The 48,192-nt window shown below is 60.6% G+C and carries 43 protein-coding genes and 6 pseudogenes (1 of these 49 only partly in view); 35 read left to right on the forward strand and 14 right to left on the reverse strand.

The window, feature by feature from the left end:
• A protein-coding gene (locus tag NKH63_RS26900) for a sulfotransferase family protein (RefSeq protein WP_352919502.1) crosses the window boundary here: on the forward strand, window positions 1-352 show its 3' portion. Its footprint begins 251 nt before the window's first position; 352 of the gene's 603 nt are visible here — the last part of the coding sequence; its start codon lies beyond the left edge, outside the window; it ends in the stop codon at window positions 350-352.
• A 279-nt stretch (window positions 353-631) separates the two neighbouring features.
• Here NKH63_RS26900 and NKH63_RS26905 read toward each other — a convergent pair whose 3' ends face one another.
• From NKH63_RS26905 to NKH63_RS26925, 5 genes and pseudogenes are all read right to left on the reverse strand, one after another.
• Window positions 632-736 carry a hypothetical protein gene (locus NKH63_RS26905; RefSeq protein WP_352919505.1) on the reverse strand — a complete coding sequence of 35 codons (105 nt, stop codon included), beginning with the start codon at window positions 734-736 and terminating at the stop codon, window positions 632-634.
• Entirely contained in the window at window positions 726-1,166 is a 441-nt protein-coding gene (locus tag NKH63_RS26910; protein ID WP_352919508.1) for a recombinase family protein, read from the reverse strand. The genes NKH63_RS26905 and NKH63_RS26910 overlap by 11 nt, the downstream gene beginning before the upstream one ends.
• A 331-nt stretch (window positions 1,167-1,497) precedes the next feature.
• A complete protein-coding gene (locus NKH63_RS26915) occupies window positions 1,498-3,399 on the reverse strand; it encodes a heavy metal translocating P-type ATPase (RefSeq protein WP_352919510.1) in 1,902 nt (633 codons plus the stop codon).
• 48 nt (window positions 3,400-3,447) lie between these two features.
• Window positions 3,448-3,732, reverse strand: a pseudogene (locus NKH63_RS26920) (transposase); the annotation flags it as partial.
• 559 nt (window positions 3,733-4,291) lie between these two features.
• Window positions 4,292-5,656, reverse strand: coding sequence for a hemolysin family protein (locus NKH63_RS26925; protein WP_352720488.1), 1,365 nt, complete (start codon window positions 5,654-5,656; stop codon window positions 4,292-4,294).
• A 411-nt stretch (window positions 5,657-6,067) separates the two neighbouring features.
• Here NKH63_RS26925 and NKH63_RS26930 point away from each other — a divergent pair, with 411 nt between their 5' ends.
• The 11 genes from NKH63_RS26930 to NKH63_RS26980 all read left to right on the forward strand — a co-directional run bounded on the left by NKH63_RS26930 (window position 6,068) and on the right by NKH63_RS26980 (window position 17,906).
• Window positions 6,068-6,742: a response regulator transcription factor gene (locus tag NKH63_RS26930; RefSeq protein ID WP_352720486.1), complete on the forward strand. Its 675-nt coding sequence runs from the start codon at window positions 6,068-6,070 to the stop codon at window positions 6,740-6,742.
• Window positions 6,729-8,135 (forward strand): sensor histidine kinase, encoded by a 1,407-nt coding sequence (locus tag NKH63_RS26935; RefSeq protein ID WP_352720484.1) that lies wholly within the window; start codon window positions 6,729-6,731, stop codon window positions 8,133-8,135. The genes NKH63_RS26930 and NKH63_RS26935 overlap by 14 nt, the downstream gene beginning before the upstream one ends.
• A 29-nt stretch (window positions 8,136-8,164) precedes the next feature.
• The gene (locus NKH63_RS26940; RefSeq protein ID WP_352919514.1) at window positions 8,165-9,235 is read left to right on the forward strand and encodes an ABC transporter substrate-binding protein; all 1,071 of its coding nucleotides are present in this window, start codon (window positions 8,165-8,167) and stop codon (window positions 9,233-9,235) included.
• Window positions 9,236-9,443: 208 nt separating this feature from the next.
• Window positions 9,444-10,547 (forward strand): ABC transporter substrate-binding protein, encoded by a 1,104-nt coding sequence (locus NKH63_RS26945; RefSeq protein ID WP_352720480.1) that lies wholly within the window; start codon window positions 9,444-9,446, stop codon window positions 10,545-10,547.
• Between the two features lie 120 nt (window positions 10,548-10,667).
• Window positions 10,668-12,338 carry an ABC transporter permease gene (locus NKH63_RS26950; protein ID WP_352720478.1) on the forward strand — a complete coding sequence of 557 codons (1,671 nt, stop codon included), beginning with the start codon at window positions 10,668-10,670 and terminating at the stop codon, window positions 12,336-12,338.
• Window positions 12,331-13,395 carry an ABC transporter ATP-binding protein gene (locus NKH63_RS26955; RefSeq protein WP_352720476.1) on the forward strand — a complete coding sequence of 355 codons (1,065 nt, stop codon included), beginning with the start codon at window positions 12,331-12,333 and terminating at the stop codon, window positions 13,393-13,395. Before NKH63_RS26950 ends, NKH63_RS26955 begins: the two co-directional genes overlap by 8 nt.
• A gap of 332 nt (window positions 13,396-13,727) precedes the next feature.
• The gene (locus NKH63_RS26960) at window positions 13,728-14,735 is read left to right on the forward strand and encodes an AI-2E family transporter (RefSeq protein WP_352919519.1); all 1,008 of its coding nucleotides are present in this window, start codon (window positions 13,728-13,730) and stop codon (window positions 14,733-14,735) included.
• Window positions 14,736-14,988: 253 nt separating this feature from the next.
• Window positions 14,989-15,564, forward strand: a complete 576-nt coding sequence (locus NKH63_RS26965; protein WP_352919522.1) for a hypothetical protein — start codon at window positions 14,989-14,991, stop codon at window positions 15,562-15,564.
• 102 nt (window positions 15,565-15,666) lie between these two features.
• Complete coding sequence (locus NKH63_RS26970) at window positions 15,667-15,954, forward strand: hypothetical protein (RefSeq protein WP_352919525.1); 288 nt, start codon at window positions 15,667-15,669, stop codon at window positions 15,952-15,954.
• Between the two features lie 572 nt (window positions 15,955-16,526).
• Complete coding sequence (locus tag NKH63_RS26975; RefSeq protein WP_352919527.1) at window positions 16,527-17,171, forward strand: DUF1007 family protein; 645 nt, start codon at window positions 16,527-16,529, stop codon at window positions 17,169-17,171.
• A gap of 21 nt (window positions 17,172-17,192) precedes the next feature.
• On the forward strand, window positions 17,193-17,906 hold the full coding sequence (locus NKH63_RS26980) for a HoxN/HupN/NixA family nickel/cobalt transporter (protein ID WP_352919575.1): 714 nt from the start codon (window positions 17,193-17,195) through the stop codon (window positions 17,904-17,906).
• A gap of 163 nt (window positions 17,907-18,069) precedes the next feature.
• Here the strand turns inward: NKH63_RS26980 and NKH63_RS26985 are convergent, their stop codons facing one another.
• The 3 genes from NKH63_RS26985 to NKH63_RS26995 all read right to left on the reverse strand — a co-directional run bounded on the left by NKH63_RS26985 (window position 18,070) and on the right by NKH63_RS26995 (window position 20,039).
• Window positions 18,070-18,858: a hypothetical protein gene (locus tag NKH63_RS26985; protein WP_352845425.1), complete on the reverse strand. Its 789-nt coding sequence runs from the start codon at window positions 18,856-18,858 to the stop codon at window positions 18,070-18,072.
• A gap of 11 nt (window positions 18,859-18,869) precedes the next feature.
• Window positions 18,870-19,526, reverse strand: coding sequence for a HupE/UreJ family protein (locus NKH63_RS26990; protein WP_352720465.1), 657 nt, complete (start codon window positions 19,524-19,526; stop codon window positions 18,870-18,872).
• A 129-nt stretch (window positions 19,527-19,655) separates the two neighbouring features.
• Complete coding sequence (locus NKH63_RS26995) at window positions 19,656-20,039, reverse strand: hypothetical protein (RefSeq protein WP_352720463.1); 384 nt, start codon at window positions 20,037-20,039, stop codon at window positions 19,656-19,658.
• Between the two features lie 104 nt (window positions 20,040-20,143).
• Between NKH63_RS26995 and NKH63_RS27000 the strand changes: the two genes are divergently transcribed.
• From NKH63_RS27000 to NKH63_RS27045, 10 genes and pseudogenes are all read left to right on the forward strand, one after another.
• The gene (locus NKH63_RS27000) at window positions 20,144-20,425 is read left to right on the forward strand and encodes a metal-sensing transcriptional repressor (protein WP_352720462.1); all 282 of its coding nucleotides are present in this window, start codon (window positions 20,144-20,146) and stop codon (window positions 20,423-20,425) included.
• Between the two features lie 8 nt (window positions 20,426-20,433).
• The gene (locus NKH63_RS27005; RefSeq protein ID WP_352919532.1) at window positions 20,434-21,771 is read left to right on the forward strand and encodes a cation diffusion facilitator family transporter; all 1,338 of its coding nucleotides are present in this window, start codon (window positions 20,434-20,436) and stop codon (window positions 21,769-21,771) included.
• 60 nt (window positions 21,772-21,831) lie between these two features.
• Window positions 21,832-23,154: an MFS transporter gene (locus tag NKH63_RS27010; RefSeq protein ID WP_352919534.1), complete on the forward strand. Its 1,323-nt coding sequence runs from the start codon at window positions 21,832-21,834 to the stop codon at window positions 23,152-23,154.
• Between the two features lie 9 nt (window positions 23,155-23,163).
• Window positions 23,164-23,604 carry a YqaA family protein gene (locus NKH63_RS27015; protein ID WP_352720456.1) on the forward strand — a complete coding sequence of 147 codons (441 nt, stop codon included), beginning with the start codon at window positions 23,164-23,166 and terminating at the stop codon, window positions 23,602-23,604.
• A 162-nt stretch (window positions 23,605-23,766) separates the two neighbouring features.
• Window positions 23,767-25,329, forward strand: a complete 1,563-nt coding sequence (locus tag NKH63_RS27020) for an ABC transporter substrate-binding protein (protein ID WP_352919538.1) — start codon at window positions 23,767-23,769, stop codon at window positions 25,327-25,329.
• A gap of 28 nt (window positions 25,330-25,357) precedes the next feature.
• On the forward strand, window positions 25,358-26,299 hold the full coding sequence (locus NKH63_RS27025) for an ABC transporter permease (protein ID WP_352720452.1): 942 nt from the start codon (window positions 25,358-25,360) through the stop codon (window positions 26,297-26,299).
• Between the two features lie 4 nt (window positions 26,300-26,303).
• Entirely contained in the window at window positions 26,304-27,215 is a 912-nt protein-coding gene (locus tag NKH63_RS27030) for an ABC transporter permease (protein ID WP_352720450.1), read from the forward strand.
• On the forward strand, window positions 27,212-28,225 hold the full coding sequence (locus tag NKH63_RS27035; RefSeq protein ID WP_352720449.1) for an ABC transporter ATP-binding protein: 1,014 nt from the start codon (window positions 27,212-27,214) through the stop codon (window positions 28,223-28,225). The genes NKH63_RS27030 and NKH63_RS27035 overlap by 4 nt, the downstream gene beginning before the upstream one ends.
• A complete protein-coding gene (locus tag NKH63_RS27040) occupies window positions 28,218-29,201 on the forward strand; it encodes an oligopeptide/dipeptide ABC transporter ATP-binding protein (protein ID WP_352919542.1) in 984 nt (327 codons plus the stop codon). Before NKH63_RS27035 ends, NKH63_RS27040 begins: the two co-directional genes overlap by 8 nt.
• 37 nt (window positions 29,202-29,238) lie before the next feature.
• Window positions 29,239-29,343, forward strand: a pseudogene (locus tag NKH63_RS27045) (YqaA family protein); the annotation flags it as partial.
• A gap of 222 nt (window positions 29,344-29,565) precedes the next feature.
• Here NKH63_RS27045 and NKH63_RS27050 read toward each other — a convergent pair.
• The 3 genes from NKH63_RS27050 to NKH63_RS27060 form a co-directional block, all read right to left on the reverse strand.
• On the reverse strand, window positions 29,566-30,339 hold the full coding sequence (locus NKH63_RS27050) for a sulfite exporter TauE/SafE family protein (RefSeq protein WP_352720561.1): 774 nt from the start codon (window positions 30,337-30,339) through the stop codon (window positions 29,566-29,568).
• 224 nt (window positions 30,340-30,563) lie between these two features.
• Window positions 30,564-31,439 carry a DUF1259 domain-containing protein gene (locus tag NKH63_RS27055; RefSeq protein ID WP_352720445.1) on the reverse strand — a complete coding sequence of 292 codons (876 nt, stop codon included), beginning with the start codon at window positions 31,437-31,439 and terminating at the stop codon, window positions 30,564-30,566.
• A gap of 64 nt (window positions 31,440-31,503) precedes the next feature.
• Entirely contained in the window at window positions 31,504-31,974 is a 471-nt protein-coding gene (locus tag NKH63_RS27060; RefSeq protein ID WP_352919546.1) for a chromate resistance protein ChrB domain-containing protein, read from the reverse strand.
• A gap of 125 nt (window positions 31,975-32,099) precedes the next feature.
• On the opposite strand from NKH63_RS27060, the gene NKH63_RS27065 reads away from it, so the two are divergent.
• From NKH63_RS27065 to NKH63_RS27075, 3 genes and pseudogenes are all read left to right on the forward strand, one after another.
• Window positions 32,100-33,077, forward strand: a complete 978-nt coding sequence (locus NKH63_RS27065; protein WP_352919548.1) for a chromate resistance protein ChrB domain-containing protein — start codon at window positions 32,100-32,102, stop codon at window positions 33,075-33,077.
• A 9-nt stretch (window positions 33,078-33,086) separates the two neighbouring features.
• The gene (chrA, locus tag NKH63_RS27070; protein WP_352919551.1) at window positions 33,087-34,496 is read left to right on the forward strand and encodes a chromate efflux transporter; all 1,410 of its coding nucleotides are present in this window, start codon (window positions 33,087-33,089) and stop codon (window positions 34,494-34,496) included.
• Window positions 34,497-34,574: 78 nt separating this feature from the next.
• Window positions 34,575-35,800, forward strand: a pseudogene (locus NKH63_RS27075) (MFS transporter); the annotation flags it as partial.
• Window positions 35,801-35,821: 21 nt separating this feature from the next.
• Here the strand turns inward: NKH63_RS27075 and NKH63_RS27080 are convergent.
• Both NKH63_RS27080 and NKH63_RS27085 read right to left on the reverse strand, forming a co-directional pair.
• Entirely contained in the window at window positions 35,822-36,364 is a 543-nt protein-coding gene (locus NKH63_RS27080) for a hypothetical protein (RefSeq protein ID WP_352689185.1), read from the reverse strand.
• A 359-nt stretch (window positions 36,365-36,723) separates the two neighbouring features.
• The gene (locus tag NKH63_RS27085) at window positions 36,724-37,794 is read right to left on the reverse strand and encodes an NAD/NADP octopine/nopaline dehydrogenase family protein (protein WP_352919554.1); all 1,071 of its coding nucleotides are present in this window, start codon (window positions 37,792-37,794) and stop codon (window positions 36,724-36,726) included.
• A 213-nt stretch (window positions 37,795-38,007) separates the two neighbouring features.
• Between NKH63_RS27085 and NKH63_RS27090 the strand changes: the two genes are divergently transcribed.
• The 8 genes and pseudogenes from NKH63_RS27090 to NKH63_RS27125 all read left to right on the forward strand — a co-directional run bounded on the left by NKH63_RS27090 (window position 38,008) and on the right by NKH63_RS27125 (window position 44,617).
• Window positions 38,008-38,979 (forward strand): LysR family transcriptional regulator, encoded by a 972-nt coding sequence (locus NKH63_RS27090; RefSeq protein WP_352787593.1) that lies wholly within the window; start codon window positions 38,008-38,010, stop codon window positions 38,977-38,979.
• A complete protein-coding gene (locus tag NKH63_RS27095) occupies window positions 38,976-40,445 on the forward strand; it encodes an NAD(P)-binding domain-containing protein (RefSeq protein WP_352919558.1) in 1,470 nt (489 codons plus the stop codon). Before NKH63_RS27090 ends, NKH63_RS27095 begins: the two co-directional genes overlap by 4 nt.
• A complete protein-coding gene (locus NKH63_RS27100) occupies window positions 40,439-40,924 on the forward strand; it encodes a CMD domain-containing protein (protein WP_352919561.1) in 486 nt (161 codons plus the stop codon). Before NKH63_RS27095 ends, NKH63_RS27100 begins: the two co-directional genes overlap by 7 nt.
• A pseudogene (locus NKH63_RS27105) lies at window positions 40,921-41,483 on the forward strand (peroxidase-related enzyme). Before NKH63_RS27100 ends, NKH63_RS27105 begins: the two are co-directional and overlap by 4 nt.
• 54 nt (window positions 41,484-41,537) lie before the next feature.
• Entirely contained in the window at window positions 41,538-42,278 is a 741-nt protein-coding gene (locus NKH63_RS27110; RefSeq protein WP_352464100.1) for an amino acid ABC transporter ATP-binding protein, read from the forward strand.
• A gap of 24 nt (window positions 42,279-42,302) precedes the next feature.
• Window positions 42,303-43,130, forward strand: a complete 828-nt coding sequence (locus tag NKH63_RS27115) for a transporter substrate-binding domain-containing protein (RefSeq protein ID WP_352919564.1) — start codon at window positions 42,303-42,305, stop codon at window positions 43,128-43,130.
• A gap of 59 nt (window positions 43,131-43,189) precedes the next feature.
• On the forward strand, window positions 43,190-43,906 hold the full coding sequence (locus tag NKH63_RS27120) for an amino acid ABC transporter permease (protein WP_352570659.1): 717 nt from the start codon (window positions 43,190-43,192) through the stop codon (window positions 43,904-43,906).
• Between the two features lie 18 nt (window positions 43,907-43,924).
• Window positions 43,925-44,617, forward strand: coding sequence for an amino acid ABC transporter permease (locus NKH63_RS27125; protein WP_352570658.1), 693 nt, complete (start codon window positions 43,925-43,927; stop codon window positions 44,615-44,617).
• Window positions 44,618-44,807: 190 nt separating this feature from the next.
• On the opposite strand, the pseudogene NKH63_RS27130 reads toward NKH63_RS27125, so the two are convergent.
• A pseudogene (locus tag NKH63_RS27130) lies at window positions 44,808-45,286 on the reverse strand (Lrp/AsnC family transcriptional regulator).
• A gap of 78 nt (window positions 45,287-45,364) precedes the next feature.
• Here NKH63_RS27130 and NKH63_RS27135 point away from each other — a divergent pair.
• Window positions 45,365-46,885, forward strand: a pseudogene (locus NKH63_RS27135) (aminotransferase class V-fold PLP-dependent enzyme).
• The gene (locus tag NKH63_RS27140) at window positions 46,872-47,747 is read left to right on the forward strand and encodes an MBL fold metallo-hydrolase (RefSeq protein ID WP_023680896.1); all 876 of its coding nucleotides are present in this window, start codon (window positions 46,872-46,874) and stop codon (window positions 47,745-47,747) included. The pseudogene NKH63_RS27135 and the gene NKH63_RS27140 overlap by 14 nt, the downstream one beginning before the upstream one ends.
• Window positions 47,748-48,192 lie beyond the last annotated feature (445 nt).

Raw genomic sequence — 48,192 nt, forward strand, 5'->3', positions numbered from 1 at the left:
TCATGCAAAGGTTATCCTGACAGTTCGTGACCCGGAAGCCTGGTATGACAGCATGGCGCAAACAATAGGGCTCACGATGGATGCTGCTACCAATGATCCACAGTCGTTTGGTGTGGCGGTGGTTGGAAACACTGTCTTTGGCGGTCGATTTGATAACCGTGATCACGCAATCGCTGTCTATGAAGCACATAACGCTACCGTGAAATCAACGCTGCCGCCTGAACGCCTTCTCACGTATCAGGTCTCCGAAGGGTGGGAGCCGCTTTGTGCCTTTCTCGATGTACAGTTGCCTTCCGAACCGTTTCCACGCACCAATTCGACTGCCGAATTTCGTGCTCGCATAGGGCGCTGAACGGCGGTTTTCCACCCCGGCCGGACCTTCCCGAGCCTCATCAGGCAATCTGATGTCTGAACGCACCAACCGACCACGTGCGCCAGTAGCAGTCATCCGATCGGACGAATTGAATGACCGCTTTGGCTAGTTCGGTTCGAATTCTTTTGCTCCAGGATGTGTTCCGCCGAACCAACCACGTAGGCAGCTGGTACAATAGCAATAACTGCAGGCCGGGGGTACGCGTCCGAGGAGGGCCGGTGCGTACGTCGCTGCGAAAGCGGCCAATTGGACCCACAATCAGCGAACATTCATGTTCGTCTGAGCGCCGATACGTCTCACAGTGGCCCTATGAACTCGGAAGATGCGAGCAATCTCAGCCGCGGGTGGACCATCATTCAGCATGCCGATGATTTCGGAGCGCTGATCGGACGTGAGTTTTGGGCGATGACCACCTTTTCGCCCGCGCTCCTGGCCCCTTGAAGCCCGCCATGGTGCGTTCCCGTACGATGGCTCGCTCGAATTCGGCGAAGGAACCGAGCATCAGCATCATCATGCGGCCTGCCGTCGTGGTCGTGCCGATTGCCTCGGTCAGTGAGCAGAACCCGGCGCCGGCGGCCTCGATCTTCTCAAGGATAAGGAGCAGGTCTTTGAGTGACCGCATCAGTCGGTCTGGTTTCCGGACAACCACGATGTCGCCTTCATCGAGCTCGCCAAGAAGCCGATGGAGCTCGGGTCGATCCCAGCGTCCTCCAGGTGCTCGCTCCTCCGCGAGCCGCTTGCAGCCGGCGGCTTTGGCACCGCAGACAGGCCTACGCGCTTCTCTGGAAGCCATACTTGGCCTACTCTGTCAGGGGATCAGATGGGGTCGCTCGTCACGAAAACGACGACCAAGGATCGAAGAAATCGCTGGGCCGTCAGGCGCAGCGCGATATTTGGAGATAACGATGAATTTCACGGACAGGCGCCTCTGGTACGGTGTGGCAGCCGTGATCGTGGTGCTGTTTGTGATCGGGTATGCGGCTGGGTGGTTTGGGGGCACACCGCCACCAGCGCCACAGCAGTAAGCGTACTCTGGTTGCGGTTGCCCGGTTTCGTGGACGATGCGAATTGGAGGCGTTTGTCGTCCAAAGAACTGCAAGCGCCTTAGGCTCCAAAGAGATGCGCTAAACATCTTGGATTCGAACGCGCAGCAGTTTTGCCGAATTCAGGAACACCAGGACATCTGGCCCCAAGTGCAAAATCGCTGCCTGGATAGGACCGATCCAGCCCATGAGCGCTGCGGCAATGCCCAAAACGTGCACAACACCGACACCGACAAAGATATTTTCCTGAATTGTCCGGTAAGCGCGTCGCGCAATCGCGCGCGCGCTGACAATTCTTGCCAGGTCATCCTTCATCAATGCGATGTCGGCGGCTTCCAGCGCTGCCTGCGTGCCGCCGCCGCCCATCGCAATGCCGACATCGGCGCGTGCCAGCGCCGGCGCGTCGTTGATCCCGTCGCCGACCATCGCCACGCGATGGCCCTGCTTTTGCAGTTCGGCGATGGCGGCGACCTTGTCCTGCGGCATCAGATTGGCACGCACTTCATCCACGCCGAGCTCGTTGGCGATGGTCCGCGCTGTGGCCTCATTGTCACCCGTCACCATCACCATGCGCTTGACCCCGGTTGCACGGAGCTTTGCCAGCGCTTCGCGCGCACCTGGTCGCAATGTGTCGGCAATCAGAATCACACCCGCGAATTTCCCATCGACCGCGACGTGAACCGGCGTCTGTCCGCCCTTTTCGATCGCATCGGAAAGCGGCACGCCGGCCTCGCGCAGCAACGATGCATTCCCGACCAGCACGGTGCGTCCGGAGACCGTCGCCTTCACACCGCGCGCCTGCAACTGCTCGTACTGCTCCGGTTCCGGGACATCGATTTTCATCCGGGCGGCATAGTTGACGACCGCTTTCGCCAAGGGGTGAGCGGAGCGCCGATCGGCGGCGGCGGCAAGGCTGAGCAGATCAGCTTCCGAAAGCGTGCCGTCCTGCATCTCCACGCCGACAACCTCGGGCTTGTTCGCCGTCAGGGTGCCTGTCTTGTCGAACACCAGGACGTCGACCTTGGCCAAAGACTCCAGATAGACGCCCCCCTTGACCAGAATTCCACTGCGTGCGGCTCGCGCAATGGCTGCGATAATCACCAGAGGAGTCGCCAATCCGAGTTCGGCAGGCGATGTGAAAATCAGCAGAGTGACGATCATCCGAACGTCGCGGGTATAAAGATAAACCGCAACGAGGAAGATCAGCACGACCGGGATCAGCCATGACGCGACCTTATCCGCCAGTTTCTGGACGGGTGCCTGTTCCGCTTCGGCATTCTCGACCAGACTGATGATGCGGGCAAAGGTGGTGTCGGCACCAACCTTCTCGGTCTCGATGTCGAGGGCGCCGGATTCGACGAAGGTTCCGGCAAAGACATCGGCGCCGTCGGTTTTGTCGTTCGGAATGCTCTCTCCTGTAATCGATGCTTCGTTGACCGAAGCCGCTCCACCGACGACGATGCCGTCGACCGGAATCTTCTCGCCGGCCCGCACCAAGACAACATCGCCCGCGCGCAAATTTTCGATCGGGACCATGCGTTCGCCACCTGCGTCCCGCACAAGTGCCACCTGGGGCACCGAGCCGATCAGGTCTTTGATCGAGGCTCGCGCACGATCCATATTCACATCGGCAATGAACTCCGCGATCAGAATGATCACCATGAGGACCGCGCCGGCGACGGTCTCGCCTCCGATCAGCGCTACCACCGTAGCGATGGTGACGAATATCTCGGTACCGATCTTGCGCTCTTTTACCAGGTCAACGGCGCCGGTTTTGACAAGCGGATACAAGCCGATGGCAACCGCCCCCCACAAAGCTTGAATGGGAATCAGCTGTTGCCAGTACAGAAAGGCCATCAGGCCGGTAAATATAATGCGAGCGACTTCGGTCCAACGTTCGCGTGTCATCAACACTCGCCAACCCGATGGAACAGCCTTAGCCGCCGGCTCAACGCTTTCGGTGGCTGCTGTCTCGGATTTCATGATTGGCTCGCTATCTGGATTGCGGTCTTGGCTTGAAGCGTGAGCGCATCAGGATCGTGTCCCAGGGAGTGGTGTAGTTGACGGCTTGGTCGCCGCACCTTCCGGCATGGGCCGGGAATGATCAGCGCGCCACAGCAGGCTGATGAGCGGATCATCGCTCATTTGGCTGCTGGTTTCCAGCGTAATGTATCTCGCCCGCTGCACGGCCCATTCATCGTTCTGCTCGAGCAGGATCGCGCCAACCAGACGGACGATAGCATCATCATTTGGGAAGATGCCGATGACCTCGGTGCGCCGCTTGACCTCGCCGTTGAGGCGCTCGATCGGGTTGGTAACCGGTATGATCATGACGGTGCCATCTGATCCCCCGCTGGAGATGCGAGATTTTCAGCGCATGTGTGACCATCCGGGACAGCGGCACCGGGAGCACGCCAAGGTGCGGGCAGGCCGATGTATTCGATAAGCTGCGAGCTCGCGTTAGTAGCTGGCCGCCCCTGCGACCTGCCCGGTTGCGCCGAGAGCGCGGATCCGTAGGTGTCGCGTCGCCCGCCGGCTCCCGATTGTTCAAGGAGAGAGGGGGCAATGACGTGTAATTGGAATGGCTATCCACCGCACCTTTGCGGAAGTGGTTTTCTGCGAAGATGGCCGGCTGCGCCATCACGGAGGGGTCGACATGACCCGCTCCGGACTGGAGGGATTTGGCCGCAGCTTGAACAGGACGGACGAGGTCGTTGTCGAGGTGACCGGCAACGCCATGGGGGTGGTGCGAGTGCTTTCGCCTTTCGTCGACCGGGTGATGGTGCATCAGTGTCAGTCACGTTGGATCACGCAGGATACAGTTGGTTCGCGGGCACCGGCGACCTCGACGAGGCCATGGCGGCCTGTTCATGGCCTATGTTCTGAGCCCATCTACCTCCGATGTTTCTTGCCGCCCCGTGGGAGAGTTCCTTCGTGCGAGCAGTTTGTCGATCCGCCGGCCATCCATGTCCACGATCTTGAAATGCCAGCCGCCATAATCAAAATGTTCCCCGACCTCAGGCAGATGCCCTAGTCGAAACAGGGCAAATCCTGCGATCGTATGGAAGTCGCCTTCAGTTGGCCGTGCTCGAAAACCAAGGCGATCGAACGCGTCCTGGGCCGACATCATACCATCCACGAGAAGGGAGCCGTCTTCACGCTCGACGACATCCGGCTCTTCGCCTTCGATGTTGGGCAGGTCGCCGGCGATGGCTTCGAGCAAATCGGTCTGGGTAACAATTCCTTCCAGACTTCCGTACTCGTCGAGGACCATTGCTATGCGGACGGGCGCCTTCCTGAACTGCTCCAGCACTTTGAAAATCGGCGTTGATTCATGAACGACGAGCGGCTCACGGATGATCGCCATCGGATCGAGAACCTGCCCGTCAAGAACCTGGTCGAGCATGTCCTTCTTCAGAACCATGCCGAGCAGTTCATCGATACCGCCCTTGCCAACAAGGAGCTGCTCATGGCGGCAATCGCGGATCGTACGAAGAGTCTCGGTTCGGTCATCATTCACGTCGATCCAGTCGATATCCGGCCGAGGCGTCATGATGTCACTGATGCGGCGCTCGCCGATATTGAAGACCCGCTCGACCATCTCCCGCTGCGCCTGCTGCAACAGGCCGCCTTCCTGACTGGCCGAGATCAGAAGCTTCAGCTCGTCTGGCGAGTGCAATGAATCCTCACCGGTTCCCGGGCGCAGGCCGCAGAGTCGCAGAACGAGGTTGCCGAGACCATTCAGCATTAGAATCGCCGGCCTGAGCAGAAAGAGGAACAGACCGAGCGGACGCACGACCCAGAGCGCAGTGTCTTCGCTGCGCTGGAGCGCCAGACTCTTTGGTGCGAGCTCGCCAAGCACGATGTGAAGCGCGGTGATGATGATGAAAGCGATCGCGACGGCGACAGTGTGTGAGCCCGCAGTCGCCAACGACCCGAGCAGCCCGATCAAGAGAGGCTCGACGAGATGCGCGAGAGCAGGTTCGCCGATCCAGCCGAGTGCCAGCGATGAAATGGTGATGCCGAGCTGGGTCGCCGCCAGATTGGCATCGAGATTGTCGACGGCCCGCTGGAGCGCTGCCGCGTTCAGCCGCCCAGCCGCAGCGAGTTCGGCAACTCGGCTTCGGCGCACGGCGACCAGGGAAAACTCGGCGGCGACAAAGAAGCCGTTTGCGGCCACGAGTAGGAGGACCGACAAGATTCCAAGAATGTCGCTCAAACTGCCATCGCCTGTCGGCATCATATCCTCTTAATGACGCAATTGGATACTTCTCTGAAGCGCAAATGATGGCATTGCGCAATCGCTATCAGCATACGATCGCCAGAAGCATAATCCCCTGATGGCGATGGTGGTGCATCTACTAGCGACTGATCACGGTGCGGTCGAATACGTTGAATGCGGCAAAGTGCGCGGTCCAGCCTGGCTTGCAGCGCGGGTCATGTACCGACGCGCCCCGTTCTTGGCGTGTATGCGCAGATCACATGAAGGCAGACGCCATCACGCAGCCCGTCGATAAAGCTCAAATGATTGGGCTTGAACTGCTGACGGTAACAGGGCTGAAGCCAACGCGTGATCTGCAGATGATGTCAAGCGCCTCTCCGCAAAGAGGTGACGCTTGATAGGCGGCTGCTTCCGTGCAAATGCTCCGGCATGCGAATTCTCCTCGTCGAAGACACGCGCGACGTTGGCGAGGCTATCAGCCGCCGCTTCGAAACGATCGGCCACGCAGTCGATTGGGAGACGGACGGCCGTGCTGCCGCAGAGATCCTCGATTTCACCTCCTACGATCTCGTCATCCTCGACGTCATGCTGCCCAGCCTCGACGGGTTCGAAATCGTTCGACGGCTCCGGCAGGCAAGGAATACGACCCCGGTTCTGATGTTGACGGCCCGTTCCGAGATAGAGGACCGCGTTGGCGCGCTCGATCTCGGCGCCGACGACTATCTGGTCAAACCGTTCGATTTCCGGGAATTGGAAGCGCGCGCCCGTGTTCTGCTCCGGCGGAAAAGCGGCGAGGCGACCAACATCGTACAGTGTGGCGATGTCGTGCTCGACCGCGGCAGCCGCTCAGTGCGAGTAGGCAGGCGCGAGGTGCAATTGAAACGACGCGAGATGACGTTGCTTGAGATACTGGCCTCGCGGCCAGGCCGCGTCTTCAGCAAAGATGAACTTATCGATCAGCTTTTCGGGTTTGACGAGCCGGCCAATCAGAACGCGATCGAACTTTATGTCGGGCGGCTGCGCAAGAAGCTGGAAGGCGCCAAGGCGCAGATCGTTACCGTGCGGGGCGTGGGATATCAGCTGGCTTCCGATGATACCGGCTGAGCCTTCCCTTTTCACGCGCCTGGCGGTCCGCATATCGCTGGTGCTGGGCCTGGGTGCGGCTCTTCTGGTGAGTGCGGCGTCGTACTACGCACGTACCGCCGCCGATAACGCCTATGACCGGCTTCTGCTTGGTGCGGCCATCCAGATGGCAGACAGCCTTACGGTTGAATCCGGTTCGCTCATCATCAACCTGCCGGTATCAGCTTTTGAACTCCTGGGCCTCGCCAGCCGCGATCGCATCTTCTATCGCGTGATCGGCCCTTCCGGCGCGACGCTGACAGGTTATTCCGATCTGCAAACAGAAGTTGATCTGGCCGCAATACACGATGTCCCGGTATTGGAATCGGCGCATTATCGCGGCGAACCGGTTCGGATTGCGGTGGTGGCGCGCGCACTGTCCGATCCAGCCGTATCCGGTTGGGCGCATGTCATCGTTGGGCAGACCACGGAAGCCCGCCGCGCGCTCGCGAGTGAATTGACTCTCAGGGCGACCATCCTCCTGGCGATCATGAGCATATTGGCATTGGCTGGAGCGATGATTGCTATTCGCTATTCTCTGCAACCGGTCAAGCATCTCGGAGCGACGCTCCGCCGTCGCGATCCACAAGACCTGACGCCGGTAACGGTCGTCGTACCGAGAGAATTGCGGCCCTTCGTTACTTCCATCAATTATTTCATGAGTCGGCTCGACGAGCGCGTGAAACTCCTGCAGCGCTTCATCGCCGACGCGGCGCACCAGATCAGAACGCCGCTGACAGCGCTAACGGCGCAGCTCGATCTGTTGAGTCAAGCCAAGCTGGACAAGTCGAGCCGCCAGCATCTCGATCGCGTACAGCAGCGCGCCAGCGAACTTGCGCGCCTGACCAACCAGTTGCTCAGCCACGCCATGGTCATCCATCGTGCCGATTCCGTGCAGCTTCAGCCGCACGGTCTGGCAGATGTCGCACGGCGCGCTTTCCGTGCGGCGGTTCCGATAACTATCGATCCGGACATCATCGTCTCCTTCGAGGCGCCTGACGACGAGCCGGTCGTGCTTGCGGACGCCGTCAGCCTTCGCGAAGCGATCGTCAATATCATCGACAATGCCTTGCGCCATGGAGTGGTGTCGCGCCTTGAGGTCAGAGTACGCAGCGACGGTACGCGTGCCCATCTCGAGGTCGAAGATGACGGACCGGGCATTCCGCCGGGCGAGTGGGAGCGGGTCACGCAGCGCTTCGAAACGTCCAAATCTCATGACGGCAGCGCAGGTCTTGGTTTCGCCATCGCGTCGGAGGTTGCGGCGGCTCACGGTGGCGCGCTGACCTTTCGCGAGACAAGCAAGGATGGCGGGAAGGGCACGCAAGGGTTCACCGTCACCTTGACGTTGCCCATCGCCACGGAGAAGACCCGATGATAGCGGGAACATTGCCGACATTCGGTTTGATGGCTGCGGTCGTCTTATGCATCGGTCACGCGGCAAGAGCGGCTGAAGGAAGCAGCGCATTTTTCCCTTCGTCTCAGCCGGAGAAGGACCGACTGTCGATCCACGCCGCGACCGATCTGGCGGCTATGGAACCACTGATCCGGGATTTTCAGTCCGTTTTCCCCAACGTGGCAGTCGACTATGTTGAATATGTCACCAACGACTTGCAAAGGAGTGCCAGTGAAGCCTGTCGGACGGACGCGGTGCTGGGCGACATCTTGTTGTCTCCGTCGGTCGACCAACTCGTGAAGCTCGCCAATGACGGCTGCGCGGCGCCGCACGTGTCGGCCGAAACCGCGCATGTCGCCAATTGGGCAAACTGGCGCGACGAGGTATTCGGCTTTACCTACGAACCGGCCGTCTTCGTCTATAACGCCCGCCTCGTGCCGTCCGGCGACGTACCGCGCACCCACATCGAACTCGCCGATCTTCTCAGGCGGCGGATCGATTTTTATCGCGGACGGGTCGGAACGTTCGACATCCGACTTTCGGGCATCGGCTACCTATTGGCGTTCAGTGATGCGCGGCAGACGACGGCGGTCTACGGTCGGCTTCTGGAAAGCATGAGCCGAGCGGAAACTGTGGTGCGTTGTTGCACCGCGGAGACCCTTCAGGACGTTGCAAACGGGAGCCTATATATAGGCTACAATATGATCGGGTCATATGCCTACGCCGCGGCCAGGGGCAATTCCGATTTGAGGGTCGTTGTCCCGCGGGACTATGCGCTGATACTCAGTCGTGGCGCGCTCATTCCGAAGACGGCGCCGAATATGGGCGTTGCCAATCGATTTCTCGACTACCTTCTGTCAGCCCGGGGACAGAAGGTTGCCAGGGATAGCGCCTTCTTCTTTGCCGAGAACGGGCAATTGCCTGAGGGAGCGGACGGCCCCGAAAAACTTGGGGAGTCTGGTATCGCGCGCGCCATACGCATCGGCCCTGCGTTACTTGCCGTACAGGACGAGGCGTTGCGCCGCCGCTTCATCGAGGATTGGAGCAAGTCCATGATCGATGCGCAGGGCCAGCGACCGTGACGCGTAGGATGCCGCCCCAAGATTTCAAAAATTCGGCAATACGTCGATGTGGCCGATCCGGCTGTCGTCGACAATCTGATCACGACCCATCGGGCCTAGTCGGCTGAGCAAACCTCGACATCGCCGTGACAGGTTGGTGACAGGTCAGGATGATACTCGCCTTTGTGCCTGGAGGAGTACGATTTAGGCGAACTTGGAGGAGACCCTAATGAAAAATCGTCTTGCGACGATGATGGCCGCGTTTTCGCTGTCAGCCGCTTTCGCGACGCTTGCCGCCGCTGCCGAGATCCCCGCCGGGTATCCGGAGAACTACAAGGATCTGGTGGCCGCCGCCACCGCGGAAGGACACCTCAGCATCTATTCGACGACCGATGCGGCGCTGGTCCAACCCTTGCTCAAGGACTTCGAAGCAGCATTCCCCGGCATCGCCGTCGAATATTCCGACCTCAATTCCACCGAACTCTACAATCGCGTCATTGCCGAAACCGCTTCGGGCCAAGGCACGGCAGATGTCGCATGGTCTTCGGCTCCGGATCTGCAGATCAAACTTGCCTCAGACGGCTATGCGCAGGAATACAAATCCGTGGAGGCGGCCCACCTTCCGGCCTGGGCGTCCTACAAGGACATGGTCTATGGTACCACCGCCGACCCGGTGACTTTCGTCTACAACAAGCGTCTCGTGCCTGAAGGCGATGTTCCCGCAACCCACGCCGATCTTCTCAAGCTGATGACCGGGAAGACCGCAGAATATGATGGCAAGATCGCGTCCTACGATCCGGAAAAATCCGGTGTCGGCTTCTATTTCTACAACCAGGACGCCAAGAACTGGACCGATTCCTGGGCGCTTAACAAGGCTTTTGGCAAGGCCCATATCAAGCTCTACAGCTCCGCCGGCTCGATGATCGAGAAGGTCACGTCTGGCGAACATTCCATCGCCTATGGCATCTTCGGCTCATATGGCCTCGCCAAGCAGGCCAAGGACGAGAACCTCGGTGTGATAATCCCGAAGGACTATGTCCTGGTGACCACCCGCGCCACCGTCATTCCGGCGGAAGCCCAGGATCCCAATGCTGCGAAGCTATTCGTAGACTATCTGCTGTCGGCGCGCGCGCAGAAGCTGATCGCCGACGACATCAAGCTCTATGCCGTTCGTGATGACGTTGAAGGGGCAACCACGCTGGCGTCCATAAAGGCCGCCGCCGGTGAAAACGTTCACCCGATCGCGCTCGACGACAAGCTGCTCGAAGGTCTCGACGAGACGACACGGCTGGCGTTCCTCAACGAGTGGCAGAAAGCCATGAAGGGCGAGTAATCGCTTGATCGGGAGTGCCTCCACAGTCGGCTCTCTCACCCTTCTTGCTATTAAGAATCATCGGAACGGCGCGCTTGCGCTCTTGCTAGCGGACGGCCCCCGGCTTTGTTCGAGGCGATCATGCCCTTCCGTGTCTTTCGTGTCAGCACCAACCTCCTCGCCATCCTGGTGGTGCTGGCACCGGTCACCCTGATCATTTATCAGAGTTTTCTGTCCGCGCCTTTCTTCCAGAAAACCGCGCATCTGTCGCTGAACGCCTACAGCTTCATCCTCGCGGACGCGGATTTCTGGCTAGCGCTGACGACTTCGCTCAAGCTCGCGGTGGGCATGACGGTGATCGCAGTTCCGGTGGGAATCCTGCTGGCGTTCATCATCGTGCGCACCGACGTGCCGGGCAAGCGCTGGCTGGAGCCGATCATCCTGATCCCGGTTTTCATGTCGGCGGTGGTGCTGGCCTTCGGCTATGTGATGACACTGGGACCAGTCGGCTTCGTCTCGCTGGCGGTCAAGTCGATGATCGGCTACGTGCCCTGGAATGTCTATTCGGTGACGTCGATCGCGATCATTGCCGGGCTCACCCATGTCCCACATGTCTATCTCTATGCATCGGCGGCGCTCCGCAACGTTGGCGCCGACCTCGAAGAGGCGGCACGCACCGCCGGCGCTGGCCCTTGGCGCGTCGCCGCCAGTGTGTCGCTGCCCATGGTGATGCCGGTGGTGCTCTATGCGGCGGTTCTGGTGTTCTTCCTCGGTTTCGAACTTTTCGGCCTGCCGCTGGTGCTTGGCGATCCGGAAGGCGTGCTGGTTCTCGCCACCTATCTCTACAAGCTCACCAACAAGCTCGGTGTTCCTTCCTACCAGTTGATGGCCGTAGTGGTGGTGGCGATCATCATGATCGCGCTGCCGCTGGTGGTGCTGCAGCGCTACATGCTGCGCAACGCCAGCCGCTATGTGTCCGTCAAAGGCAAGGGCAGTCGGCACAGCCCCATCCGGCTGGGCGCTCTTCGCTGGCCGGCCTTCGCGCTTGTGGTGGCCTGGTTCGCGGCCACCGTGATCATACCGGTGGGCGGTGTCGCAATTCGTTCACTGGTGACAAGCTGGGGCGTCGGGGTGAATATCTTCGAGGTGCTGACGTTGGATCACTATCGCGATCTCGCTGACTATCCGAATGTCGTCAGCGCCATTGTCAACACGGTCGGCGTCGCGGTGGTCGGCGGCGCGGCTTCGATCGCGGCCTATACTGCCGTGGCACTCGCCGGTCATCGCTCGAGCGCACCCCTGACCAAAGTCGTCGACTACGTGGCCATGATACCGCGGGCGATGCCGGGCATTGTGGCTGGCCTCGCCATGCTGTGGATATTTCTGTTCTTCAAGCCGATCGCACCCCTGCGCGCCACGATGATCTCGGTATGGCTCGCCTATACCATTGTGTGGTTCGCCTATGGCATGCGGCTGATTTCCGGAACGCTCCTGCAGATCGGCAAGGAGCTCGAGGAAGCCGGCCGGTCAGTTGGTGCCAGCGAGGGCCAGGTTGCCAGGGACATCACGCTGCCGCTCATCCGCGGCGGCATGTTCTCAGCCTGGCTATTAATCTTCCTGATTTTCGCCCGTGAATATTCGACGGGCGTCTATCTGCTCGGACCGGGAACCGAAGTGATCGGCTCGCTCATGGTTTCCCTTTGGGGCACCGGCGCGATCGATCTGGTCTCGGCTCTCGCCGTCATCAACACCGTCATCATCGTGACCGGTCTTGCCCTCGCGATGCGCTTTGGAGTCCGCCTCAATGACTGACATCATCATAGACGGCCTGCGTCTCAGTTACGGCCACCTTGAAATCCTGAAAGGTGTGTCCTTTTCGGTCGAACCGGGTCAGATCGTCGCCTTGCTCGGCGCGTCCGGGTCCGGCAAGACGACGCTCTTGCGAGCGGTCGCCGGCCTGGAGACACCCAACAGCGGCAAGATACTGCTCGGTGACAAGCCGCTTTTCGATGCCGGGCAGAACATCAATCTGGCGCCGGAAACGCGCGGTCTCGGGCTGGTATTCCAGTCCTATGCGCTGTGGCCGCATCGGACGGTGTCCGAGAATGTGGGTTATCCCCTGAAGCTGCGCAAAGTGTCCCAGGCAGATGTTGCGAGCCGCGTCCAGAAGGCTTTGGACAGCATCGGCCTCGGCAAACTGGGCGAGCGCTATCCGCATCAGCTCTCCGGCGGACAGCAGCAGCGCGTGGCGCTGGCCCGTGCGCTGGTCTACGAGCCGAACGTGATTCTGCTCGATGAGCCGCTGTCCAATCTGGACGCCAAGCTACGCGAAGAAGCGCGGCTCTGGCTGCGCCGCCTCATCACCAATCTCGGGCTATCGGCGCTGTGCGTCACCCATGATCAGGTGGAAGCGATGGCGCTCGCCGACCGCATCCTGCTGCTCAACGGCGGCCAGATCGAACAGGACGGAACGCCCAAGCAAATCTATAACAAGCCGAAGAGCCTGTTTGCAGCAGAGTTCATGGGTGCCAGCAATCGCCTTGACGGCGTGGTCACCGCCATCAACGGCAACCGTGCGGAAATTGTCGTGAACGGCATCCATCTTGTGGGCAGTGCCCAGCAGGAGTTGACCGTCGGCGCCAAAGTCACCGCACTCGTCCGGCTTGAGCGGGTGACATGGTCCGGGGAGGACGGCCCTGGACGTATCGCCATGACCTGCGTCGAGAGCCTTTTCCTTGGCGATCGGCATGAAGTCATTTTCGAAAGCAATGACCTGACTATCCGGACCTATTCCCGGGACGCCCTTCCGTCCGGCCAATACCATGTCGAGTTCCGGTTCGAGGATCTGATGGTCTTCGCGGCGGAATGAACTTCGGCGTTCACCACGAAGAGGATCATTCTTGCCAACCGGCATAAACATTCTCGAGCGGCTGACCTGCCACGGGCAATTTCCTCCATCTGAGATTAAAGTCCGGCCTCGATTGAAGGGCGGACTGATGAAGAGAATGCGGTTTACGGAAGAGCTGATCATCGCGGTCTGCGTGAGCATGAGGCGGGGCAAGCGGGCGACCTGGCGCGCAAGCATGGGATCTGCGAGGCGGTTAGCCTTACACACGTGTTGAACGCGTGTTCGCTTGCGCATCACCCGGTATCAAAGCTAATGAAACCCGGAGAGGACTTGGCTGCTTCTGCAGGTGAAAAGTGCTGACTTTCTCATGGTTCTATCTCGCGTCGTGCCTGCTTGCGCTTATAGCGCTCGTCGCCGTTCTCGACCTCGGACTGCTTCCGGCACTGCTTTCGGGCCTTCTCGTGTTCAACATCGTTCATTTCGCCGCACCGATGCTCCATCGAATCGGCGTCTCCAACAGCCTGACGAAAAGCCTTGCGCTGACCTTGGTGGCATTGATTTTCACGCTCCTGATAGCCGCCGCTATCTTTAGCGGCATGTCGCAATTGACTGGCGGTTCGGAGAACGTCGTGACGCTCCTCAAGAAGATGGCCGAGATCATCGATACCGCGCGCGTCCATCTCCCGACCTGGGCGATGGCCTATTTTCCATCAAACATCGAGGAACTGGAAGTCTTCGCGGCCCGGTGGCTCCGCGAACATGCCGGCCAGCTTCAACTCGTCGGGCGGGATGTCGGCGTCCTTGTGATCCACATTATCGTCGGCATGGTGATCGGCGGCTTGATCGCGGTGAGCTCGGCGGCGCCATCGCGCGAGCCCGGGCCACTGGCGGTCGCGCTGGCAGATCGTGTCAGCATTCTGAGCAAGGCCTTTCGCAACATCGTGTTCTCGCAAATCCGGATTTCGGCGTTGAATACGTTTCTGACGGCCGTCTATCTCGTCGCTGTTCTGCCGTCCTTCGGCATCGATCTGCCATTCATCAGGACAATGATAGCGCTGACTTTCGTCGCCGGCCTTCTGCCGGTCATCGGCAATCTGATCTCCAACACGGTGATCGTGGTTGTCAGCCTTAGCATCTCCTTCCTTGCAGCACTCGGCTCGCTTGCCTTTCTCATCGTCATTCACAAGCTCGAATACTTTGTAAACGCCAAGATCATCGGTTCGCGGATCAATGCGCGTGCCTGGGAGCTACTTCTGGCGATGCTTTTTATGGAAGCCTGGTTTGGTATGCCAGGTCTTGTCGCCGCGCCGATCTATTATGCCTATCTGAAGGCTGAACTGACGATGCGCGGGCTAATCTAGGGTTGGGCAGGTGGCGATTTGACGACGCAAGCAAGGTTGCTGGGAAATCGCGCAAATTTGGCCACTCGCTGAACAGCACCATCTTGGTTAGTGAACCCTCAGGAGTTTCGTGACCGATTTGAAGGCCCCCGTTTAATAGCACGCCCCCTGCAAAGACATTAGACAGCGCTAAAACGTAAATTGTCCGGAGGCATATAATCTGCTACTGCTTAATCACCGACAAACGGCTCTGGAAAGCCGTGCGTCGGACATCATGCACAAGATCAACTCAAACCGGAGAACGGCCATGAAACGGCTTCTGACGGTCGCTGCCCTTTTGGCGGCAGGCAGTTTGGTTACGATGCAAGGCGCAGCCGCCGACGACGCTGCGATGATCAAGAGCGCTGAATCTGCTGCACCCCCTGCCGTGGCAAGCGGCGCTGCGGTCTACGCCGCGGATGAAAAGGGCGCCATGCGCACCTTGCGCGAGGGCAAGAACGGCTTCTGGTGCATGCCGGACAGCCCGTCCACGCCCGGCCCGGACCCAATGTGCGGCGATGCCAACGCGATGGAATGGGCGATGGCATGGATGGAAAAGAAGCAACCGCCCAAGGGCAAGGTCGGCTTCATGTACATGCTGTCCGGCGGTACCGATGGCAGCAACACCGATCCCTATGCGACGAAGCCCGAGGAAGGCAACAATTGGATAGAGACCGGCCCGCATGTGATGATCGTCAACGCAATGGACATGATGCAGGGCTATCCGACGGACCCCAAGCCTGACACATCCAAGCCCTATGTGATGTGGCCGCGCACTCCATACGCACATCTCATGATTCCGGTTAAGTAGCTGAAATGGAGTCAGGCGGGCGCAAACGCTTGCTTGACTAGTCTAACGTGCCAGAGGGTCCATTTTTTTACCCTGCGGATTGCTCTGGCCTGCGGTGTGCTGATGTCGAAGCCCGTCTTTATCCCGGCGCTCGCTTCTATATGCCTCAGATCGCCGCTGGTGCGTGCCGATAATGTCGATCTGGCGTTGGAAGCTTTTCACGGTATTTGTCTTGCCCATGGACCTGACTTCGAACGAACCGTCGCTGCGGCCAGGAGACGCGGATGGGCTCCGTTGTGCGACGACGCAGCACTTGACCCCGTCGATGACGTAGACGCCTTCCAGGGCTGGGAGGCGACCGGCGACGACCTCCCGGCCAAAACCATGATCGCGGTGACAAAAGCCACTTGAATGGCAAGTCCGTGCAAACTTGCTCCATAAAGCTATTCGACTCGACCGCGCGGCATTCGAGGAGCGTTTCTTCGCCCGGACGGATGCCGAAACAATCGGCGAGGACAGAAACGGAATGCAAGTTTCCAAACTCTACATATTGACAGCCGGCAATCGCAAGCAGCTTGTCCATTTGAGGTTCCCGAGGTCCCGGATCACATCGAACACGGTCGTTGCAAGCTCGATCGCCGACGACTAGGGCGGATCAGCTGGTGTTATCTGCACGGGACGCGGAGCTTTTTGCCTTTGCAAGGAACTCGCGGTAGGGATGCTCTGAATAGATCAGGAGCAGGAAATTTGAGCGATCGGCAAAAGATCATCTGGATGATAGTGCTGGCAATCCTTGCTGGTATCGCGGTGATCATGCTCAAACATTGGCTGAAGGGCGACCTTGGGTAGCTGCCTCCTTAAGTGAAGCAACACAGCCCTGATCGATCAAGGTGGTATGGGCTTTGGCCCGTCCTATTTCGGCCTGCTTGCAATGGCAGGTGTCCTGCCTGATGCGGAATCGACGAGCGAAATGTGAGCGAAAAATGCAGCTGACAGGCATAGTATCAGGCGCGGCGCTGTTGCTCGCTTCCGCCGCGGCGGCGAACGCCCATCCGCATGTGTTTGCCGAAGCGAAGCTGGACCTGACCGTCGGTCCAGACAGAACGGTCAAGTCGCTTCGGCATTCCTGGCGTTTCGACGACCTCTTTTCCAGCACTGTGCTGATGGAATTCGACAAGAATTCCGACCTTGTCCTTGATGCGAAGGAACTCGATGAAGTCGCTCTCACCGTCCATGCGTCACTGGCCGAGTACAACTACTTTCAGATGGTGACCTTGAACGGCAAGGACGTGACGATGGCGCCACCGCCGAAGTTCAGCGTCAGCTATGAAAGCGATCAACTCGTCGTCCAGTTCGAAACGCAGCCGAAGGACCCGTTGGCCCTTGCTGGAAAAGTCAGTATCGGCGTGTACGACCCGACTTTCTACACGGCAATCGATTTTACCGACGACGACAAGCTTGCGGTGGCCGGTCTGCCGCAAGGCTGCTCACGTTCCGTCGTCCGTCCAGATCCGGACACGGCCATCGCGCAGAACCAGAAGAGCCTGACAGACGCGTTCTTCAGTGATCCGACGGGGACCGATCTCGGCAAGATTTTCGCGACGCGCCTCGAATTGACGTGCGGCTGACCCGGAGCCGGTTCGATGGCCATGTTCCAGACGCTGGTCGAGTTCCAACGCACGATCTACCTGGCGCTGGCCGAGCAGATCAAACTGCTTGCGGCCGGCGGCGGTTGGCTGGCGTTCACGGCCTTTCTGCCCATGGGCATTCTGTTCGGTGCGGCGCATGCGCTGACGCCGGGCCATAGCAAGGCTGTCCTGGCCACCTATCTGGCCGGATCGGACGCCAGCGTCCGGCGTGGGCTTCTGGTGTCGCTGACACTCTCCTTCACGCATGTAACGATTGCCGTGCTGATCGCGGCGCTCTCGTTGCCGTTGGTATCGATTGCCCTGGGCAGTGTTGGCCGCGCCCCGCTGCTGGAAGACGTCAGTCGGGGCCTGCTTGGCCTGATCGGCATTTGGATGCTCTGGCGCGCATTGAGCCACGGCCATCACCACAAGCATGAGGGCGAGGCCGTCGGCGTCATGGCCGGCCTGATCCCATGCCCGCTGACGCTTTTCGTGATGACCTTTGCGATATCCAGAGGCGTTCCGGTCGCCGGCATTCTTTTCGCAATCACCATGATGGCCGGCGTGGCGCTGACGCTGTCTTGCGTTGCGGTGCTGTCGATCCTGTTTCGTGAACGTCTGGTGCATTTTTTCGATAGCCGGCCACGCCTGTTCGATGCCGTTTCCCGAGCCATTGAGGGCGCTGCCGGCTTGGCGCTTGCCGGCGTAGCCGTTTGGCAGGTCACGTTGGGCTGAAATGCCGTGAACCAGATCGAGCGATGGATCAAGACCCGTTTACCTGAAGGTCAGCCGTGTCTTCGTCGCGGCGCAAAGCTTCGACCGCATCTGCGCTCGTCGGTGGAACAGACGGATAGGTGACGCCCGACGCTCGAAGTGGCGCCGGGCGACCCTGGATGCGCTAGATCATACGCTTGATGTCGATGTAGTCGCCTTCAGTCTGGATCGTCAGGGTCACGTCGCTGTCACCGCGATTCCGCCAGAACCAGCCGTGATTTCCATCGAAGGCGGCTTCAATGGCACCTTCGTCAGCTGGAACGCTGCGACCCTTTTCATAGCTGACGGACTGACCGCCGCCATCGCCGTGCGTCTCGAAGTTCACCACGCCACCGTCAGCTGTCCAGGAAAAGTTTGCCTTGGCGCCCTGCCGCATCACGAGCTTGACTTCGGCACCCTGGCCTGGCGCCAACGTGAAGGATAGCTCGTCTTGCCTTCCATCTGGCTGGATCGGGGCTTCCGAGGTTGCTTCGGTGGCAGGCGTTGTAGCAATGGCCGGAGCCTCGGCAGGAGCGATCTCTCCAACTGTCACATTGTCTTGGGATACGGCCTCCCCAGTTGGCGACGGCTGCAAAGCAGGCCGTTCGGCGGTCAGGGCGACGAGGAGGTTTTCAATTCGGTCCATGCGCGCTATCAACTCGGCCGGAGGGACCATTTGCGTCATCCGCTCGGTTGGTGCCTTCGCGCTGGCCATTTCGTCGGCTGCCGCCTCGCCTGCCAGCTGTGTCTTGATTTCGCCCATTCTGGTGAGGCCGAGCAATCTGCCTGCTCCGGTCGGGTCGATCGCATACTCGGACGGCATGACGACCGCGATGAGCAATGCGAAAGCCGTCAGCGCGGCAATGAAGGTGGAGCGCTTGAGCTGCGCTGACGTCGGCAAATCGGCGCGGCTGGGAAGGTCGGTGTTGTACATGATTCGGTTCCTTATGCGGTGACGAACAGGCCGGTGAGCTGATATCCGATCAGCAGGAAACCAGCCGTCATCATGATGACGTTTGCGGTATAGGCGTGGCGCCAGAAGCTACGTGTCCCACGCCAGTAGCCCATCACGATCAGGATGGCGCCAAGAGCCATGAGCTGCCCGATCTCGACGCCGACATTGAAGGCCAGAAGATTGGGCACCAGGCCGTCCGGCGAGATGTTGTATTCGATGATCTTCGTCGACAGGCCGAAACCATGGAACAAGCCGAAGACCAGCGTCGCGACCTTGGTGTTCGGCTGGAAGCCGAGCCATCTCTGGAAAGCGCCCATATTGTCGAGCGCCTTGTAGACCACGGACAGGCCGATGATGGCGTCGATGATGTAGCTGTTGATGCCGACGTTGAAATAGACACCGAGCAACATGGTCGTCGAGTGGCCGAGCGCGAACAGGCTGACATAGATGCCGATATGCTTCATCCGGTAGAGGAAGAAGATCACGCCGAACAGGAACAGGATGTGGTCGTATCCCGTCACCATGTGCTTGGCGCCGAGATAGATGAAGGGCAGCACGTTGATGCCCGAGATTTCCTGGATGTAGCCCTTGTCGCCTGCGGCGACGGCATGGGCAAAGGCCGCTCCGGTCAGCAGCGGCAGGGTCATGAGAGCGATAAGCAGGGGCAGGGCGGGTCGCCAACACGTGCGACGCGAGCCTGTCCGGCCCCGGTCGAAGGGTCCTTGCATAAGATTTCCAATCTTCGTCGTTGAGGGTGGCCGCGTGAGCGGCCGCGATCATGCGGCGAGGAATGGTCTCGGCGGGCGCTCGAGCCGGAATGTCGTGCCCGGATCGATGAAAGTCGGCGGATAATTCAGCCAGCCCCGCTCGACCTGTGGAACGGTCGGTGCGAAGTCGGAGGGTGTACTCGCCGTCTCGTGCGAGTGGTCTGCCGCATTGTGCCCGTGAAAATGGTCAGAGCCCTGCTCACCCGAAACGCCATCATCGTGTGCATGGTCATGATCTTCGATCTGCGCGGCGGCTCCGCCGTGACGTTCAACCGCGGTGGCAATCGCGATCGGATCGTGTGAGGTCGAATAGCCGAAAGGACGGAGCACGCCGAGCATCATCGCTAAAGCGATGACCAGACAAAAAACTGTGCTGTGGATCCGATTCGGCATGAACGGCGATTATTCTCTAAAATCCTAACGAATGGTTTTTGCTACATTAAAATCGAGGCCTCTTTGAGGCTTGCATATCCACTCCGGGAGGATAGTATCGAAACATGGGCGAGCAACCTCACATCCACGAAACCCATCCCGATATCGTCAAACGCCTGAAACGGGCCGGCGGACATCTTAAGGGTGTGATCGACATGATCGAAGCAGGCCGGCCCTGCCTCGATCTCGCCCAGCAGCTTCATGCGGTCGAGAAGGCCATTTCGCAAGCCAAGAAGACCCTGATCCAGGATCATCTCAACCATTGCCTTGAAGACGTTGTCGGGCCCCTAGCGCGCGAGCAGCGCCGCTCGATCGACGAGTTCAAGGACATCACCAAGTACCTGTGAGAAGCGCCATGATGGACAAAGTTCGCGATTGGTTCGGGTTTGGCCCGATGACGCATGGCATGGGCGGCCACGGACATGATCACGGTGATGCCGGCCATGGCCACACCCACGGCGTCATCGATCCGACGATCGCCACGACAACGCGCGGCATCTGGGCGATCAAATGGTCATTCGTCGTTCTGGCCATTACGGCAGCGCTTCAGCTCGTGGTCGTGTTCCTCTCCGGCAGCGTGGCGCTGCTGGCCGACACGATCCACAATGTCGGCGACGCGGTTACTGCCATCCCGCTGTGGATCGCCTTCATGCTGGTCCGCCGCAGACCGAGCAAGACGTTCACCTACGGCCTGGGCCGCGTCGAGGATCTGGCCGGGATCGTCATCGTTCTCATCATCCTCTTCAGTGCCATCGTCGCTGGCTATGAGGCGATCGACAGGCTGATCAATCCGCGTCCCATCGCATTTCTTGGCTGGGTCGCCATCGCCGGCCTCATAGGCTTTATCGGCAATGAAGCGGTCGCCGTATTTCGTGTCCGCGTCGGGCGAGAGATCAACAGCGCTGCGCTGATCGCGGACGGCTACCATGCCCGCACCGACGGCTTTACCAGTCTGGCGGTCGTGCTGGGCGCTATCGGCGTGTGGCTGGGCTTTCCGCTTGCCGATCCGATCATCGGGCTGCTGATCACCGTGGCGATCTTCGCCATCGTCTGGCAGTCGTCGAAAGCCGTCCTCACGCGCATGCTCGACGGAGTCGAGCCTGCCATCATCGATGAAATCCATCATGCCGCCGAACACGTGTCCGGCATCGGGCGCGTTGAAAGCGTGCAGGCGCGCTGGATCGGACATCGTCTGCATGCCGACGTCGCCGTCAGTGTACCGGGGACGGCGACGGCCAAGGAGGTGCTGGGCGTAACCGAAGCCCTCAAGCAGGAGTTGTTCGCTCACTTGCCGGCGTTGGCGGAAGCCAATGTCCGCCTGGTGAGCCCGGCCGGGCCGGCCGTCACTGGCGCGGAAACCTCTCATGCTCACCATCATGCGCCGGAGCCCTTCAAGGTCGCCTGCGATCTGGCTGAAGGGACATTGGAAATCGTCGATACACCGGCTGGCGAGCGGATGCGGCTGACCATCGATCGCCACGCCGACGATCTGACGGCGACGGTGATCATCGATCGACCCGAAGGGCCAGAGACGCTTCGCCTCGAGCCCGCCGCTGACAACCATCATCGGCTTGAGAGCACCGTCGCCCCTGCCGAGCCGCATGAGTTCCAGGCGAGGTTGATCCTGGCCGCGAAGGGTCGCGAGCAGGTGCTGCCGTTCAAGATGGTCGAGCCGGAAGGTCACCATCACTGAGACAGGCAGGCCGTTCGCGCCAGTTCTCGACGAACCGACATCCGCTGCAAGAAGACAAATATGCTTCAGGTCCTGGCCAATCGCACTTACCGTCATCTCTTCCTGGCCCAGGTCATCGCCCTGATCGGCACCGGCCTTGCCACCGTGGCGCTCGGGCTGCTGGCCTATGATCTTGCCGGCGCCGATGCCGGCGCGGTGCTCGGCACGGCGCTCGCCATCAAGATGATCGCCTATGTCGGCGTGGCGCCTGTCGCCGCTGCGTTCGCCGAGCGCCTGCCGCGCCGCACCATGCTGGTTTCGCTCGACCTCATCCGGGCTGCGGTCGCGGTGTTCCTGCCCTTCGTTACCGAAGTCTGGCAGGTATATCTTCTCATCTTCGTCCTGCAGTCGGCGTCGGCAGGCTTCACTCCGGCCTTCCAGGCCTCGATCCCTGACGTGCTGCCCGAGGAGAAGGACTACACGCGGGCCCTGTCGCTGTCGCGACTGGCCTACGACTTGGAAAGCGTCGTCAGTCCCATGCTGGCGGCGGCGCTGCTTTCCGTCATCAGCTTCCACGGCCTGTTCGCCGGTACGGTTGTCGGCTTCCTGGCGTCCGCGGCGCTGGTGGTCTCCGTGGTGCTGCCCAGCCCGCAAGCCTCGGAGCCGCGCGGCATCTATGAGCGCACGACGCGCGGAATCCGCATCTATCTGGCGACGCCGCGATTGCGCGGGCTGCTGGCCCTTAACGTTGCCGTCGCGGCGGCAAGCGCGATGGTGATCGTCAACACGGTCGTCCTGGTGCAGGCGCAGTTCGGCCTCTCGCAAAGCGACACGGCGCTGGCGCTCGCAGCGTTCGGCGGCGGATCGATGATTGCAGCCCTTGCCCTGCCGCGGCTGCTGGAGAACGTCCCGGACCGGGTTGCGATGCTCTCGGGCGCCGCGATCCTGGTCGCGGGCGTGCTGGTGGGACCGCTCGCCGGCAGCTACTATCTGCTGCTGCCGCTCTGGTTCGTGCTGGGGCTCGGCTATTCGCTGGCGCAGACGCCTTCGGGCCGATTGATCAGGCGTTCCGCCGATGCCGTCGACCGGCCCGCTCTGTTTGCTGCCCAATTCGCGCTTTCGCATGCCTGCTGGTTGATCACCTATCCCATTGCCGGCCGCCTCGGTGCGGCGATGGGATTGCCCTTCACCTTCATTCTGCTCGGCATCATTGGCGCCGCAGCCCTGCTTGCCGCGATCTGGGTCTGGCCGAAACACGATCCCGACGTGCTTGTACATACGCATGTCGATCTGCCTGAGGACGACCGGCACATCGGCGACGCAGTATGGTCGGAAGCGGGCTATGAGCATTCGCATGGCTACGTCGTCGACGATCGGCACCCGAAATGGCCCACGGCAAGCTGAGAGCTCGAAATGCCTGGCGAGCTCGCCATCTATGGCGGTCTTTTCCTGACCGCGTTTGCCGCGGCGACCATTCTGCCGATGCAATCGGAAGCAGCGCTTGCGGGACTGCTTCTGACAGAAAGCTATGCTCCGGCTCTGCTCATCGCCTCCGCAAGCGCAGGCAATGTGCTCGGCTCGATCGTCAACTGGTGGCTCGGCCGGGCGATCGATCGCTTTCGCGACCGCAAATGGTTCCCGGTAAAGCCCTCCGCGTTGGCGCGCGCGACGCGATGGTATCAGCGCTATGGACGATGGTCGCTGCTGTTGAGCTGGTTGCCTCTTGTCGGCGATCCGCTGACGGTTGTGGCGGGAGCGCTGCGGGAGCCATTCTGGAGCTTCCTTGCGATCGTCACGATCGCGAAGGTCGGCCGTTACCTCGCGCTGGCGGCGATGACGCTGAGCTGGATTTAGCGCTTGTCGAGACCCGCGCCGGTACGGCGACATTACGCGAGACGGCGCTTTCCTTTGCCGGCCGCAACGCTGCGCGCCAACTTGGATTTGCGTCGCATATGTCTATACAAATGGGAATGCATGTGTACAATCGCTACCAACAATCAAAAAAGGGGAACTGAAATGATCACTCTCGACCGCCGCAATTTCCTTGTTTCCACCGCCGGCCTTGCCTTCGCCGCCGCGCTGCCACGCACCGCCTTTTCCGAAACCAACGACACGCTGAAGATTGCCATCGCCGCGGAGACCGGTGATCTCGAGCTGCTGCAGAATGTTTCGACGCTGAGCACCTACACCATCGTCTTCGATGCGCTGATCCACTACGGCCAGAACGGCGCGCTTGAGCCGGGACTTGCTACCAAATGGACCATTGCCGACGATCAGCTTTCGATCGCCTTCGATCTGCGTGAAGGCGTGACCTTCAGCGACGGCACGCCGTTCGATTCCACCGCAGCCGAATGGAACCTCAAGCGATGGATGGGGGTGAGCGACTTCTCCTGGATTGGCATTTCCGATGCGTTCGACAGCATTGTCACGGACGGACCAAACAAGCTGACGGTCAAGCTGAAGCGACCGGTGCCGGCCGCACTCCTCGAACTCACCATCGTCCGCCCAGTTCGTTTCCTGTCGCCCAAGGCAGTCGACAAGGATGGCAAGCAGACGGCGCCGATCGGAACCGGTCCATGGATCGTCGAAAAATACGATTCGAGCGGCACCAGCCTCGTTCGCAACGACAAATACTGGGGCGAGAAGCCGCTTTTCAGCCGCATGGAATTGAAGGTGGTTCCCGATGAACTCGCTCGTGCCAACGGCCTCCGCTCAGGCGACCTCGATGTCATCGGTGGCGACTGGGTGGCGACGCTATCGCCGCGCCGCGCCCGTGCGCTGGAAAGCGACGGCATGAAGGTTGTTGCCGAGCCGGGCACCGCGACGATGCTGCTCGGCTATTCGCCGAAGTCGAAGGTCATCGCCGACAAGGCCGTTCGCGATGCCGTCTATGCATCGGTTGACCGCGCGGCGATCGCCAAGGTCCTGTTCGAGGGCTTTGCCGACCCGGCCGCCGATCTGTTCCCGGCGAACGTGCCGTCGTCGGGCAAGCGGCATGACGTGCCGGTGCGTGACGTGGCGGCGGCCAAGAAGATCCTCGCCGATGGCGGCTGGGTCGACAGCGGGGGTGCCTGGACCAAGGCTGGCTCTCCTCTGACCATCGACTTTCTGGTTTCCGAAGAGTCCCTGCCGGGATCGCGGCGCATCGCCGAAATGATCCAGGGTCAATTGTCCGAGGTCGGTTTCCAAGTCCAAGTCTCCTCGGTGGACAATGCCACCATGCATGAACGGCGTCCGGCCTTCGACTATGATCTCGCTTTCTTCACCACCTATGGCGCTCCCTATGACCCTCACGGGACCCTTGGAAATGCCTTCGTCTCGACGGCGGACAGCGGGCCTGACGGCAAGATCTATGTCTCGGACGCGCTCGACGGCGTGGTCAAGGCTGCGCTCGAGGCGAGCGGCGCCGAACGCGACCTGAAGATGCAGGCTCTCTACGATTGGCTGCACGACAACACCGCCATCTGTCCGCTTGTCGTCAGCCAGCGGCTGTGGGCTCACAATCCGCGCGCAGAGAACTTCTCGCTTCCGGCGACTGACTACGACTTGCCGTTCAAGGCGATCACGCTGAAGGCCTGAAGACTTCGAGCCCGAGTGAGGCCTGACGATGAAACGCACGATCCTGCGACGGATGCTGCTTGCCTGCCTTTTGATCCTGGCGGCATCCGCGCTGACATTCGCCCTCGTTGCGGCGGCTCCGGGCAATGTTGCGGCGCTCATTGCCGAGCGTGCGGCAGGTCCCGGCGCTGACGCGCAAATGATCGCCAAGATCGGCAACGAGCTCGGCCTCTACGACCCGTTGCCGATCCGCTACGGACGCTGGCTTTCCGGCGCGCTGGCCGGGGATTTCGGCATCTCACTGCGAACGGGAAAGCCGATCTCGTCGGAGTTTGCCGCCCGCATCCCGATGACGGCGGCTCTGCTTGCCGGCGGCGGCATTCTCGCCTTCATTTTCTCGATCGCGCTCGGCATTGCCGGCGCCGTCAGCAATGGTGGCGTGATGGACAGGTTCCTCCATGCATTTTCGCTGATCGGCGCGTCGACCCCGAACTTCTTCGTGGCGGCGCTGCTGGTCATCGTTTTTTCGGTGATGCTGGGCTGGGTACCCACCTTCGGGACCAGCGGCTTCACCTCATGGCTTCTGCCGTGGGTGACGATCGCGCTGTTCCCGGCCTCCGTTCTCAGCCGCGTCGTTCGGGTCAACCTCCAGGAAGCGATGTCGCGGCCGTTTGCGACAACCGGCTTCGCCAAGGGCTATACCAGAACGCAGGTGCTGCTGCGCGAGGCGCTGCCCAACATCGCCATTCCGTTCCTGACGACATTCGGCGCGCAATTCACGCTGATGATCATCGGATCGATCGTCGTCGAGACGGTATTTGCATTGCGCGGCGTCGGTGCCTTTTTCATCGAGGCGATCCGCTTCCGCGACTTCATCGGCATGCAGTCGGTGCTGCTGCTGTTTGTCGTCTTCTTCGTCATGGTCAATTTCATCGTCGACATGATTTGCACCGTCGCGGATCCGCGAATGCGCCGGGCGCGGGGAGCATGAGGCGATGAACATTTCCGCTATCAGGGACATCAAGGACTGGCCGTGGCTGGTGCTGCTCCCCGTAATCGGCTTTGTGCTGATCGGCATCTTCGCTCCTGCTATCATGCCTTACGATCCAAGTGCGCAGGACTATTCGGCGACACTGGAGGGCATGAGCTGGAACCACTGGCTCGGCACCGACTATCTCGGCCGAGACGTCTTCAGCCGCATCGTCGGTGGCGCCCGCATTTCCCTGGTGGCGATGGTGATCGTGCTTGTCGCCGCGCTGGCGATCGGGGTCACGATCGGCTCCTTCGCCGGCTATGTCGGCGGCCGTGTCGAGCTCGTCCTTATCAGCATCATCGATATTGCGCTGGCACTTCCGAGCCTGGTGATCGCGCTGGCGTTGATCGGCATTCTGGGCACCGGCTACTGGTCGATGATAACGGCGCTCACCCTGGCGTGGTGGGCGAACTATGCCCGCATGAGCCGCGCCGTCGTCACCGCCGAGCTGCAGCAGCCCTATATCGAGGCGGCCCGCGTGATGGGCGCCGGCCATCTGTGGATTTTTGTTCGCCATATCCTGCCGCATGTGCTTGCCCTCGTCGTGGTCTATGCAAGCGCCGACGCCGGCGCTCTTGTGCTGGCCATCGCCACGCTCAGCTTTCTCGGACTTGGCGTCGCACCGCCGACACCGGAATGGGGCCAGATGCTGGTCGACGGCATGAGCTACGTCGAGGAGGTGCCGCGCCTCGTCGTGCTGCCCGGTCTGGCGCTGACGCTGGTCGTGGTCAGCTTTAACCTTCTGGGCGAAGCCTTCGCATTGCAAAAGGTGCCGCGGCCGGTTCGCGGCGCGACGTTGCGCAGACGCCGAAGGGCGCGCGCTCGCGAAGAAGCCGAGCGTAACGCCGTCGAAACGGGAACGACTTCAGCATGAGCGACGCTCAGCCAATCTATTCGATCGAAGATTTGGTTATCGACCTCTACGCCACCACCGTTTCTGTGCGGGCGGTGGACGGGGTGTCGTTCAACGTCCGTCCCGGAGAAACGGTCGCGGTCGTCGGCGAAAGCGGTTCGGGAAAGACCGTAATGACGCTCGGTCCGCTCGGCCTGCTGCCCGAGGGCGTGACCGTGGACATGAAAGGGTCGGCGCGAGCCGACGGAAGCGAACTGCTCAGCATCGGTTCCCGGCAATTGTCGGACCTGCGCGGGCGCTATTTCGGCGTGATTTTCCAGGACCCGATGAGCGCGTTGAACCCGATGCTGAAAATCGGCCCGCAGCTGGCACGCCAGGCGCGCCGTTTCGCTGGCCTGTCGCATGAGGCAGCGCGCAAGGAAGCGGTCTCGCTTCTGGCACGCTCCGGCATTCCGGACCCTGAGGATCGCTACAACCGCTATCCGCACGAAATGTCGGGCGGCATGCTGCAGCGGGCGATGATCGCGCTGGCGCTGGCGGCCCGGCCGCGCGTGCTGATCGCAGACGAGCCGACCACGGCGCTGGACGCCACCGTTCAGGCGCAAATCCTGGAGCTCATCCGTCAGATCCAGCGCGAGGATGGCATCGCGGTCGTGCTGATCACGCACGATATCGGCGTGGTCGCTTCCGTCGCCGACCGCGTCATGGTGCTTTACGCCGGCCAAGTGGCGGAGGAGGGGACGGCGATGGATGTGCTGACCCGGCCGGTCCATCCCTATACGCGCGGGCTGCTCGCATCGGTGCCGGATTTTCGCGCCGACGAACGCGCGGCGACCCGCGAGATACCTGGCCTGCCGCCAAACCAGATCAGGCTGGAACCGGGTTGCCGGTTTGCCGAGCGCTGCGAACTGGTCGAAGCCGGTTGCCGGCAGCACCGGCCGCCGCTGCAGACGATATCCGCGTCGACGAGCCCGCACCGCGTGGCTTGCCCGGTCGTGCTGAAACGAGAGGGGATCGCCGTCCATGTCTGATGCCGCGGCGATCGAGGTCAGGGGATTGAAGGTGCATTTCGCCAACCGTTCGGGTGCCGGCGCGGTGCGGGCGGTCGATGGCATAGACCTGACGGTCGCGCGTGGCGCGTTCCACGGCATCGTCGGCGAGTCCGGCTGCGGCAAGACCACGCTGGCCCGTACCATCGTCGGTTTGCAGAAGGAGAGCGAAGGCACCGTGCTGATTGCAGGAAGGAATCGCGCCGAATGGCTGAAATCGGACAGGAAGTCGTTCAGCCGCGAAGTCCAGTTCGTCTTCCAGGACCCGTTGGGGTCGATGAGCCGCCGCCAGTCCGTCAATCAGACATTGGAGGAACCGCTGCAGATCCATCGCTTCGGTTCATCAGTCGAGCGCCGGCACCGCATCGCAGAGCTTCTGGATCTGGTTGCGCTGCCTGAGACGGTGCTCGACCGTTTGCCAAGGTCGCTCTCCGGTGGCCAGCGGCAGCGCGTTTCGATTGCGCGCGCGCTTGCGCTGAAGCCGTCCATACTGGTCTGCGACGAACCGCTCAGCGCGCTCGACGTTTCGATCCGGGCGCAGATCGTCAACCTGTTCACGTCGCTCCAGAAGCAGCTTGGTCTGACCATTGTCATTGTCGCGCATGATCTGGCGATCGTGCGCGAGGTCTGCTCGGACGTGACGGTGATGTATCTCGGCCGCATCTCGGAAGCTGGCGTGACCCGGCCATTATTTCGCGAGCCGGCCCATCCCTACAGCCAAGCGCTGCTCTCGGCTGTTCCTTCTCCAGATCCTCGCATCGAAGCCGGGCGCCGCCGGATCATTCTCGCCGGCGATCCGCCAAGTCCCAGCGCGCCGCCTCCGGGGTGCCGGTTCAACACGCGCTGTCCGGTGGCGATCGATGTCTGCCGGGTCGAGGAACCGATGCTGCGATCGGTGCCGCATGGCGGCGTTGCAGCCTGTCATCTGGCCGATAGCGGCTGCCGCCCGGTTATCTGAAAAGATGGCGTTTCTGCCCCCAACGCGTTTCGCGAGGCTGACCGTCATTGCCGGTGTCCTGCGCGAGCTTTTTTTGCTGGTCACTGCCGCCAAGGTCGGCCGTTATCTTGTTCTTGCCGCCGTGACGCTGAGCGTCATCTGACCTCGCGAAGCTTCTCCAACCTGAGCGGGTTAGGCCCGACTGGTTCGAAGGAGCCAGCCCAAGAGCCACGTCTGATACAGGCAGTCGGGAAGCCTAGCCTTTCTTGACGGCGACCTTGTCAAGGGGCCGCGCGCAGTCCTTTCGCCAGCTGCTGCGCGTCGCGGGACCGGCCAACCAAGCTAAGGCACAGCGCGCGAAGGGCTTCAGCCAACGTCGACCTTGTTAAGACATTCCTGTGGCCGCGCGCCAAGCCTGCACAACGAAGCTGTGCTGGTTCCAGATCATCAGCGCTCCACTGACTGCCATGAGCGCGACCACAAGGCCGCGGAACTGTCGTCCACTCAGGCGCTCGAGCCAGCGCTTGGCCAGCAGATTGGCAAGCGCAGCGCCCAAACCCGCGGCTGCGCCGTACATGGCCGCCTGACCCCCGAGCGCGCCAAGTCCGGTGAATACGGCGATCTTGACGACATCGGTCACAAACGAGTTCACGGATTTCGTTGCGACCAACGTCTCCTTCTCCGAACCGTAGTTCAGATAGAGCGAATTCAGGACGGGTCCCACCGTGCCCATCAGCGCCGACAACAGCGCGACGATCAGGCCGGCCGGGAGGAACCACCAGCGGCGGGCTCGGTAGCTCCGCTCGCGCGCGCCGCCGCGAAATTCCCAGACTGCACTGATCAGATAGATTCCTATGAGTATCTGGAGCCATTCCGCCCGACTGTTGGCGAAGAGCCAGGAGCCCGCCGCGGCACCGGCGATGGCGCCGGGCAGGTACCAACGGACCAGGCTCCAATCGATGTCGCGCCGGAAGGCCAGGGCGCGGATGGGATTGCCGATGAGCTCGGTCAAGGTGATTACCGGCGCAACCGCGGCGCTCCCTGTGATGAAAGTCACGGCGGGGATCAGCAATAGGCCTCCGCCTCCGGCCGAGAGGGTGTTCAGTGTCCAGGTGAGGAACCCCGCCAACGCCAGGAGGCCTAGTCTAATCCAGTCCATCCGATCAGAACGAAGCGGACCTTTGATCGTTCCGAACGCGTCGGTTCGCAAAAGCCCGGTCCGCCTTTTGAGTCTCGTGTGCGATGGAAAGGCGATCTCAGGCGCAATGCTGGTGGCAGAGAGACGCCGTGCCAGAGAACAATTCCCGAGGCAGCGGGAAGAAGGCCGGCGATCGCTTCGAGTCGGCCGGACTCCGCTGTTGGACGCACGCGCGGAGGCCCAATCTAGCTCTTCTTGACGGCAACCTTGTCGAGGGCTGCGCGCAGTCCTTTCGCCAGCTTCTGCACATCGTCGTTCGCCCAGAAATGCATGAAGAAGAGCCGCGGTTGCTCATCGAGCATGTGGCTATGCAACGCGGTGATCTCGATGCCGTTGTCCTGCATGGCTTTGATAACCGGATTGACCTCCTTTGCCGTCAGCACAAAATCACCCGTGATGGCCGCCTTGCCGCCACCTGTCGATTGGAAATTGATCGCTATAGCCGAGCCCATGGCCGCCGGCACGTCCATCCCGTTCTCCTTGACCGGTTCGGCGCGCGGGATACTGAACTGGTAGACGCCGCCATTGGCCTTTCCTTTGTAACCAATAGCCCGGTCGACGGCCGCTGTGTCGAACTCGATCTGCTGCGTGGATGCTTGCGATTGTGATGCACCGGACGCGGCATTCTCCATCGGCGTCTTTGTCAGCGCCAAACCGGAATGAAGCGCTGTGGCGAGCGTGACGGGGTCACCCTGGCCGAAGACGTGCATGTAGAGTGTCATCGGTTCGGCGCGCAACAAGTGGTTGTGCACCGCGGTAATCTCGATCCCACCTTCTTCAAGCTTCTTCATGACCGGGTTCACCTCGTCCTGCGTCAGAACGATGTCGCCCATAACCATTGCCTGATCTCCCATGGGTTCGAACGCGACCCAGCCTCCGAGCGCAAAGCCGGGCTGAAGGGCCACGCCGTCGAGCGAAACCTTCAGGTCCGTTCGTGGCAACCCGACCCGGTAGACGCCGCCAGGCATTTCCGTTCCGGCTTTGCCCAGTGTTTGCGCGACTGTCTGCCAATTGGATGCCGCCGATGCCGGTTCCAGCAGCGCCGAGACCGCGATCAGCATCGCGCCGCTCACGAGTTTTGCCCGCATGGGAGTTCTCCCTGATCTGCCCCCATCGCCCAGCTTTTCAAGCCACGGCAGGTTTCATGGCAGGTGGCCAACTATGCCTTTCCGCCTTGCGGCGCGAAGCCCAGGCATAGAGCGCGTCGTAGATGACGAAGCCGTGCTTGAGCACTTCCTGGTCGTCGGGCGTCACGTCCCTGAGCCCCATGGAGATCGCAAGCAGCCCCGCCGACTGTGGAGTAAGATCGTGCCGATCCGTGTCGGCGCCGCGAACGATCGAAGCGATCGTCACGATGGCTGGATCGCGCTCCAGGCCGTATTTCGAGACGAAGGTGTCGAAACTGCAGCCTTCACCGACATGTGTGAACTCGACGCCGGGCACGTCATAGGGAATAGCGCCCGTCTCCTGTGCAAGCGGGATCACCTGATCGGGTGGCACGAACAGGAATTCGGGCTCCTTGTCGATGAAGCGGGCGATCAGCCAGGGACAAGCAATGCGGTCGATGACCGGGCGTTCGCGGGTGACCCATTTCATGACCTTATCTCCCTCGATTTGGCAACAAGCCCACTCGGCCCACTGCCATAAGGAGGTCAACGCTACGCCCGAATACGAAATGATACAAGTGTTGCATTTATTTGTGCACGTGATACGGTTCACTTATGAGTGAGGGGGAAACGACGGAACAGCGCTGGCTGCTCCTTATCCATCGGCTGCCGAGCAAGCCGGCCTATTTCCGGGTGAAGATCTGGCGGCGGCTGCAAGGCATCGGCGCGGTCGCGGTGAAAAGCACCGTCTATGCACTGCCGGCCAATGCCGAGACGCAGGAGGATTTCGAGTGGCTCCTGAAGGAGATCGTCGCGGGTGGTGGCGAGGCGATGGTGTGCGAGGCGCGTCTCGTCGACGGATTGTCGGATGCCGAGGTCCAAGCGCTGTTCGATGCGGCGCGTGATGCCGATTATGCGGAGATCGCCAAGGAAGCGCGTGGTCTCGCCGCCGAGATCGGCGCGAACGCCACGCCGGAAAAGCGTGCGGAGACACGGTCGCAGCTCGGCCGAATACGCAAGCGGCTCGCCGAGGTGGACACGATCGACTTCTTCGGCGCCACGGGTCGCCTCGCGGTCGAGGCTTTGCTCGCCGAGCTCGAGACGCATCTCGTGGAGGACCGGCCCATGACCGAGGAGTCAAAGGCGACTGAGCCGATTACTGACCTCAAGGGCCGGATCTGGGTGACACGCCGCGACGTGCACGTCGACCGGATGGCCTGCAGCTGGCTAATCCGCCGCTTCATTGATCCAGACGCCGTCATCCGCTTCGTCCCGGGCAAGAGCTATGCGGCAAAGCCGGGAGAGCTGCGCTTTGATATGTTTGACGGTGAGATCACCCATGAGGGCGACCGCTGCAGCTTGGAGGTGCTGCTCACCCGGGCCGGGCTTGACGACCCGGCGCTGCAGGCCATCGCCGAGATCGTCCATGATATCGACCTCAAGGACGGCAAGTTCGGGCGCGACGAGACGACGGGCATTGCCAGCCTAATCGCGGGCATCGCCATGACGAATAAGGGCGACGAGCAGCGGATCGCGCAGGGCGGCCCGGTTTTCGACAATCTCTACCAGTATTTCCGCCAGAAGCGCGGGTGAGGGGAACCAATGACCAGCGTCCATGCCGTCCATCCGAATGCGCTGGGGGATGAACCTTCGCATGGCATCCCCTTCCGCGAAGCAGTGCGGGTCTGGGCGCGAGTCGCTGCGTTGAGTTTTGGTGGCCCGGCCGGCCAGATCGCGGTAATGCATCGCATCCTCGTTGAGGAGAAGCGCTGGATCGGCGAGACGCGGTTCCTGCATGCGCTGAACTACTGCATGCTGCTGCCAGGACCGGAGGCCCAGCAGCTCGCCGTCTACATCGGGTGGCTCCTGCATAAAACCCGAGGCGGGCTCGTGGCCGGCACGCTGTTCGTACTGCCCGGCGTCCTCGCCATCATGGCGCTGAGCTGGATCTATGCAATCTTTGGCAATGTCGGCGCGGTGCAGGCGCTTTTCTTCGGTCTGAAGGCCGCCGTCCTCGCCATCGTGCTCGAGGCGGTTATCCGGGTCGGCAAGCGAGCGCTCAAGAACAAGGTCATGATAGGCCTCGCCGCCGCCGCCTTTATCGGGCTCTTCCTGTTCCATCTCCCGTTCCCGCTCATTGTCCTGACGGCCGGAGTGATCGGGTACGTCGGCGGGCGGGCCGGGCTGGCAGCGTTCATGGCGGGCAACGGCCATGGCAAGGTCGGCGGCAAGCAGGTCGCCGACGCGGAATCGGCGCTCGGCGAAGGCATTCCTGCCCATGCTCGCCCGCCGGTCAGCTGGTCGTTGAAGATCGGAGGTGTGTTTCTGGTGCTATGGCTGGCACCTGTCCTCGGCCTTTTCGTGCTGTTCGGGTCCGGCAATGTCTTCGCCGATATCGCGGTCTTTTTCTCGAAGATGGCGGTCGTGACCTTCGGAGGCGCCTACGCCGTCCTCGCTTACGTGGCGCAGCAGGCTGTCGATACCTATGGCTGGCTGAAGCCAGGCGAGATGCTGGACGGCCTCGGCATGGCGGAGACGACGCCTGGCCCCTTGATCATGGTGACCCAGTTCGTCGGGTTCATGGGCGCGTATCGAGCGCCGGGATCACTTAATCCGCTGCTCGCTGGAACGTTGGGCGGCCTGCTCACCACCTGGGTCACCTTCACACCTTGCTTCCTCTGGATATTTGTCGGTGCGCCGTTCGTGGAAACGCTGCGCAGCAACAAGGCCTTGTCCGCCGCGCTGGCGACCATAACGGCAGCCGTGGTGGGCGTGATCCTGAACCTGGCGGTGTGGTTCGCGCTTCACGTTCTGTTTGGTGCACTGCGCGAGGTCAAAGGGTTCGGCATGACGGTCGATGTGCCCGCATTCAGCTCCGTCAACGTCGCGTCCCTCGTCCTGACATTGGGTGCGCTGCTAGCGGTGTTTCGCTTCAAGATCGGCATGCTCCCGGTGCTCGTCGGCTGTTCGATCCTCGGGCTGCTCTACGGGATGGCAACGGGAGCGATCTAACCCGTGCAGCCAGCGCCGCTTACCAGTGGTGAGGCATCGTTGACGTTACAGTGGCTCGCGCACGGTTTGCGCAAAGCTATTTCGAAGCGGCGCTTCAGGCTCCTTCCTGCCGGTGCTGAGCCGACTGCTGCGAACCTGCTGATATCAAGGGGACTGCGGGCGTTCGGTGACGGTCTGGTCAGCATCCTGCTTCCCGCCTATCTGGCCACGCTCGGCTTCGACGCCTTCGAGATCGGAACCCTGTCGACGGCGACGCTCGCGGGCTCAGCCGTCCTCAGCCTGGCTGTTGGGATCGTCGCGCATCGCTTCTCCCGTCGAGCGCTGCTGACCGCAGCGGCTGTCCTGATGATAGCAACGGGGGTCGTCTTCGCTGTCGTTCACGACTTCTGGCCGCTGCTTCTCATCGCGTTCGTCGGCACGCTGAACCCATCTTCAGGGGACGTCAGCGTGTTTCTACCGCTCGAACATGCGCAGCTTGCTCAGAACGTCACCGACCGCGACCGCACGGCGCTCTTTGCGCGCTACAGCCTCATCGGCTCCCTCGCCGGCGCCTCGGGGCGCTGGCCGCCGGAGCGCCCGACTTTCTCCGCGACGCCATCGGCCTGGAAATGAAACAGGTCCTCCAGGCAGCTTTTCTATTTTATGCCTCACTTGGGTTGGCGGCGGTGCTCCTCTATCGGCGGCTGCCGAGTGACGCGCCTGATGCAGGCAAAGTGTCGGCACAGCCATTGCGCAGGTCTCGCTCCATCGTTCTAACGCTCGCCGCACTCTTCAGCCTCGATGCTTTCGCAGGCGGCTTCGTCGTCCAGTCGTTGTTGGCCCTCTGGCTCTTTCAACGGTTCGGCCTGTCGCTCGCCGCGACCGGCGCAATCTTTTTCTGGACGGGTGTCCTTTCGGCTGCGTCCTATTTGGTCGCTGTGCGAATTTCCCAGCAGATCGGACTCATAAACACCATGGTGTTTACGCACCTTCCGTCGAGCCTCTGTCTGGTGCTCATCCCGTTCATGCCGAGCGTCGCTCCGGCTATCGTTCTTTTGCTGATTAGAAGCGCGCTGTCGCAGATGGACGTGCCGACCCGCACATCGTACGTCATGGCCGTGGTGACGCCCGAAGAGCGGGCTGCCGCGGCGAGCATCACCGCCGTCCCCCGCAGCCTCGCGGCGGCCGCCAGTCCAGTCCTCGCAGGGGCTCTCCTTGGCGTCTCCAGCTTCGGCTGGCCCCTGATCATCGCCGGTGGGCTGAAAATTATCTACGACCTTCTGCTGCTCGCGACATTTCGCAGTGTTCGCCCTCCAGAGGAGCACGGGGGCGGGAGGAATGACATGTCAGTCGGCCATGATCGAACTGGCAACGACGCGCGGGTTTCCTGGTGGCGTTGAAGGCACGACCACCAGCCGGACAAATTGCTTACGTCCGCCGGCAACGAGGATGTAGAGACGCGAGAACTCCTCCGTATCGCGATCTTCGGCAATCTTCTCGGCATCCGTACGGGTGAAGAAACTCTTCCGAAATGCTTCTTGATCGACATCGGGAAATGCCAGCGTACACGTCTGCACCGGTTTGCCGCTCATCGTTGCCTTGGTGGTGCCGATGATGGTTCCTGCTGGCAATCCTTCCTCCGCTTCGGCCACCAGCCATGCCTCCACTGAGGTTGGATTAGCGATTGGCGCGAGTTCGGCGAAGCCTGCTTCGGCAATAAGTGTCCACCTGCGTTCGTGCGCGGTCTCTATCATGCGCTCGAAATTGGGACCCTCGGCCAGACAGGTACGGTGAAATTGTTCGACAGCCTGATCCGCATCACTGGCGGCCTGCGCCGGCGACATCGTCAGACCCAAGATGGTCCCTGCCAACGTTAGAAATCGGAACATGTCTATCTCGCGTAGCTGATTGTGGACGAACCACTTATCCTGAACGGGCTACGACACTCGTTGTTCCGGACTGTCGGCGCCTGCATGGCCGGTATCTTGATGGAGGCGCGAAGCGCCTGCGCAGTTGATGCAATGTTCAGGCATCTGGCAACTGATGGAGCCATGCCGCACTGGGTTTCGATGACGGACCCTGCTACAGACCCACTCACACCGCCGGGCGGGACCATTTGATCTCGTGCTGAGTTCCTGGAGACATCTCCCGGCGCTCGCCGAGGAACCTGCATGTCGTGCTCGCCAGCAACCAGCCCCGGTGGTTTTTTGGGCACTTGGCCTATGTCCCAGTCCACTGTGGAAACTTGTTAAAATCCCTTACGGCAAAGGTTTTCGAGGTCCGCTTTTGCCATTCCCTCGAAGCCCAGCGCGGGAAGAATATCATTATCTCCCTTAAGATCGCGACCGTAAGCCGCCGAGAATATGGCAATTCCAGATTCATGGAGAATCGCTGAATTTCCGCTGATCTTCCCCAACAAAACGGTCGGCAGCAGCCCGAACGGAACGTCCTCGAGAATATAGCGGCTTTCGATGGTTGACGGGCCGAAGCCGCCGCGGCCTTGGCGATCCATCTCCTGGTTCATTTCCGAAACGGTGGCCATGGGGACGTGAAACGACAATGAAAAATGCTCTTCAACTGTGCGCACGGCAATTCCAAAACGGGCGGCGATCGCCAATCGTTCCGCGTCCAGAGCCTCGATAAAGCGGCCGACAGCCGGGGTGACGTTTCCGGCCTGGCTCCACTGTTCTCCCTTCTCCATGCGTGTGAGATTAAGAAGAGCGATCCCGAGATGGTTCTGCGGATTGAGGTTGCTGAGCGCGATAGCAAGCATGCCGTCGCGCTTGACGAAACGATCGCCGAACAAGCTCGTGCAAAGCTCGAACCCTTGCTCCTGAGCACTGAAAGGCAGCGTCGCGACATCCAGTTTCTGGCGAACGGTTGCAACATCGATTTCGGCTGGCCCGCGCTGTTGCCCGGTCACGAGCGTGGTACCCCAGACGACGATCGGCAGGCTAACCTTCCGGTCCGCAAGCTGCTTGGAGAGATACAGTGCCCCAAAGGAACTATGCGAGCTGATGATAACCGGCGTTCCGTCGCTTAGATAAGGAGTGGCAGCGTCCATCACCATCTTGTGGCCGTAAGCCGGCAACGCGATTATGACGACGTCGGCATCGGCAATGGCGTCTTTACAATCCTTGGCGATGCGCACCTTAGTCGTTGCCTTGATAGCTCCGGTAGCCTTCAGCAATCCACCGGCGGCCAGCGCCTTGGTGCGTTCTCCGGAAGGCGACCAAAGCATAGGGTCATGTCCCGCTTCGGCCAGATAGGCGGCAAGGCCGTAAGCAATCGCTCCGGCGCCAAGAATGCTTACGCGCATAAATTCCCTCCTGTTGCGGGCATTGCAGCCTCCATTTCTCACTAGGAGGTTCCACAAATCGGAGCCGCATCTGCCATCGTCGGCTTCTGGCGATGGGATTCCGGCCTGAGCCCGCGACTGCAACATGCCTCAGCGAATATTCGTTTCCGCTTGACATATATCAAAAATGAATGAGACGATGTCAATCATACGAATTGCGCATGTAGAGAGAACATGGAAACCCGCGACCTTCAGAGCTTCCTTGCCGTTGCCGCCAACGGCAGCATCACCAAGGCTGCTGAGATGCTCGGGTGTTCCCAGCCTTCGGTGACACGCACCATTCAGGACCTCGAGGCAGAACTCGGCTTCGAATTGCTGCACCGGGTCGGTCGCCGGGTGCAGCTGTCTGAAGAAGGCGCCGCCTTCGAGGAGGAGGCGCGACGATTGCTGATGTCCTTCACCGAGCTTGCCGCGCGAGCCAAGATGATCGCCGCCGGCCGGGGACGAATCCTGCAGATTGTTACCACCTCCGCCATCGGTACTGGCTTGATCCCGACGGCCATGGCCGAACTCAAAGGTGTCGAACTTCCGCACGAGACGCATCTCGGGCAGTTTCTCCCCTCGATCGTCGCCCAGGAGGTGCGTAGCGGACGTGCCGAGATCGGGTTTTCAAGCTTGCCGCTCGATACGCCTGGTTTGGATGTCCTGCGGCTTTATTCAGCGCCTGATGTTGCTGCCGTGCGGGAGGACGATCCGCTGGCTGAACTTGACGTCATACCGCTTTCCGCTTTTGCCGGTCGCCGCGTCGCCACACTGCTCAACCCCCTACGTTTCCAGTTGCATGTCTCAAAAGCCTTGGCGGCCAGGGGCATCGACACAGGACCAGTGATCCGGACGAATACTGCATATGGCGCGTTACAGATCGTGCGTCAGACTGGTGCGGCGGCCGTCATCGATCCCCTCACCGCTTATGGCGTCGCCCTGCCCGATGTCGTCATCCGCCCGATCGACGCAACCGTTCTCTTTTATTGGGGCGTTATGGCTGCCGAAAAACGTCCGCTTCGTCCAGTCGCTCAGGCGTTGATGGATGCGGTCGAGGCGGTGGCTGAACGGTCGATCGTCGGCTTCAAGAAACTCGATCCGGCCCTCGCAGGCCAATTGGTGACCGATCCTGCGTCCGGTACAAATCACGGAACGGGAATATGAAGCATATCCCCGCCGCGCCGACGCCGACAGGTCTTGCTGCGCTCGAAGTACAGCTCGCGCAAGATCTCGACTTTCTCGAACTGCCCGCCAAGCCATGGGTTCCCGCGCGTTCGCACGATGGCGTGCCGGTCCGTGATGTCGTGGTGATCGGCGCCGGCATGTGCGGACTTGCTGCCACGGCAAAGCTGGTGCTGACCGGGATAACCAATGTCGTGGCCTATGATGCGGCTCCGGCCGGGCGCGAGGGACCATGGGTAACCTTTGCTCGCATGCAAACGCTCCGGTCGCCGAAAACCCTGCACGGTCCGTCGCTCGGCCTGCCGCAATTGACGTTCCGCGCCTGGTTCACGGCGCAATGGGGCGTTGAGGCCTGGCGCTCGCTGGACAAAATCCCCAAGGGCCAGTGGATGGACTACCTGGTCTGGTATCGCAAGGTTCTCGGTCTGCCGGTGCGCAACAGCGTGCGCATGACCGGACTGGCACCTGTTGGAGATCTGATTGCGATCGATATCGAGGGCGCGCAAACCGGCCGGGTTCTCACCCGTCATCTCGTTCTGGCCACTGGTCGGTCCGGTTTGGGCGGTTTTGCCGTGCCCGATTTCCTCAACGGTATCGACCGCGCCTATTGGGCACATTCTGCGGATGACATCGATTTCGACGGGTTGAAAGGCAAGCGCGTGGCCGTTATCGGCGCCGGTGCCTCTTCCATGGACAATGCCGCAACGGCACTCGAGGCGGGAGCCGGCTCCGTCGACATGTTGATCCGGCGCAAGGAGATGCCACGCATCAACAAGCTGACCGGCATAGGCAGCCCGGGTGTCGTGCTTGGTATGCATCACCTCCCCGATGCCTGGAAGTGGAAATTCTTCGACTACACCGCCTCGACCCAGACGCCGCCACCGCGTTCTTCAACGCTCCGCGTGTCTCGCCACTCGAATGCTCGGTTCCTTCTCGACTGCGGCATAGTTGCGGTGAAGGAAGAGGCCGGGACCCTGCTGGTGGAAACCACGCAGGGACCGTTGCGCTATGACTTCCTGATTGCGGCGACCGGCTTTTCAAATGACTTCAGCGGCCGCCCGGAATTTGCGGCGATCGCCCCACATATCCGCACCTGGTCGGATGGCCGATATAGGCCGGATATGGGGCCGGCTCGTGCAGGCATGTCGGACGCGCCGGATCTCGGTCCGGCCTTCGAGTTTCGCGAACGCGTCCCCGGCTCCTGCCCGATGCTGGCGCATATTCACTGCTTCAACGACGCCGCCATGCTGACCCATGGCAAGGTCTCTGGCGATATCCCGGCCGTCAGCGCCGGGGCCGGCCGTCTCGTCCGCGGCATTGCCGCATCGCTGTTTGCCGAGGACGTCGAAACCCACTTCGCCAATCTGATCGCCTACGACACGCCCGAACTTCTGGGCGACGAATGGGTCGATTCAACACCTTTGCTGCAGAAGGAGGCCGCGTGGTGATCGACGCAATTGACAAAGCCGCCGGTCTTTCGCCGGATGAGGCCCTTTTCGCCGCACGGCGGTTTCGGCCGGAATTCGTGCGAGGGGCGGAAGAATGTCGCCTCTCCGTCCTGCAGCCGGCAAACGATCAGGGGCTGGCGCCGAATTTAAGGGTTGCTCTGGCCCGCCGCATGGCGGCTCTGAATGATGATCCCGTCCTGATGGCCGACTATGATGTGCAGCTGGCCCAGCTTGGTCCGACGGAGCCGCTTCTGGCCTTGGCTCGGGGGGAAACGGATTTGAATGAACCCCTGGCGACCATCGTCCGTCATGTTGACCTGATCACCCTTACGCCGAAAAAGGCGGAGGCGAACCACATCGCCCTCCTCGCCGCGGCCGGACTGAACAATCCTCAGATCGTCGCGCTCTCCGAACTGATTGCTTTCGTAAACTTCCAGACGCGGGTTGCGACCGGCCTGCGATTGATGAGATCGGCATGATTTCCTCGGTTCGCCTGAAGCCGCTGAATTGGCGTCCCTACATCGCACCGGTCGAGCTATCCGAGGCCACGCCGGAACAACTCGAAGCGATGAAGGTAACGCCGTCGGCCAAGAAAGTTTCGGAATATGTGCGCACCCTTGTGCATGATCCCGAGAGTTATCTTGCCCGCACCGTCTTGTTCAACGCGATCATGTATGTCGAAGGCGGGCTTGCCCGTCCCGACCGCGAACTTGGCGCATTGGGTGCCTCGATCGTCAATGGCTGCAAATTCTGCGCCGTGGTTCACGCCCGCCGCCATGCAGAGCTGACCAAGAGCGACGAAGTGGTCACCGCGCTCTACCTCGACAAACCCGAAAAGCTTGGGCTGCGCGATGCAGCAATCTACAGCTTTGCCCGCCGTCTGTCGGCGGCGCCGTCGGAAGCAACGGTGACGACATCGCCTCGCTGTGTGCCGTCGGCATGAATGATGCTGAGATCATCGACCTCATCCACGCCATAGCGATCTTCGGCTGGGCAAACCGGCTGATGCACGTTCTCGGCCACGCGGAGAGCGGATGATGATGACCCACATGTCAAGGCAGTCCGTCCCACACTCTGAAGGGCTAACCAGAAATGCTTGAACTCAAAGATATAAGGCTGTCCTACGGAAGCACGCAGGTCCTGAACGGCGTCAATCTCTCGGTAAAGCGGGGTGACGTGGTGTCGATCATCGGCCCCAGCGGCACCGGCAAGACCACGCTGCTGAAATGCATCAACTACCTGGCCAAGCCGTCGTCCGGAACCATCGCGTTCGACCAGATTCGGATGGACTACCAGCGCGCCGACAAGACCGCTGTCCAGGCGATCCGGCTTCGAACAGCGATGGTCTTTCAGCAATTCAATGTCTTCAAGAACATGACAGTCCTCCAGAACGTGATGGATCCGCTTGTCGTCGTGCAGCGCAAGTCCGCGGACGAGGCGCGTGAAATCGCGCTGCGAGAGCTTGACCGGGTCGGCCTCTCAGCGAAGCGGGACAGCTATCCGTCCCAGCTGTCGGGCGGCCAGCTCCAACGCACCGGCATCGCGCGTGCGCTGGCGGTTCGTCCCGACGTGATGCTCTTCGATGAGCCCACGTCATCGCTGGATCCTGAACTCGTCGGTGAAGTTCTGAAGGTGATCAAGGATGTCACGTCGTCAGGGATCACTTCGCTGCTTGTGACCCACGAGATGCAATTCGCAAAGAACATCTCGAACCGGATCGTCTTCATGGATCGTGGCGTGATTGCCGCCGATGGCAGTCCAACTGAGATCTTCGATGCGCCATCCAGCCCACGACTTGCTCAATTCCTGCAGTCAGAACTCGCTTTTCAATAGCTCAACAAGAAGGGAACCAAAGAAATGTCTGCAATCAAATCCAGTCTTTCCCGCCGTTATGCCCTGGCCGTCGCCGGCGGCATCGCAATTGCCCTTGCGACAGCAGGGATCAGTTACGGTCAGACCGTTCGGACAATCAAGATCGCGACCTCTGCCGAATCCAAGCCGCTGGCCTGGGGCGCGCTCGGCGTCGAGCCGCAAGGCTATGAACCCGACCTCCTGAGGGCGATTAACGCAAAGTTGCCGCAGTACAAGTTCGAAATGGAAGGTGTCTCTGATATCGCGCAGGAAACCGGCCTGGCCACAGGCAAGTACGACATCGCGGTCGGTGGCTACTACAAGTCGTCCGAGCGCGCCAAGCAGTTCTTCATTCCGGAAAACCCCATGGGTGCCAGCCTGATGAAGATCTACAGCAAGAAAGGCAGCGGCATCAATGAAATGAAAGACCTGGTCGGCAAGAGGATCGTTCCGACCACGGCCGGCGGCGGAACCTACAAGTTTATTATGAACTGGCAAAAAGAAAATCCGCAATACAAGCTCGATGTCACGGCATCGAGCGCCGGCATCCCGTATCCGAACCGACTTGATGAAGTGCAGAACGGCAAGTTCGACGCGCTGGTCCTGCCTTCAAATCTGGGTGAGCAGACCGTCATCGATGAAAAGAAGCTCGACATCGTGGCGTCGGAGCCAGTCTTCACCAACAACACCTATATGCTTGTTCACAGGTCAGATGAAAACAAGGTTTTGGTCGATGACGTGAACAAAGTTCTCAAGGAGTTGAAAGACGACGGCACGATCGAAAAGCTATCGCAGAAGTGGTTTGGCGAAGGCATCGTCAAGTATATGAAATGATGTGATCTGAGTAGATATCGTCAGCGGCAAGGCTGAATTGCAAGAAGGAGTGTTTCAAAGTGGATGTTTCTGCTATGATTCCCGAGTTGCTCTCGGCATTGCCGCTGACGCTCGCTATCACGTTTACGGCCATGTTGGTCGGCTTTTGCTTGGCGCTCGTTGCGACAACATTGCGGATTCGCAGGATACCAGTGGTCAGCCACCTCACCGACCTCTACGTGTCCTATGCCCGCAGCGTTCCCGTCGTCCTCCAGTTGTTCGTCGCGTTCTACGGGCTCCCCCTATTGGTGGCCCTGTTCGGCTCCGCAGATTTCTTCTCGCCGACGATCGCTGCGATAGTCGGACTGAGCTTTTACCATGGCGGCTATCTGTCGGAAGTCCTTCGGCCCGCATACCTGGCCGTCGATCGCGGCCAGCATGATGCGGCCGACAGTCTAGGATATACCTTTCGCCAGAAGATCACCCGCATCGTGGGCCCGCAAGCGGTGCACTTCGCATTGCCTGGCTATGGAAATTCCATCATCTACCTGATCCATAACGTTGCGCTGGTCATGTACATTGGGGCTGCCGACGTGATGGCGACCGCGCACTTGATCATGGAGCGCGACTATAACCAGTACCAGTTCGAAACATACCTCGTCCTGGCCGTCATCTATGCGCTGATGTGCCTGATTGCCTGGTTCATCGTGCACTTGTTCGAGCTTCGCTCGCCGATGCAGGCGCCTGAGGCGACGACAACAGCTCAGATCAAGAACGCGGCCATCGCCAGCGTCTGACCTAAAGGGTATTAAACCATGTTCGATACCGAAATTTTGCTCCAGGACACCCAGGAAATTCTGGGCGCCGTACCTGTAACGCTTGGAATGGCGCTGACGATTTTCGTCTTGTCGACGATAGTCGGCAGCATTTTCGCACTCGTCGAATATAGACGAGTCCCGGTGCTGCGAGAGCTCATCATGGCTTACAAGATCGTCTTCAAGGGCGTTCCGATGGTCATCGTGATTTTCCTCGCCTATTTCGGTCTGCCCCCGGCATTCCAGTTCCTGCTCTCGTTGCTCGGGGTCAACTTCAACGCCCATGAAACACCCAACTCGGTCATCCTTGTTATTGCGGTGACAGGCTGTATCGCTGCGTTCCAATCCGAGATTATCAAGGGAGCCCTGAACGCCTTCGACACCGGTCAGTCAGACGCCGCCCATTCGCTGGGCTATACAAACGGCCAACTGTTTCGACGGATTCTGTTTCCCCAGGTGGTTCTCACGGCAATTCCTGATCTTACAACCTCGATGATGGTCATCATGAAGGCGCTTTCTCTCGGATTCGCCATCGAGGTTGTCGATATCTTCGCCCAGTCCCAGCTGACCGCCGCGCTGAACTACTACTACCTCGAAGCTTTCGTGATTGCCGTCGTGATCTACATGGTGATTGCCTATATCGTCACCCAGATTGCCGACAGGCTGGAGCAAGCCCTTAGGGTACGGACGTGAGCGAAGCGTCGTCAGGACCCGCGCAGCAAGGGCGGAGGAACTCAAGGCTCAGTTGAGGCCTGCAAACAGCTGATGGGGCGAACTCGCAGCCAGACCTGCGGGCTCATGTAATCGACACCTCACCCTGGTGGGTGCCACGGTCGACGGCTTGGCGACGACGAAGGCGAAGTTTCCAACAGCGGGCGCCGCATTATCGCAGATTGGTCAGATCCACTGGACGATTGTTGATGATCGCTTCCATGGAAAAGAAGCCTGTCACCGTAGCCAGGTCGAAGTTCGTGATCAGTTTCTGGTAGAATGCATCGTAGCCGGACATGCCTTGTGTCACGACCTTGATCAGGTAGTCCCAATCTCCTCCGATCCGATAGAAATCGATCACCTCCGGCAACCGTTCGACATGGGCACGGAACGCCTCACTCCACTCCTTGGAATGGTGGCGGGTGCGAACCATTACGAAAACCGTCAGATCGAGCCCCATGGCGCGGAGATCGATACTGCTGTGCGACCCGCGGATAACACCTAGCGACTGGAGGCGCTGGATCCGCCGCCAGCACGCATTCTGGGACAGGCCGACCCTCTCCGCCAACGCTGCGAAAGGCTTGCATCGATTTGCATGGCCGTCAGAATCTTCATATCAAATGCATCGATTTTCGCCCGATCTTCGATCATCTGACACGCTCTTTGCAAGAAATTGCAGAAAATAGGTGAATTTTTTCGACCGTGGAGCAGGGTACAATCCGAGTCAATATCCGAGCCGGGGAGAATGACCGTGCAAGCAGCTCGCCCAACGACAGGGCAGACCGAGACCCCTCTGTCAAAGTTCCGCCAGGGGCTGAAGAAAACGGCTGACGTGACCGCCGACCTCCGGGATGGGCTTGTGGGATCGACGGCGAAAATCGTGGGTCCCTACGGGCAAAAGGACTTGGTGTACGCCGACTATGTCGCGTCAGGCCGCGCACTCCGTCAGATCGAGCGCTTTGTGCTTGAGGAGGTCCTGCCGTACTACGCCAACAGCCACACGGAAGCCTCGTATTGCGGAGGCTTCATGACCCGCATGCGTCGGGAAGCGCGCGCCCAGATCGGTCAATTCTGCGGGGCCACCGAACGGCATGCCGTGATCTTCACCGGCTCCGGCGCTACGTCGGGGATCAACCGCCTCGTCAAGCTATTCGGGGTCGCTGAAGCCGTGGCAGCGGGCAAGCGCGCTCGGATCATTATCGGTCCCTATGAGCATCCTCCAACATTCTGCCCTGGCGCGAGAGCGGAGCAGAAATCGTGGAAATCGCTGAGGATACGTCTGGCGGGCCGGACTTGTCTCAGCTCAAGGACGCGGTTGGCGGGGGGTCGTCAGATCTGACGATATGCTCGATGTCCGCGGCCTCGAACGTCACGGGCATCACCAGCGATGTGGCGGCCATCACCGTGATCGTGAAGGCCGCCAGCGCAAAGATGATCTGGGACTATGCGAGCGCAGGTCCTTACCTGCCGATTTCCATGTCGCCCGCCCCAGATGCCGAGATCGACGCAATAGTTGTTTCGCCTCACAAGTTCTTCGGAGGCCCCGGCGCTTCCGGCATCTTGATCGTTCGACGCGACGGATCTTCGACGAAGACGCCGTCGTGGCCAGGTGGCGGGACGGTGAAGTTTGTCTCCCCGAAGACACACGATTACAGCGACAGCCTGGAATCCCGCGAGGAAGCCGGCACGCCGAACGTGATCGGCGACATACGAGCCGCGCTGGCCTTCATCGTCAAAGATGCGATCGGACTCGACGCGATAACAGCGCGCAATCGCGAGCTGGCGCGTCGTGCTTTTCGCGCATGGAAAGCCCTGCCGCGGCTGGAGCTCCTCGGTCTATCGGATCCTCAGCGGCTTCCGATCTTTTCCTTCCGGATCAAAAACGGAAAGGACGGCTACGTCCACCAGCAGTTGATCACGCGCATGCTAAGCGACCGGTTCGGGATCCAGGCGCGCGGTGGCTGCGCCTGCGCCGGCCCGTATGTTCACAGACTGCTGTCGATCGATGACGAACAGTCCGAGGAAATCAGGCAAGCCATTCTCTCCGGCGACGAAATGAAAAAGCCGGGATTCACCCGGCTGAATTTCAGCGTTCTGCTGCCGGACGAGAAGGTGCAGTTCATACTCGATGCCGTGGCGCAGATTGCGTCCGACGCAACGGACTTTGAGCATGACTACGACCTCGATCCTGGCCGGGCGATCTTCTTCCCGCGAGCCGCAGTCGAGGGCATCGCCCATGCAGCAGCCTGAAGTCGCCGGCTTCTATGATGCACGGACGGGCAGCATCCAACATGTCGTTGCATGCCCGAGTTCACGAAGATGCGCCATCATCGACCCCGTACTCGATTTCGACGAAAAGTCTGGCTCGACAGCAACGACAAATGCGGACGCGATCCTCGACTACATCAACAGCCGCAATTTGAAGCTCGAGTGGATCCTGGACACCCATCCGCATGCCGATCACTTTTCGGCCGCGGGTTATCTCAAGGCGAAAACCGGCGTGCCGACAGCGATCGGCGAGCGCGTGAAGCAAGTGCAGCGGATCTGGCAACGGATCTATAACTTCTCGGATCTCCCGTGTGACGGCTCACAATGGGATCGGCTGTTTTGCGACGGCGAGACCTTCAACATCGGCGAGCTGGAAGCGCGCGTCATGCACTCGCCAGGACACACCTTGGCGTCGATAAGCTATGTCATCGGCGATGCAGCGTTCATTCACGACACACTTTTCATGCCCGATAGCGGCTCCGCCCGGGCCGATTTTCCAGGCGGCAGCGCAGCTGATCTGTGGCAGTCCATCCAGGACGTTTTGAGCCTACCCGACCGGACGCGCCTCTTCACCGGGCATGACTACAGGCCGGGAGGGCGCCAGGCTCTGTGGGAGAGTTCGGTAGCGGAGCAGAAAGAGAAAAACCCGCATGTCGCCGGTCATTGTCGGAGTACGTTCATCAGGCTTCGAGAGGCCCGAGACAGGACATTGCCAATGCCAAAACTCATATTGCATGCCCTGCAGGTCAATATCCGCGGAGGGGAACTGCCTCAGGTCGAGGAAAATGGCCGGCGTTATCTGAGGATACCGCTCGACGCGCTGCCAGCATCGGTCTGGGATTAGTTGACGAATTGGATGGCTCTCTCCAGCAGTTCCTGCCCGCGATCGGTTTCAGGATCACTGATCGGGTGTACGCTCGGTCCGATTGGCGGAGGCGAGTCGATCCTCGCTACGCCCTATTGATGTACGTCGTCGGAATGAGCAATCCTCGGAGCGCTCTCGGAGGTGATCGCGGCAAGCAATTGGGGTGGCGCGTCTGCAACACTATTATCGATCGGAGGGGATATCTCGGATGTGGGATAGGATCATAAACCTTCGGATATCGAGCCACACCTGGGAGGTAATTCTTTTGGGGACGAAAAGCTTGAGGCGAACCTCAAGTAGCCGATGTATGTACTGGTGATTTGGCGCGATTCCAGTCGACTAGACCACGTCCTGTGATCGATGAATCGATTGTGATGTGACGGCTGCGTTTTGTGCTGATTCAACATCCACCTCGATGGAGGTG

Origin of the sequence: Mesorhizobium sp. M0960, assembly GCF_040319055.1 — a bacterium.
GTDB lineage: Bacteria > Pseudomonadota > Alphaproteobacteria > Rhizobiales > Rhizobiaceae > Mesorhizobium.

Excerpts from the sequence above, each read along its gene's own strand:
- NKH63_RS27035 (WP_352720449.1), top strand. The coding sequence starts at position 27,212 with ATGAGCGACGCTCAGCCAATCTATTCGATCGAAGATTTGGTTATCGAC.
- NKH63_RS26930 (WP_352720486.1), top strand. The coding sequence starts at position 6,068 with ATGCGAATTCTCCTCGTCGAAGACACGCGCGACGTTGGCGAGGCTATC.
- NKH63_RS27025 (WP_352720452.1), top strand. The coding sequence starts at position 25,358 with ATGAAACGCACGATCCTGCGACGGATGCTGCTTGCCTGCCTTTTGATC.
- NKH63_RS26905 (WP_352919505.1), bottom strand. The coding sequence starts at position 736 with ATGCTGAATGATGGTCCACCCGCGGCTGAGATTGCTCGCATCTTCCGA.
- NKH63_RS27055 (WP_352720445.1), bottom strand. The coding sequence starts at position 31,439 with ATGCTGATCGCGGTCTCGGCGCTGCTGGAACCGGCATCGGCGGCATCC.
- NKH63_RS26985 (WP_352845425.1), bottom strand. The coding sequence starts at position 18,858 with ATGTACAACACCGACCTTCCCAGCCGCGCCGATTTGCCGACGTCAGCG.
- NKH63_RS27000 (WP_352720462.1), top strand. The coding sequence starts at position 20,144 with ATGGGCGAGCAACCTCACATCCACGAAACCCATCCCGATATCGTCAAA.
- NKH63_RS27090 (WP_352787593.1), top strand. The coding sequence starts at position 38,008 with ATGGAAACCCGCGACCTTCAGAGCTTCCTTGCCGTTGCCGCCAACGGC.
- NKH63_RS27040 (WP_352919542.1), top strand. The coding sequence starts at position 28,218 with ATGTCTGATGCCGCGGCGATCGAGGTCAGGGGATTGAAGGTGCATTTC.
- NKH63_RS26910 (WP_352919508.1), bottom strand. The coding sequence starts at position 1,166 with ATGGCTTCCAGAGAAGCGCGTAGGCCTGTCTGCGGTGCCAAAGCCGCC.
- NKH63_RS27080 (WP_352689185.1), bottom strand. The coding sequence starts at position 36,364 with ATGTTCCGATTTCTAACGTTGGCAGGGACCATCTTGGGTCTGACGATG.
- NKH63_RS26915 (WP_352919510.1), bottom strand. The coding sequence starts at position 3,399 with ATGAAATCCGAGACAGCAGCCACCGAAAGCGTTGAGCCGGCGGCTAAG.
- NKH63_RS27140 (WP_023680896.1), top strand. The coding sequence starts at position 46,872 with ATGCAGCAGCCTGAAGTCGCCGGCTTCTATGATGCACGGACGGGCAGC.
- NKH63_RS26975 (WP_352919527.1), top strand. The coding sequence starts at position 16,527 with ATGCAGCTGACAGGCATAGTATCAGGCGCGGCGCTGTTGCTCGCTTCC.
- NKH63_RS27085 (WP_352919554.1), bottom strand. The coding sequence starts at position 37,794 with ATGCGCGTAAGCATTCTTGGCGCCGGAGCGATTGCTTACGGCCTTGCC.
- NKH63_RS26980 (WP_352919575.1), top strand. The coding sequence starts at position 17,193 with ATGTTCCAGACGCTGGTCGAGTTCCAACGCACGATCTACCTGGCGCTG.
- NKH63_RS27050 (WP_352720561.1), bottom strand. The coding sequence starts at position 30,339 with ATGGACTGGATTAGACTAGGCCTCCTGGCGTTGGCGGGGTTCCTCACC.
- NKH63_RS26925 (WP_352720488.1), bottom strand. The coding sequence starts at position 5,656 with ATGCCGACAGGCGATGGCAGTTTGAGCGACATTCTTGGAATCTTGTCG.
- NKH63_RS27015 (WP_352720456.1), top strand. The coding sequence starts at position 23,164 with ATGCCTGGCGAGCTCGCCATCTATGGCGGTCTTTTCCTGACCGCGTTT.
- NKH63_RS26955 (WP_352720476.1), top strand. The coding sequence starts at position 12,331 with ATGACTGACATCATCATAGACGGCCTGCGTCTCAGTTACGGCCACCTT.
- NKH63_RS27125 (WP_352570658.1), top strand. The coding sequence starts at position 43,925 with ATGTTCGATACCGAAATTTTGCTCCAGGACACCCAGGAAATTCTGGGC.
- NKH63_RS27020 (WP_352919538.1), top strand. The coding sequence starts at position 23,767 with ATGATCACTCTCGACCGCCGCAATTTCCTTGTTTCCACCGCCGGCCTT.
- NKH63_RS27060 (WP_352919546.1), bottom strand. The coding sequence starts at position 31,974 with ATGAAATGGGTCACCCGCGAACGCCCGGTCATCGACCGCATTGCTTGT.
- NKH63_RS27115 (WP_352919564.1), top strand. The coding sequence starts at position 42,303 with ATGTCTGCAATCAAATCCAGTCTTTCCCGCCGTTATGCCCTGGCCGTC.
- NKH63_RS26965 (WP_352919522.1), top strand. The coding sequence starts at position 14,989 with ATGCACAAGATCAACTCAAACCGGAGAACGGCCATGAAACGGCTTCTG.
- NKH63_RS27030 (WP_352720450.1), top strand. The coding sequence starts at position 26,304 with ATGAACATTTCCGCTATCAGGGACATCAAGGACTGGCCGTGGCTGGTG.
- NKH63_RS27065 (WP_352919548.1), top strand. The coding sequence starts at position 32,100 with ATGAGTGAGGGGGAAACGACGGAACAGCGCTGGCTGCTCCTTATCCAT.
- NKH63_RS26940 (WP_352919514.1), top strand. The coding sequence starts at position 8,165 with ATGGCTGCGGTCGTCTTATGCATCGGTCACGCGGCAAGAGCGGCTGAA.
- NKH63_RS27095 (WP_352919558.1), top strand. The coding sequence starts at position 38,976 with ATGAAGCATATCCCCGCCGCGCCGACGCCGACAGGTCTTGCTGCGCTC.
- NKH63_RS26990 (WP_352720465.1), bottom strand. The coding sequence starts at position 19,526 with ATGACCCTGCCGCTGCTGACCGGAGCGGCCTTTGCCCATGCCGTCGCC.
- NKH63_RS27110 (WP_352464100.1), top strand. The coding sequence starts at position 41,538 with ATGCTTGAACTCAAAGATATAAGGCTGTCCTACGGAAGCACGCAGGTC.
- chrA (WP_352919551.1), top strand. The coding sequence starts at position 33,087 with ATGACCAGCGTCCATGCCGTCCATCCGAATGCGCTGGGGGATGAACCT.
- NKH63_RS26995 (WP_352720463.1), bottom strand. The coding sequence starts at position 20,039 with ATGCCGAATCGGATCCACAGCACAGTTTTTTGTCTGGTCATCGCTTTA.
- NKH63_RS26950 (WP_352720478.1), top strand. The coding sequence starts at position 10,668 with ATGCCCTTCCGTGTCTTTCGTGTCAGCACCAACCTCCTCGCCATCCTG.
- NKH63_RS26970 (WP_352919525.1), top strand. The coding sequence starts at position 15,667 with ATGTCGAAGCCCGTCTTTATCCCGGCGCTCGCTTCTATATGCCTCAGA.
- NKH63_RS27010 (WP_352919534.1), top strand. The coding sequence starts at position 21,832 with ATGCTTCAGGTCCTGGCCAATCGCACTTACCGTCATCTCTTCCTGGCC.
- NKH63_RS26935 (WP_352720484.1), top strand. The coding sequence starts at position 6,729 with ATGATACCGGCTGAGCCTTCCCTTTTCACGCGCCTGGCGGTCCGCATA.
- NKH63_RS27005 (WP_352919532.1), top strand. The coding sequence starts at position 20,434 with ATGATGGACAAAGTTCGCGATTGGTTCGGGTTTGGCCCGATGACGCAT.
- NKH63_RS26945 (WP_352720480.1), top strand. The coding sequence starts at position 9,444 with ATGAAAAATCGTCTTGCGACGATGATGGCCGCGTTTTCGCTGTCAGCC.